This window comes from Pseudoleptotrichia sp. (assembly GCF_057270515.1).
The window spans coordinates 1-57,671 of the sequence record NZ_DBHIXS010000008.1 but is presented as its reverse complement, the minus strand read 5'-3'; the positions used below and the strand labels follow the sequence as shown (position 1 = coordinate 57,671).

53 protein-coding genes and 1 tRNA gene (1 of these 54 running past the window's edge) are annotated in these 57,671 nt (G+C 31.1%); 47 read left to right on the top strand and 7 right to left on the bottom strand.

The features are described 5' to 3' along the window. From recA to ACO5J6_RS07165, 4 genes are all read left to right on the top strand, one after another. Positions 1-674 carry the 3' portion of a recombinase RecA gene (gene recA, locus ACO5J6_RS07180; RefSeq protein WP_485643047.1) on the top strand. The gene continues 505 nt to the left of window position 1, outside the view, so only the last 674 of its 1,179 coding nucleotides appear in the window; the start codon falls outside the window, past its left edge; its stop codon occupies positions 672-674. Further along, positions 671-1,258, top strand: a complete 588-nt coding sequence (locus ACO5J6_RS07175; protein WP_485643046.1) for a regulatory protein RecX — start codon at positions 671-673, stop codon at positions 1,256-1,258. Before recA ends, ACO5J6_RS07175 begins: the two co-directional genes overlap by 4 nt. A 10-nt stretch (positions 1,259-1,268) precedes the next feature. Then, positions 1,269-2,015: a lysophospholipid acyltransferase family protein gene (locus ACO5J6_RS07170; RefSeq protein ID WP_485643045.1), complete on the top strand. Its 747-nt coding sequence runs from the start codon at positions 1,269-1,271 to the stop codon at positions 2,013-2,015. A 120-nt stretch (positions 2,016-2,135) separates the two neighbouring features. Continuing rightward, entirely contained in the window at positions 2,136-2,726 is a 591-nt protein-coding gene (locus ACO5J6_RS07165; protein ID WP_485643044.1) for an XTP/dITP diphosphatase, read from the top strand. Between the two features lie 360 nt (positions 2,727-3,086). Here the strand turns inward: ACO5J6_RS07165 and ACO5J6_RS07160 are convergent, their stop codons facing one another. Then, positions 3,087-3,749 (bottom strand): GntR family transcriptional regulator, encoded by a 663-nt coding sequence (locus tag ACO5J6_RS07160; RefSeq protein WP_485643043.1) that lies wholly within the window; start codon positions 3,747-3,749, stop codon positions 3,087-3,089. A 252-nt stretch (positions 3,750-4,001) separates the two neighbouring features. On the opposite strand from ACO5J6_RS07160, the gene ACO5J6_RS07155 reads away from it, so the two are divergent. From ACO5J6_RS07155 to ACO5J6_RS07135, 5 genes are all read left to right on the top strand, one after another. Further along, positions 4,002-7,001 carry a bifunctional FdrA/YlbE family protein gene (locus ACO5J6_RS07155; RefSeq protein WP_485643042.1) on the top strand — a complete coding sequence of 1,000 codons (3,000 nt, stop codon included), beginning with the start codon at positions 4,002-4,004 and terminating at the stop codon, positions 6,999-7,001. Continuing rightward, the gene (locus ACO5J6_RS07150; RefSeq protein WP_485643041.1) at positions 7,001-7,792 is read left to right on the top strand and encodes an oxamate carbamoyltransferase subunit AllH family protein; all 792 of its coding nucleotides are present in this window, start codon (positions 7,001-7,003) and stop codon (positions 7,790-7,792) included. Before ACO5J6_RS07155 ends, ACO5J6_RS07150 begins: the two co-directional genes overlap by 1 nt. After that, on the top strand, positions 7,789-9,039 hold the full coding sequence (locus ACO5J6_RS07145) for an MFS transporter (RefSeq protein ID WP_485643040.1): 1,251 nt from the start codon (positions 7,789-7,791) through the stop codon (positions 9,037-9,039). Before ACO5J6_RS07150 ends, ACO5J6_RS07145 begins: the two co-directional genes overlap by 4 nt. A 61-nt stretch (positions 9,040-9,100) precedes the next feature. Beyond that, complete coding sequence (gene allD, locus ACO5J6_RS07140) at positions 9,101-10,168, top strand: ureidoglycolate dehydrogenase (RefSeq protein ID WP_485643039.1); 1,068 nt, start codon at positions 9,101-9,103, stop codon at positions 10,166-10,168. A gap of 56 nt (positions 10,169-10,224) precedes the next feature. Then, complete coding sequence (locus tag ACO5J6_RS07135; protein ID WP_485643038.1) at positions 10,225-11,484, top strand: dicarboxylate/amino acid:cation symporter; 1,260 nt, start codon at positions 10,225-10,227, stop codon at positions 11,482-11,484. A 215-nt stretch (positions 11,485-11,699) separates the two neighbouring features. Here the strand turns inward: ACO5J6_RS07135 and ACO5J6_RS07130 are convergent, their stop codons facing one another. Beyond that, a complete protein-coding gene (locus tag ACO5J6_RS07130) occupies positions 11,700-11,996 on the bottom strand; it encodes a YciI family protein (protein ID WP_485643037.1) in 297 nt (98 codons plus the stop codon). A gap of 145 nt (positions 11,997-12,141) precedes the next feature. Further along, complete coding sequence (locus ACO5J6_RS07125; RefSeq protein ID WP_485643036.1) at positions 12,142-13,392, bottom strand: Glu/Leu/Phe/Val family dehydrogenase; 1,251 nt, start codon at positions 13,390-13,392, stop codon at positions 12,142-12,144. A 322-nt stretch (positions 13,393-13,714) separates the two neighbouring features. On the opposite strand from ACO5J6_RS07125, the gene kdsA reads away from it, so the two are divergent. The 9 genes from kdsA to ACO5J6_RS07080 all read left to right on the top strand — a co-directional run bounded on the left by kdsA (position 13,715) and on the right by ACO5J6_RS07080 (position 23,989). Next, entirely contained in the window at positions 13,715-14,551 is an 837-nt protein-coding gene (gene kdsA / locus ACO5J6_RS07120; RefSeq protein ID WP_485643035.1) for a 3-deoxy-8-phosphooctulonate synthase, read from the top strand. Positions 14,552-14,624: 73 nt separating this feature from the next. Next, on the top strand, positions 14,625-16,046 hold the full coding sequence (locus tag ACO5J6_RS07115; protein ID WP_485643034.1) for an NADP-dependent glyceraldehyde-3-phosphate dehydrogenase: 1,422 nt from the start codon (positions 14,625-14,627) through the stop codon (positions 16,044-16,046). 108 nt (positions 16,047-16,154) lie between these two features. Further along, positions 16,155-17,249, top strand: a complete 1,095-nt coding sequence (locus ACO5J6_RS07110) for a pyridoxal-phosphate-dependent aminotransferase family protein (protein WP_485643033.1) — start codon at positions 16,155-16,157, stop codon at positions 17,247-17,249. A gap of 6 nt (positions 17,250-17,255) precedes the next feature. Then, positions 17,256-18,128: a prolipoprotein diacylglyceryl transferase gene (gene lgt, locus ACO5J6_RS07105; protein WP_485643032.1), complete on the top strand. Its 873-nt coding sequence runs from the start codon at positions 17,256-17,258 to the stop codon at positions 18,126-18,128. Between the two features lie 576 nt (positions 18,129-18,704). Continuing rightward, positions 18,705-19,376: a C40 family peptidase gene (locus ACO5J6_RS07100; RefSeq protein ID WP_485643031.1), complete on the top strand. Its 672-nt coding sequence runs from the start codon at positions 18,705-18,707 to the stop codon at positions 19,374-19,376. Positions 19,377-19,478: 102 nt separating this feature from the next. Further along, positions 19,479-20,534 (top strand): tetratricopeptide repeat protein, encoded by a 1,056-nt coding sequence (locus ACO5J6_RS07095; RefSeq protein ID WP_485643030.1) that lies wholly within the window; start codon positions 19,479-19,481, stop codon positions 20,532-20,534. A gap of 83 nt (positions 20,535-20,617) precedes the next feature. After that, a complete protein-coding gene (locus ACO5J6_RS07090; RefSeq protein WP_485643029.1) occupies positions 20,618-21,670 on the top strand; it encodes a tetratricopeptide repeat protein in 1,053 nt (350 codons plus the stop codon). A 45-nt stretch (positions 21,671-21,715) separates the two neighbouring features. Continuing rightward, on the top strand, positions 21,716-22,480 hold the full coding sequence (locus ACO5J6_RS07085; RefSeq protein ID WP_485643028.1) for a C40 family peptidase: 765 nt from the start codon (positions 21,716-21,718) through the stop codon (positions 22,478-22,480). 348 nt (positions 22,481-22,828) lie between these two features. After that, complete coding sequence (locus ACO5J6_RS07080) at positions 22,829-23,989, top strand: tetratricopeptide repeat protein (RefSeq protein ID WP_485643027.1); 1,161 nt, start codon at positions 22,829-22,831, stop codon at positions 23,987-23,989. Positions 23,990-24,274: 285 nt separating this feature from the next. Here ACO5J6_RS07080 and ACO5J6_RS07075 read toward each other — a convergent pair whose 3' ends face one another. Continuing rightward, positions 24,275-24,835 (bottom strand): hypothetical protein, encoded by a 561-nt coding sequence (locus ACO5J6_RS07075; RefSeq protein ID WP_485643026.1) that lies wholly within the window; start codon positions 24,833-24,835, stop codon positions 24,275-24,277. Between the two features lie 191 nt (positions 24,836-25,026). Here ACO5J6_RS07075 and ACO5J6_RS07070 point away from each other — a divergent pair, with 191 nt between their 5' ends. From ACO5J6_RS07070 to ACO5J6_RS07035, 8 genes are all read left to right on the top strand, one after another. Next, the gene (locus tag ACO5J6_RS07070) at positions 25,027-25,590 is read left to right on the top strand and encodes an RNA methyltransferase (protein ID WP_485643024.1); all 564 of its coding nucleotides are present in this window, start codon (positions 25,027-25,029) and stop codon (positions 25,588-25,590) included. A gap of 27 nt (positions 25,591-25,617) precedes the next feature. Beyond that, positions 25,618-26,031: a PTS-dependent dihydroxyacetone kinase phosphotransferase subunit DhaM gene (locus tag ACO5J6_RS07065; RefSeq protein WP_485643022.1), complete on the top strand. Its 414-nt coding sequence runs from the start codon at positions 25,618-25,620 to the stop codon at positions 26,029-26,031. A gap of 42 nt (positions 26,032-26,073) precedes the next feature. After that, complete coding sequence (rimM, locus tag ACO5J6_RS07060) at positions 26,074-26,583, top strand: ribosome maturation factor RimM (protein ID WP_485643021.1); 510 nt, start codon at positions 26,074-26,076, stop codon at positions 26,581-26,583. Between the two features lie 165 nt (positions 26,584-26,748). Then, the gene (trmD, locus tag ACO5J6_RS07055; protein WP_485643081.1) at positions 26,749-27,486 is read left to right on the top strand and encodes a tRNA (guanosine(37)-N1)-methyltransferase TrmD; all 738 of its coding nucleotides are present in this window, start codon (positions 26,749-26,751) and stop codon (positions 27,484-27,486) included. A gap of 19 nt (positions 27,487-27,505) precedes the next feature. Continuing rightward, a complete protein-coding gene (locus ACO5J6_RS07050) occupies positions 27,506-28,030 on the top strand; it encodes a gamma carbonic anhydrase family protein (RefSeq protein WP_485643019.1) in 525 nt (174 codons plus the stop codon). A gap of 239 nt (positions 28,031-28,269) precedes the next feature. Further along, the gene (locus ACO5J6_RS07045) at positions 28,270-28,875 is read left to right on the top strand and encodes a PadR family transcriptional regulator (protein ID WP_485643017.1); all 606 of its coding nucleotides are present in this window, start codon (positions 28,270-28,272) and stop codon (positions 28,873-28,875) included. Positions 28,876-28,983: 108 nt separating this feature from the next. After that, positions 28,984-29,802 (top strand): CPBP family glutamic-type intramembrane protease, encoded by an 819-nt coding sequence (locus tag ACO5J6_RS07040; protein ID WP_485643015.1) that lies wholly within the window; start codon positions 28,984-28,986, stop codon positions 29,800-29,802. Between the two features lie 258 nt (positions 29,803-30,060). Further along, entirely contained in the window at positions 30,061-30,345 is a 285-nt protein-coding gene (locus ACO5J6_RS07035; protein ID WP_485643013.1) for a hypothetical protein, read from the top strand. Between the two features lie 182 nt (positions 30,346-30,527). On the opposite strand, the gene trpS is transcribed toward ACO5J6_RS07035, so the two are convergent. Further along, the gene (gene trpS, locus ACO5J6_RS07030; RefSeq protein ID WP_485643011.1) at positions 30,528-31,502 is read right to left on the bottom strand and encodes a tryptophan--tRNA ligase; all 975 of its coding nucleotides are present in this window, start codon (positions 31,500-31,502) and stop codon (positions 30,528-30,530) included. Positions 31,503-31,971: 469 nt separating this feature from the next. Between trpS and ACO5J6_RS07025 the strand changes: the two genes are divergently transcribed. From ACO5J6_RS07025 to ACO5J6_RS06945, 17 genes are all read left to right on the top strand, one after another. Next, a complete protein-coding gene (locus ACO5J6_RS07025) occupies positions 31,972-32,976 on the top strand; it encodes a LacI family DNA-binding transcriptional regulator (RefSeq protein ID WP_485643009.1) in 1,005 nt (334 codons plus the stop codon). Between the two features lie 71 nt (positions 32,977-33,047). Then, positions 33,048-34,349 carry an ABC transporter substrate-binding protein gene (locus ACO5J6_RS07020; protein ID WP_485643007.1) on the top strand — a complete coding sequence of 434 codons (1,302 nt, stop codon included), beginning with the start codon at positions 33,048-33,050 and terminating at the stop codon, positions 34,347-34,349. 21 nt (positions 34,350-34,370) lie between these two features. Further along, positions 34,371-35,261 (top strand): carbohydrate ABC transporter permease, encoded by an 891-nt coding sequence (locus ACO5J6_RS07015; protein ID WP_485643006.1) that lies wholly within the window; start codon positions 34,371-34,373, stop codon positions 35,259-35,261. Positions 35,262-35,305: 44 nt separating this feature from the next. Next, complete coding sequence (locus ACO5J6_RS07010) at positions 35,306-36,130, top strand: carbohydrate ABC transporter permease (RefSeq protein WP_485643004.1); 825 nt, start codon at positions 35,306-35,308, stop codon at positions 36,128-36,130. Positions 36,131-36,143: 13 nt separating this feature from the next. Beyond that, entirely contained in the window at positions 36,144-36,851 is a 708-nt protein-coding gene (locus tag ACO5J6_RS07005) for an MBL fold metallo-hydrolase (RefSeq protein ID WP_485643001.1), read from the top strand. A gap of 225 nt (positions 36,852-37,076) precedes the next feature. After that, on the top strand, positions 37,077-38,027 hold the full coding sequence (locus tag ACO5J6_RS07000; protein WP_485642999.1) for an ROK family protein: 951 nt from the start codon (positions 37,077-37,079) through the stop codon (positions 38,025-38,027). Positions 38,028-38,188: 161 nt separating this feature from the next. Beyond that, positions 38,189-39,511: a hemolysin family protein gene (locus ACO5J6_RS06995; RefSeq protein WP_485642997.1), complete on the top strand. Its 1,323-nt coding sequence runs from the start codon at positions 38,189-38,191 to the stop codon at positions 39,509-39,511. A 30-nt stretch (positions 39,512-39,541) separates the two neighbouring features. Continuing rightward, positions 39,542-40,342: a hypothetical protein gene (locus ACO5J6_RS06990; RefSeq protein WP_485642996.1), complete on the top strand. Its 801-nt coding sequence runs from the start codon at positions 39,542-39,544 to the stop codon at positions 40,340-40,342. A gap of 178 nt (positions 40,343-40,520) precedes the next feature. Beyond that, the gene (locus ACO5J6_RS06985) at positions 40,521-41,159 is read left to right on the top strand and encodes a DnaJ domain-containing protein (protein ID WP_485642995.1); all 639 of its coding nucleotides are present in this window, start codon (positions 40,521-40,523) and stop codon (positions 41,157-41,159) included. 102 nt (positions 41,160-41,261) lie between these two features. Further along, positions 41,262-42,110, top strand: coding sequence for a hypothetical protein (locus ACO5J6_RS06980; RefSeq protein WP_485642993.1), 849 nt, complete (start codon positions 41,262-41,264; stop codon positions 42,108-42,110). A gap of 206 nt (positions 42,111-42,316) precedes the next feature. Further along, complete coding sequence (locus ACO5J6_RS06975; protein ID WP_485642991.1) at positions 42,317-42,676, top strand: hypothetical protein; 360 nt, start codon at positions 42,317-42,319, stop codon at positions 42,674-42,676. A gap of 15 nt (positions 42,677-42,691) precedes the next feature. Beyond that, a complete protein-coding gene (locus tag ACO5J6_RS06970) occupies positions 42,692-43,174 on the top strand; it encodes a hypothetical protein (protein ID WP_485642989.1) in 483 nt (160 codons plus the stop codon). Positions 43,175-43,211: 37 nt separating this feature from the next. Further along, positions 43,212-43,586 carry a hypothetical protein gene (locus ACO5J6_RS06965; protein ID WP_485642988.1) on the top strand — a complete coding sequence of 125 codons (375 nt, stop codon included), beginning with the start codon at positions 43,212-43,214 and terminating at the stop codon, positions 43,584-43,586. A gap of 59 nt (positions 43,587-43,645) precedes the next feature. After that, the gene (locus ACO5J6_RS06960) at positions 43,646-44,359 is read left to right on the top strand and encodes a hypothetical protein (RefSeq protein WP_485642986.1); all 714 of its coding nucleotides are present in this window, start codon (positions 43,646-43,648) and stop codon (positions 44,357-44,359) included. A 63-nt stretch (positions 44,360-44,422) separates the two neighbouring features. Further along, complete coding sequence (locus tag ACO5J6_RS06955) at positions 44,423-45,202, top strand: hypothetical protein (RefSeq protein WP_485642985.1); 780 nt, start codon at positions 44,423-44,425, stop codon at positions 45,200-45,202. 406 nt (positions 45,203-45,608) lie between these two features. Further along, positions 45,609-46,085: a CopY/TcrY family copper transport repressor gene (locus ACO5J6_RS06950; protein ID WP_485642984.1), complete on the top strand. Its 477-nt coding sequence runs from the start codon at positions 45,609-45,611 to the stop codon at positions 46,083-46,085. A 198-nt stretch (positions 46,086-46,283) separates the two neighbouring features. Beyond that, complete coding sequence (locus ACO5J6_RS06945) at positions 46,284-48,518, top strand: heavy metal translocating P-type ATPase (protein WP_485642983.1); 2,235 nt, start codon at positions 46,284-46,286, stop codon at positions 48,516-48,518. Between the two features lie 384 nt (positions 48,519-48,902). On the opposite strand, the gene ACO5J6_RS06940 is transcribed toward ACO5J6_RS06945, so the two are convergent. Further along, positions 48,903-48,986, bottom strand: a tRNA-Leu gene (locus ACO5J6_RS06940). 56 nt (positions 48,987-49,042) lie between these two features. Continuing rightward, positions 49,043-49,786: a tRNA1(Val) (adenine(37)-N6)-methyltransferase gene (locus tag ACO5J6_RS06935; RefSeq protein ID WP_485642981.1), complete on the bottom strand. Its 744-nt coding sequence runs from the start codon at positions 49,784-49,786 to the stop codon at positions 49,043-49,045. A gap of 179 nt (positions 49,787-49,965) precedes the next feature. On the opposite strand from ACO5J6_RS06935, the gene ACO5J6_RS06930 reads away from it, so the two are divergent. The 4 genes from ACO5J6_RS06930 to ACO5J6_RS06915 form a co-directional block, all read left to right on the top strand. Continuing rightward, complete coding sequence (locus ACO5J6_RS06930) at positions 49,966-50,859, top strand: tRNA 2-thiocytidine biosynthesis TtcA family protein (RefSeq protein ID WP_485642979.1); 894 nt, start codon at positions 49,966-49,968, stop codon at positions 50,857-50,859. Positions 50,860-51,139: 280 nt separating this feature from the next. After that, complete coding sequence (locus ACO5J6_RS06925) at positions 51,140-52,480, top strand: APC family permease (RefSeq protein ID WP_485642978.1); 1,341 nt, start codon at positions 51,140-51,142, stop codon at positions 52,478-52,480. 731 nt (positions 52,481-53,211) lie between these two features. Next, positions 53,212-55,461 (top strand): ribonucleoside-triphosphate reductase, adenosylcobalamin-dependent, encoded by a 2,250-nt coding sequence (gene nrdJ, locus ACO5J6_RS06920; RefSeq protein WP_485642976.1) that lies wholly within the window; start codon positions 53,212-53,214, stop codon positions 55,459-55,461. Between the two features lie 259 nt (positions 55,462-55,720). Next, positions 55,721-57,671, top strand: a 1,951-nt coding sequence (locus tag ACO5J6_RS06915; RefSeq protein WP_485642974.1) for a S8 family serine peptidase, incomplete at its 3' end; no start/stop codon positions are given.

Here is a 57,671-nt window from a genome sequence, read left to right as displayed (position 1 = left end):
CGGAAATTGACGGAGAAATGGGAGATCAGCAAATGGGATTACAGGCAAGACTGATGTCGAAAGCTCTCAGAAAATTGACTGCAAATATTTCAAAATCAAGTACAGTAATGGTATTTATCAATCAGATAAGAGAAAAAATCGGTGGATTTTCATTTACTCCCGGACCTCAAACTACTACTTCAGGAGGTAGAGCGTTGAAGTTTTTCTCTACTGTAAGAATGGAAGTAAAAAGAGTAGGGTCTGTAAAACAGGGAGATGACATTATTGGAAATGAAGTAGTAGTAAAAGTAACTAAAAATAAAGTTGCTCCTCCATTTAAAGAGGCAAGATTTAATGTAATGTATGGAACAGGAATTTCAAGAGTGGCTGAAATACTTGACGGTGCATTGGCATTAGGATTTGCTGCGAAAAGTGGGGCATGGTTCAGTTATGGAGATGAAAAATTAGGTCAAGGACGGGTAAATGTAGAAAAAATGTTACAGGAAAATAAAGAATTATATGAAAGAATGGAAAATCAGGTTCTTGAGGCTATAAGACCTAAAGATGAAGGTGCTGCTGATCCTGTAAATGAGGAAGAAACGGAAGAAAAATCAAAGGTTAAAAAAACGGTTTCTAAAAAGAAGGCATCCAAGATAGAAGAAGAAATAGAAGAAGAAATGGAAATTGAAGAATGATAATAGAAAAAATACAAAAGAATAAACTGTATTTATCTAATGAAGAGATTATTGACATAAGTCCGTCGATAAAACAGAGATATGGATTAAAAGTTGGTGATGATATTGAAAGCCTCTATGACGATATTTCATACGAGGCTTCTCTTGAAAAAGGAATATTTCTGCTTTCGTTAAAGGATAGGACAAAAAAAGAAATTCAGATGAAACTGAATGAAAAATACAGAAATGCAAAAATGGTTGAGAAAGCTGTATTAAAGCTGATTGAATTGGGGTATATAGATGATTTGAATTATGCGATATCCTATATAAATAGCAGAAAATACGGAAAACAGAGGATTACTTACAATCTTTTACAGAAAGGATTGAATAAGGAAAAAATAGAAGAAGCATATTCAACCATTCAGGATGAAACTGAAAAAGATATAGAGGAAGAAAAATTGAAAAAAGTTATTTTGAAAAATATAAAAAAGGATGAAAAAAAATTAGTACAATATCTTGTAAGACAGGGATTTGAATTGGATAATATTTTTCGGAAATTGAGAGAATATAAGGAATTTGACGGATTTGAAGATTTTATGGAATAGGAAGGACATTATGAGAACAATATTTTATCATTTTATAATATTAGGGACTTTTATTTACGGGACTTTTATTCATTACTGGTATCTTTTACTGAATAAAGGAGAAAAAAGATATAAATATGTATGCAAAGTCGCAAAAAACTGGGGTAAAAATCTTATATGGGCTTCAGGGAGTAAAGTAAAAACTATTTATAAAAACGGAAGTGAAAGTGAAATAAAAAAAATAAAGGAAACAGGTGAAGCAGTAATTCTGATTTCCAATCACCAGAGTAACGTGGATATTCCTACTCTTTTAGGTTATCTTCCATTGGATTTTTCTTTTATTGCAAAAAAAGAAATGAAGAAATGGCCGATGATAGGACGTTGGATGAGGGCTTTTGACTGTATATTTTTGGATAGGAAAAATGTCCGTCAGGGAATGAAGGATATGAAAGAAGCTATATATAAAATAAAAAATGGGCATTCTTATGTGATATTTCCTGAAGGAAGCAGAAGCAAGGACGGTACAATAGGAGAATTTAAAAAAGGAAGCTTTAAACTTGCGACAGATACGGGAGCAAGAATAGTACCTGTTACTTTAGTAGGGACTTATCAGGTTCAGAGCAGAAAGAGCCTGAAAGTAACTCCCAATAAAAATGTAAAAATAATAGTTGATAAACCTGTTAATCTCAGTGATTTATCAAAAGAAGAGCAGAAAGATATACATGAGATTGTAAACAGAATAATAAAAGAAAATTTTGAAGAATTTAAAAGTAAATAGGATAAATTAAATAGAATTATTAAATTTCTAAAAAATTATTATCTGATATAATTTATAGCTTGTGTAATTTATAGTTTATACAGTTTTTATAAGAAAGTACTATTATGGAAAGGGAGCAGGATGAAAATAATTCTGGCAACAAAAAATAAAGGGAAAATAAAAGATTTTAAAAAATTGACCGAAGGAATGAATATAGAAGTATTATCGATATTGGATAATATAGACTTTCCCGATGTAGTTGAGGACGGAAAGACTTTTGAAGAAAATTCAGCGAAAAAAGCTTTGGAAATAGCAAAATATACAGGAATTATAACAGTTTCAGATGATTCGGGGTTGTGTGTAGATACTTTAAACGGTGAACCGGGAATATATTCTGCAAGATACTTCGGAGAAAATGCAACTGATGAATTGAATATGGAAAAACTGTTAAAAAATTTATCAAATATAGAAAAAAAAGATAGGAAAGCACATTTTGTATCTGTGGTGAGTATTGCCTTTCCTGACGGGACTGTAAAATCATTCAGAGGAGAAACGCAGGGAGAGATTTTATTTGAAAAAGAAGGAAATAACGGATTCGGATATGACCCTATATTTTATTCATATGATTTAGGAAAGTCTTTTGGGCTTGCAACTATTGAGGAAAAGAAAAGTGTGAGTCATAGAGGTAGAGCTTTTGAAAAATTGAAAAATGATGTGCTGAAAAAATTTTAGATTATTTTAGATTAGAAAATAATACAAGTTTATATTAAATCTGAACTAAGAATTTAAAATATGATTTTGAATACAGTTTTATATAAATTTTCGTCATTATTGAAAGTAACATAAAAGTAACACAGATCTGTATTTGAACAATATCTGAAAATATAAATTATAAAATATAAAAAATAACATTTATGAATTTATCAGAAATGTTATTTTTTTATATTATTGACTTTTGGATTTATAATTTTATATTTATAATAAAATCCAATTATAAACAGAATTTGTTTTTTAACAAATTTTGTTAAAGTTCTTCTAACAGTTAATAATTAATTTTGAAATTAAATCATTAAGATGACTTATTTTTTAATTCTATATATTCAGGTTATTTAAATTTTTAAAAAAATCCATTTGTGCAGCTTCAACGTGTTTTTCACATAACTCTCTAATAATCTTGAGAGGAGGGTATTCACTCAAAATCAGGTCAATTATATTTATATGTTCATCAATGGCTTCCAGACGCCGGTTATTTATACCGTATAAAACCCGTCTTATGCGGTGCAAATGGTCATATACGAGAGTCATTTGTCTCGAAAAAAAATAGTTTCCGCAATTTGCAGCAAAAAAATATCTATATCCGTCATAAACCTTATCAAACTCTACTCCGCTCACTTTTTCCTTTTTTCCTAATTTCTCAAAACTTTTTTTAAAATCCAGAAGAGATTTTTTAAGTTCGTCTTTTTCTAAAGATAAAGTCGTCAGCTCAACCAGGAGAGGTTCTATTTTTGAACGAACCTGAAACACATCTTTTATCAGTTTCAAATTAATTTCCGTTACTGATACTGATTTCCTCGGATTAATAATTACAAATTTTTCATTTTCCAATCGGGATAAAGCTTCTTTTACAGGGGTTTTGCTGATAGAAAGCTCTTCAGCAATTTCTTTTTCATAGATTAATTCTTTCCCTTTATATTCATTATTCAATATTTTATTTTTTATATATTCATAAGCTAATGTATCCAAATTTTTTTTCATATCTTTTATAAGCTTCTGCGAGCCTTTCTCCTCTCAATGTTCATAATTTACAATATAGATATAAATTATCACAGGTTAGATACAATTGTCAACTATTTTGTTATATATCCTTATATTTATTGACTTATATATATACTGAAATATCACAGATATAAAAAAGTAGAAAAAAATTTATAATAATATTGACTATTTGAAATTTCATAATATAATTATATTGAAAAATAATTATAAATTATAGGAGGAGGATACAAAATGCTTTATACCGTATTGAAAGAAAACAGTTATCAGGATTCTATAAACCTTATGTTACTTACAAATCATATCAGTACAATGAAAGATGTAAATAAAGTACAGGTTATGATGGGTACCGATGCAAATAAGGATATTTTTAACGGTGCCGGCTTACTGTCGGAAGAAGCAAAAAAGGCTAAACCAAGTGATATGGTAGTTGTTGTAGATTCTGATAATGAAAAAACTGTAAATGAGGTAATGGCAGCGATTGATAAATTTCTGTCAGATTTATCGGTAAAAAAGGAAGAAGGAGTGCAACAGTCAGTAAGAAACTGGGAACAAGTAAAAGAAGTAATGCCTGACGCTAATGTAGCATTGATTTCCGTGCCGGGTATTTATGCGGCTCTTGAAATAGAAAATGCGATAGACAACGGACTGCATGCGTTTGTATTTAGTGATAATGTGGCTCAAAGTGAAGAAGTAAGATTAAAGAAAAAAGCCCATGAAAAAGGACTGCTCGTAATGGGACCTGACTGTGGAACAGGGATAATAAGTAATGTTCCTCTTGCTTTTACAAATGTGGTACGTTCAGGAAATATAGGAATAGTAGGAGCTTCGGGAACAGGAATACAGGAAATTTCTACAATTATTGAAAAACTTGGAGGAGGGGTTATCCATGCAATAGGTACAGGAGGACATGATTTGTCTACTGAAGTAGGAGCAATAACAACAAAAGACGCTTTGGCAGGACTTGCCCATTATGACCCTGTCGACGTAATAGTTGTAGTTTCCAAACCGCCTGCTGAAAAAGTAAAAAATGATGTAGTGGAATTATTGCATTCTCTGAATAAACCTGTTGTTGCTATTTTTCTTGGAGAAAAACCTGAATATCATGAAGGTAATGTATATTTTGCCCATACTTTGGAAGAATGTGCAAAAATTGCAGTAGACCTTTCAAAAGGGGAAAAAATTAAGAAAAATTATCAGGAAAAAACAAATGTTCATTCAAAAGACAGCAATATTGCGGATAAAACTATAAAAGGACTGTATTCAGGAGGAACTCTGGCTTATGAAGCAACTATGCTCGTAACTGAAGCACTAAAATTATCTTCGATAACAAAAGAAGAAGGATATATGCTGAAAACGGAAGGATTTGAAATAATGGATCTGGGAGACGATATTTACACCCAAGGAAAGCCTCATCCAATGATAGACCCGACAGTACGTATCGAAAAACTTCGAGAATTTGGAGCAGACAGTCGTACAGGAATTATACTGCTCGATGTAGTATTGGGATACGGTGCTAATGAAGATATGGCAGGACAACTTGCCCCTGTTATAAAAGAAATTATTGATAAATCAGTAAAAGAAAATAGAAAATTGTATATCATAGGAACTGTATGCGGAACAAAAGGCGATCCGCAAAATTACGAAAAATCTCAAAAAATACTCGAAGAAGCCGGAATGATTGTAAAAGAAAGCAATGCAGCGGCAGTAAGAATGGCATTAAATCTTATGGGAACAGATACGGAAGAGAACGATAAAGAATTTAAGGAATATAAAGGGGAAATACGCCCATTACCTGAAGTGAGTGAAGCTGTAAAAGACTTGTTATTGACAAAACCGAGAGTAGTCAATATCGGTGTGGCAGGATTTGCAGAACCTGTAAGACAGTATGGCGGAAAATGCGTCCAGTTTGAATGGAAGCCTGTAGCAGGAGGAAATCAGAAACTGATTAAAATTTTACAGCAGCTGAAACAGCTTGATAATATTGAGCAGGAAAATGCTGTAGTTGTTGAAGCAATGAAAAATTCGGCTCCTTATCTGATAGATGTAGTTCCTGCATATACGGTTATTCCGGAAATAAACGGAAAAGTGCTGCTTCATGCGGGACCTCCTATCCAATATGATGAAATGACAGGACCTATGCAAGGTTCATGTATAGGAGCGGCGTTATTTGAAAAATGGGCTGAAAATGAGGAAGCGGCACGTAAAATGCTTGAAAAAGGAGAAGTAACATTTATTCCTTGTCATCATGTAAAAGCTGTAGGACCTATGGGAGGAATAACTTCAGCAAATATGCCCGTACTTGTAGTAGAAAACAGACTGACAGGTAATAGAGCTTACTGTACTTTAAATGAGGGAATAGGAAAAGTTTTACGTTTTGGAGCTTATTCCGAAGAAGTCGTAAACAGACTACAATGGATGAAAGATGTGTTAGGACCTGTTTTGGGTCAGGCAGCAAGACAAGTTGAGGGAGGAATTAACCTTAACGTGATTATTGCGAAAGCTATCACAATGGGAGATGAATTTCATCAGCGGAATATTGCTGCGAGTCTGTTATTCCTGAAAGAAGTAACTCCTCTGATAATTACTCTCAATATTGATGAAAATATGAAGAAGGATGTTATTCAATTTTTAGCAAATACAGACCAGTTCTTCCTGAATATTATGATGGCAACAGGAAAATCCATTGTTGACAGTGCCCGTAAAAATACTAAAGGTACAATAGTTACAACGATGACACGTAACGGAAAAGATTTCGGAATACGTATAAGCGGACTTGGTGATGAATGGTTTACAGCTCCTGTCAATACACCTAAAGGACTGTTCTTTACAGGATTTACTCAGGATGATGCAAATCCTGACATAGGAGACAGTGCAATTACTGAAACTGTAGGTGTAGGAGGAATGACAATGATTGCTGCACCCGGAGTAACAAGATTTGTAGGAGCGGGAGGATTTAAAGATGCTTTAAAAATCAGTGATGAAATGGCTGAAATATGTACAATACATAATCCTAATTTTGCTATCCCTACATGGGATTTCAAAGGAGCTCCTTTAGGTATAGATATAAGAAAAGTAGTGGAAACAGGGATTACTCCGATTATAAATACAGGAATAGCTCATAAAAATGCAGGAGTGGGACAAGTAGGAGCAGGAACTGTAAGAGCACCGTTAGCATGTTTTGAAAAAGCATTGATTGCTTACGCGAAACATATAGGTCTGGATACTGAATAATGAATAAGTTGTATAAAAAAAGTGAAATAAAAGATACGGGAAGCATTAGTGAATTAATGCTCCTGTATCTTGAAAATCAGAAAACAGGGTATATTCACGGTATATTTAACAATTCGTTAAATATACAGTTTGGAGAAAATCTTGTACATATTTCAAATGGAAATAAAGGACTGACAAGCTTTGGCTGCCGTATATCCGAAGAAAAAATTCAAAATTTAATTTCAGTCTGTAAAAATAATGATATTGTAATACAAAAGGATAAAAAACTTTTATTTTATACATTATTTGGCATTCAAGTCATAGATATTTCAGAAATGAAGAAAGTCAGTCTTAAAATATCGGAAATAAATTATTCTGAAAAAAAACTCAATGAAATATTTTCATATTTAAAAAATATAAATTTTGAAATAAAAATAGGAATTGAAAAAGATGAAGTCATAAAGTCCTTACAGTGCGGAATTACCGAAAAAAGCAGTAAATATTTGACAGGGAGAGGAAAAGGACTTACCCCTGCCGGAGATGATATATTATTAGGTTACGCCCTGATAGAATATTTGCATAAAAAAAGTATTAAGTTAATTTACGGAAATTATACTACAGATATAAGTAAACAGTATTTTGACGCATTTAACAGAGGATATGTAAATGAATATATGTTTGATTTATTTTCTAAAGATGTCGAAGAAGCTGTTTTGAATATTACAAAAATAGGACACACATCGGGATACGATTTATTATTCGGAATTTTTTTGGGAATAAAAAAATATAGGAAAATGGAGGAAATAAAATGAGCAGTATGTTGGAAAAGCGTTATAAAGCGATGAATGTATCGGAACGTTACTGGTGGAAAGTAGTAGCACTATGTTTTTTCGGGTGGATTTTAATGTATGCGGACAGAACTATTTTAAACCCTGTTATGGGAAAAATTGGAGAGCAGTTTAATCTGAACAATACTCAGTTGGGAGCTCTTAACAGTATATTTTTCCTTACGTATGCGATTATGCAGATACCTTTCGGAATAGCAGGTGATATCGTAGGAAGAAGAATAGTAATAGCTCTTGGATTTATATTATTCGGAGCGGGAACATTTTTAAGCGGTATTGCAGGAGGTATAGGAATACTGATGATTTACCGTGCAATAACAGGAGTAGGAGAAGGAGCATATTACGGACCGCAGTATGCACTGTCGGGGGAAGCCATACCTACAAAAAGTCTGACTTTGGGAACAGCTATTATAAATAGTGGAATGGCTTTCGGAACATCGGGAGGATATCTATTGTCAAGCTATTTAGTGCTGGAAAAAGGTAATCATTGGAGTTTGCCGTTTTTCATTATGGCTGTTCCTACGGTTATTGTAGGAATAATGTTTATGTTCTTAAAAGAAAGAGTAGTAAGACCTGAAGACAGCCACAAGGAAGTGTCTGAAAAAAATCAGGAAGAAGTCAAAAAGACTAAAAAATCAGGATTGTCAGTATTTAAAAGTAAAAATCTTATGTGTGCTTTTCTACTGTTATTCTGTTCAATTTATGCAAATTTCGTAATAATTACATGGCTGCCTAAATTTTTACAGGCTGAAAGAGGATTTGAAGGAACAAGTGTAGGATTTATAGCTTCATTGGTTCCGTGGGCGTCGGTACCGGGGGCATTGATTATTTCAAGATTATCGGATAAACTGAAAAAAACAAAGATATTTGTTTATTCATTGGTACCTTTGGCACTGATTTCAACATTTGGAATGGCGTTTGTAACAGATAGAGGTCTGCTGATATTTATGCTTATATTATACGGACTTACAGGGAAACTGGCATTGGATCCTATTTTAGTAGCCTATGTAACTAAAAATTCACCTAAAGAAGCATTGGGAACAGCACTCAGTGCATATAACTTTATAGGAATGTCGGCAGCAATTACAGCTCCTATTGTAACAGGATGGATAGCGGATAAATTCGGTTCAATGCAGTCGGGATTTTATCTTGCGGCAGTTCTGCTGCTTGTAGGAATGGGAATATTCAGCTTAGCGGAGGAAAATGCCAAATAATCCGATTTAATGGTATATAACGGATAATTTAAATAGAATAATTCAGAGAGGTGGAAAACATATGAATGAAGTAGTTATAGTATCTCCAAGTGAACTGCACGACCTTATTAAAAATAAATTGGAAAAAGCCGGACTAAAATCCGAACATGCGGACGAAGTAGCAAAACATTTAGTTTTTGCTGACTGTTGCGGAATTCACTCACACGGAGCAGTTCGTGTAGATTATTATGCTGAAAGAATAGCCAAAAAAGGTGTTACGATAGAGCCTAATCTCAGTTTTGAAAAAACGGGGCCATGTACAGGAATTTTTCATGGTGATAACGGGATAGGTCAATATGTAGCTAATGAAGCTCTGAAATATGCAATCGATATGGCTAAAGAAAATGGAGTAGCGATAGTAGGTATTGAAAAATTGAGCCATAGCGGAACAATGGCTTATTATTTAAATAAAATAACTGCAAATGACCTGATAGGTCTTACAATGTGTCAATCTGACCCTATGGTAGTTCCTTATGGAGGAAGAGAGCCGTATTACGGAACAAATCCTATAGGATTTGGAGCACCTGCTTCGGAAGGACTTCCTATTATATTTGATATGGCGACTTCGGTTCAGGCATGGGGTAAAATTTTGGATGCCCGTTCAAAAAATGTAGAAATACCTGATACATGGGCTGTAGACAGAAAAGGGGTGCCGACTACAAATCCTCATGATGTTGGAGCGTTATTACCAATTTCAGGACCGAAAGGATACGGATTGATGATGATGGTAGATGTCCTTTCAGGAGTAATGCTTGGAGTGCCTTTTGGAGGGCATGTGTCATCAATGTATGATAAAATGTCCGAAGGAAGAGACTTAGGACACACTTTCATACTAATAGATCCTGCCAAATTTACCGATATAAATAAATTTAAGGAAAACATTACAAGAACAAAAGATGAGCTTCATAAAATAAAAGCGGCGGAAGGTTTTAAACAGGTCTTTTATCCGGGAGAAACAAGCCAACTTACTTATGAAAAATATCAGAAAGAAGGAATACCTGTAGAGAAAGGAATATATGAATATCTAGTAAGCGATATTGTACATTATAATAAATTTGGGGGGCAAAGTGCCTTTGCAAGTCAGAAATAAAAATCAGTAATAAATTGTTGTTTACTCTTAAATTATGAAGAATAGAGAGGTGCAAAATGACTGAGAATAAAAAAATATTTGGTTTATCACTGACAGGACAGATATTAATAGCCACTTTCGGAGGAATATTGTTTGGAGGAATTGTCGGTCCATGGTCTTCAAATCTGAAAATATTTGGAGATATCTTTCTGAGAATTATACAGATGTCGGTTATAATGCTGGTAATGTCGGCAGTTATAGTAGCGGTAGGACGGGGAAGTGTCGGTGATGCCGGGAAAATGGGATTTCATACATTTAAATGGATTATATTCTTTACACTTACTTCGGCTTTTATGGGTGCGGTACTGGCTTGTTATATCCAGCCGGGAACAGGTGTCGCACATATGACTGAAATCGGAGAAAAGGTTGCAGCATCGGGAACATTGCAGGATACATCATTGCAGGACACTATACTTGCTTTTTTCACTACTAATATCTTTTCCGCAATGGCTAATAGTGCTATGGTACCCTGCATAATATTTTCACTGTTTTTTGGAGTTGCTATGTCCCAGCATATAAGAGATACGGGAAAAACTATTATTCTGGATTGGATTACATCTGTCAATGAAATTATAGTGAATATTATAAAAAATGTAATGAAAATTTCTCCTATAGGGATATTTTGCTTACTTGCCGATGTAACGGGAAGCAAAGGATTCACAGTTGTTATTCCTATGGCTAAATTTCTGGGAATATTGATTATAGGTGATATACTGCAACTCTTGATCTATGGAATCATAACAGTAGTTATATGTAAAGTAAATATTTTTAAAATGCCGAAAAAATTTATGAAAATGTCCATTATAGCACTTACTACTACATCAAGTGCCATAACCTTGCCGACAAAAATGGAAGATTCCGTTACAAAATTTGGCGTGAGCAGAAAAGTTTCGGATTTTACAGGGCCTATAACAATGTCTATGAATTCATCGGGCTGGGCCCTCTGTAATGTTACGGCAATATTCTTTATAGCACAGTTTTCAGGAATACATCTTACAACTTATCAGATGATAATGGCTGTCGTTTTATCATGTCTGATGTGTATGGGAAGTGTTGTCGTACCGGGAGGGGCAATTATAGTTTATACTTTTCTTGCAACTTCTATGGGACTGCCCCTTGACAGTATAGCTGTACTCATAGGAATAGACTGGTTCTCGGGAATGTTCAGAACTTTAAACAATGTTGATATAGATGTGCTTGTAGCCATGCTCGTGGCTAACAGAATTGGAGAATTTGATAGAGATGTCTATAATGGAACTAAAGTTGTAAAATATTAAAATTATAAAATGAGTTTATAATAAAAATAACATTTATGAATTTGTCAAAAATTTTACAATGAAAAATATGGAATAAGCAGTAAAAAAATGAATTATCTAAGTCATAGACGAGTTTTCATTTTTCAAAAGCAAACAAATATTTTTTATAAGTAAAACTTTGTTAAATGGATAAATGTTATTTTTTATTAATATTATCTTTATTACAGTATTTGTTATTATTTTATAAAATATTCAAATTTTTCAGCAAATTTTGCAGGGGTAAATTCAATTATCTCATAATCAGCCAGTTCGTTTTTATGAAAAGGATCTTCTTTCAGAATATTTTTTAATTCTTCTTCTGTAACATTATTGGCTATTATTACTCCACCTTTCAGAGAAGTCTGGCGACCTGAAGCAATAAATTTTCCTGCTTTGTAGTATATATCTAAAAAGTCAAAATGTGCAGGACGAAATTTAGAAACTTCTTCCAGCGGTTTTTTATACGTCAATATTGCTATAAATATATTTTTCATAATTTTAATTTTCCCCTTTCAGAACAGATAAATAATTGTTAAAATTAGTCTTTTAATTTTTAGTTTCATAACTTTAACAATTTTCTTAATATTTTTTACGTAAGAAAGCTTCACAGTTTGTCTATAAAATTTAAGTAATACTATACTAATACCAGCCTCTTAGTTTCATAGCTTTGGCAATTCTTTCGATACTTTTCATATAAGAGGCGTTTCTTAAAGTAGTATTATATTTTTCAGCTAAATTCCATACATCTTCAAAAGCTTTGGAAAGTAATAAATCTTCTTTTTTCTGAACTTCGTCAAATTCCCAGTAGTAATTTTGGAGATTTTGTACCCATTCAAAATAGGAAACTACGACTCCGCCTGAATTTGCAAGGATATCAGGAACTACTATAATTCCTTTTTTAGATAAAATTTCGTCCGCTTCAGGAGTAGTAGGACCGTTAGCTCCCTCTGAAATGATTTTTGCTTTTATCCTGTCGGCATTTTCGGAAGTAATTTGGTTCTCCAATGCACATGGAGTAAGTACATCCACTTCCAACTCAAGTAATTCGCTGTGAGGAATTTCTTTTCCGTATCCGTTGTTTGTTATATATCCTTTTTCTTCAAATTCTTTTATTACTTTTTCCATATCTATTCCGTTTTCATTATAGAAAGCTGTGTCTATATTGGAGATTGCGACTATTTTAGCTCCATTTTTGTGAGCATAGTAAGCTGTGTAATATCCTACATTTCCAAATCCCTGTACTGCGAAAGTCGCTCCTTTAATATCTTTTCCAATTTTTTCGAGGGCTTTTCTTGCAGCAAGGGTAACTCCGTATCCTGTAGCTTCGGTTCTTGCAAGGGAACCTCCAAATCCTAAAGGCTTACCTGTGAAAACTCCCGGAGTGGACTTTCCTGCAATTTTTTCATAAGCATCAAGCATCCATGACATTATTTGACCGTTAGTATTTACGTCAGGAGCGGGAATATCCGTTTTTTCACCGATTAATGGTGAAATAGCCTGAGAGTATGCTCTTGAAATTCTTTCCAACTCAGCTTGGGAATATTCTTTAGGATTGATAGTTATTCCGCCTTTACCTCCTCCATAAGGAATACCTACTACTGAACATTTAAAAGTCATCCATGTGGATAATGCTTTTACTTCATCTAATGTTACATTCTGATGAAATCTTATTCCGCCTTTATAAGGGCCGACAGCGTTATTATGCTGGGAACGGTATCCTGTGAAAGTTTTAACTGTTCCGTTATCAAGTTTTACAGGAAAGGAAACTTCCAATACTCTCATAGGATTTTTCAAAATTTCATACACCGCAGGATCGGCATTTAGTTTATCACAAGCCGATTTAACCTGTTTTTGTGCTATTTCAAAGGGGTTTAAAGTTTCTTTAGGCATAATTGATTCTCCTCTCAATTTATAAAATTTTTATTCCAATTATTTATACTACAAAAATATCGTAAAATCAAGATTTTTTGTTATGATTTTATTATGACCTGATAAATATTCAATATTTTAAGTTTGGATATTAGGATGAAATTATTATATTTAGCTAATTTCTTCTATATTTTATTTATTTTTCTGTTAAGCATTTAAATTTATGTAATAAATAATAAACAAAATATATTTTAAGGACTTTTTTTTCAGGCAATATTATGGTAAAATTACTTTATAAATTATTTTGCAGATTATAAAAATTTAAAGGGAAGGATGTTTTGAAATGCTTATAAATAAAGTAAATGAAGTGAAAATTACGGATAATATTAAAATAGGCAACGGGAAAATGTTTCTTATCGCAGGTCCGTGTGTCATAGAGTCGGAAGACCTTGTAAATGAAGTAGCTGAAAAAATGAAAGAAATAACTGATAGACTGGGAATACAATATATATTTAAAGCATCTTTCGATAAAGCAAACAGGTCGTCTATCTCGTCATTCAGAGGTCCCGGTATAGAAAAAGGTCTGGAAATACTGGCAAGAGTAAAAGAAAAATACGGAGTAGCTTTAGCGACAGATATTCACGAGCCTTGGCATTGTAAAGAAGCCGCAAAAGTCATAGATTTGCTGCAAATCCCCGCTTTTCTTTCAAGACAGACTGATTTGCTCATAGCTGCGGGAGAAACCGGAAAAGCTGTAAATATAAAAAAAGGACAGTTTCTGGCTCCATGGGATATGAAAAATGTAGTAAAAAAATTTGAAGAAATAGGAAATAAAAATATAATGCTCTGTGAAAGAGGTGCGTCTTTCGGCTATAACAACCTTGTCGTAGATATGAGAGGACTACTTGAAATGAGGAAATTCGGCTATCCCGTAGTTTTCGATGCGACTCATTCCGTACAGATACCTGGTGGGCAGGGAGAAACATCAGGGGGAAACAGTACTTACGTATATCCTTTGGCAAGAGCGGCATTGGCAGTAGGAGTGGACGGAATATTTGCAGAAGTACATCCTGACCCTACAGTGGCTAAATCTGACGGACCGAATATGCTCAAACTGATTGATGTGGAAAATATACTGAAAAAATTGCTGGAATATGATAAACTTACAAAAGAGTATTAAAAATTGTAACATAAATATTATAATTGAGAATGAAAATAAAAAGTAGAAACAAAAGTAGAAAGAAGGAGAAAAAATGAGATACAAAAATTTATTAAATGGGGAATGGAAAGAATCTGAAAAGGAGATAAAAATATACTCTCCTATAAATGGTGAAGAATTAGGTACAGTTCCTGCAATGACAAGAGAAGAAGTCGATTTTGCAATGGAAACTGCAAAAATCTCTCTGGATAAATGGAGAAAACTGGCAGTAATAGAAAGAGCAAATTATCTATACAAAGCTGCCGAAATTTTGGAAAGAGATAAGGAGATAATAGGAGAAATTCTCGCGAAAGAAGTTTCCAAAGGAATTAAAGCTGCCATAGGTGAAGTTACAAGAACGGCAGATTTGATAAGATATACTGCCGAAGAAGGAATGAGAACCGTAGGAGAAATAATAGAAGGAGGAAGCTTTGAAGCTGCAAGTAAAAATAAAATAGCTCTTGTGAGAAAAGAGCCAATGGGACTTGTACTGGCGATAGCACCTTTCAACTATCCCGTAAATCTTTCGGCTTCCAAAATAGCTCCTGCTCTTATAGGGGGAAATGTGGTAATATTTAAGCCGCCTACACAAGGAGCGATAAGTGGACTGCTGCTTGTAAAAGCATTTCATGAAGCTGGAATACCGAACGGTGTGATAAATACCGTAACAGGTAAAGGCTCTGAAATAGGAGATTATCTGATAGCTCATCCTTTAGTAGATTTCATAAACTTTACGGGAAGTACTCCTGTAGGAAAAAGAATAGGAGAGCTTGCTGGAATGCGTCCTATAATGCTCGAATTAGGAGGAAAAGACGGAGCGATAGTATTGGAAGATGCCGATTTGGAAAAAGCTGCCAAAGATATAGTAAGTGGAGCGTTCAGCTATTCGGGACAGAGATGTACTGCGATAAAAAGAGTTTTGGTAATTGAAAGTGCTGCTGACAGGCTGGCAGAACTTGTAGCTGCTGAAGTAAAAAAACTGAAAGTGGGAAATCCTTTTGATAATGCTGATATTACACCGCTGATAGACAACAGAGCGGCAGACTTTATAGAAGGGCTTGTAACAGATGCTAAGGAAAAAGGTGCAAGACAGCTTACAGAATATCGAAGAGAGGAAAATTTGCTGTGGCCTGTATTGTTTGATAATGTTACCCTTGATATGAGAATAGCATGGGAAGAGCCTTTTGGCCCTGTGTTGCCTCTAATAAGAATAAAATCAATGGAAGAAGCCATAGAAATATGTAATGGCTCTGAATTTGGGCTTCAAACATCAGTATTTACAAGAGATATAATAAAAGCATTCCATATTGCGGAAAAACTCGAAGTAGGTACGGTTCAGATAAATAACAAAACTCAAAGAGGGCCTGACAATTTTCCGTTCTTAGGGATAAAAGGCTCGGGTGTAGGAGTTCAGGGAATAAAATACAGCATTGAAAGTATGACGAAAGTGAAGTCTATAGTAGTTGATTTAATGTAAAACAGGGATAACTGAATTTTATAAATTTAAACAGGCATTGATTTGTTGGGGAATTCGTAATATAATCAATATGAATAAAAAATATAAAATTAAACAGGAGGAAGTATTATGAGCTCTAAAAAATTATTACTCACTCCGGGACCTACTAATATACCGGAGAGATACTTGAAAATATTCGGACAGGATATTATACATCATAGAACGCCGGAATTTAGAAGAATATTGAAAGAATCAAATGAAAATCTGAAAAAAGTATTTAAAACAAAAAATGATGTGGCAGTTGTAACATCTTCAGGAACAGGTGCCATGGAAGCCGCAGTTGTAAACTTTTTTTCCAAAGGAGATAAAGTCATCGTTATAAATACCGGATATTTTGGTGAAAGATTTAAAAAAATAGCTGAAATATACGGTTTGAATGTAATAAACTTAGGATATGAATTTGGAGACGGGTATGAACTTGAAGATGTGAAAAAAGCATTGGCAGAAAATCCTGATATAAAAGGGATACTTGCTACTCACAGTGAGACATCAGTAGGGATATTAAATGATATAAAAGCATTGGGAGAATTGACAAAAAATACGGATATTTTGCTTGTGGTGGATACTATAAGCGGTCTTGTAGCTAATGATTTTGATTTTGACGGTTGGCACGTGGATGTGGCTATTGCGGGAAGCCAGAAAGCCTTTTTAATACCGCCTGGATTATCTTTTGTGGCAATGAGCGATAAAGCGAAAAAGGCTATGGAAAAATCTGATTTACCTAAATATTATTTCAGTATGAAACAGTATCAGAAATATTTTGATGATTTTTCGGAAACGCCATATACTCCTGCAATATCATTGATACTTGCTTTGCATAAATCTTTAGAAGACCTTATAAATAAAGGAATTGAAAGTTCGATAAAAGAAAAATACGAATTAAGAAAATTAATTGAAGAAAAAGCACAAAAGTTGGGCTTCAATTTGCTTGTAAAAAAAGAAGAAAACAGAACAAACACTTTAGTTTCCATATATAGAGAAGGTGTAATTATAAAGGACATTATAAGTGCGTTGGAAGATAAAGGTTATACAGTTACAGGCGGAAAAGGGAAATTTGGAGACAGCTTAATGAGAATAGGAATATTGGGAGAAATATCAAAAGAGCAGATAAATGATTTCTTTATTCTATTTGAAGAAGAATTAAAGAAACAGTTAGGAGAATAAGAATAAATGAAACCTTATTTATTTAAAATTGGCAACTTTGAACTTAGAATATACAGTCTTATGTATATAATAGCTTTCCTTGCCGGGATATTTATAGCAAATAGAGATGAAGTATCCCGAAAAAGAGGTATGAAAGATAAGAAAATGATAGAAGATTTTGCTTTCTGGTCAATGATTTCAGGACTTATAGGAGCAAGATTGTACTATGTACTTCTTAAATTTGGAGAATACGTATCTCGTCCGCTTTCTATATTTAAAGTATGGGAGGGAGGACTTGCAATACATGGAGCAATAATAGGAGGACTTGTTGGCTCATACATATATGCAAAGAAAAATAAAGTAAATATATGGGTACTGACCGATGCGGCAGTAGGACCGCTTTTTCTCGGTCAGTTTCTTGGAAGATTTGGAAATCTTGCAAATGGAGAAGTACATGGAGTTCCTACATTTACTCCGTGGAATGTAATATTTTCAGGGAAATTTTCTCAATGGTGGGCTTCTTATCAGTCAATGTCTCTTGAAATGCAGACAAAATTTAAGGAACTTGTTCCATGGGGAATAGTTTTCCCTAAAGATACTCCTGCGGGAATGGAATTTCCTGATTATCCTTTGCATCCTGCAATGCTTTATGAATCAGCTTTAAATCTGATAGGATTTTTAATATTATGGTACTATTTCAGGAAAAAGGAATATAATCCGGGGGTACTAAGTATGATTTATCTTATAATGTATGCGGTTATAAGAGTATTTGTAAGTACATTCAGAGCAGAGGACTTGACAGTCTATGGTATAAGAGCTCCATATCTGATAAGCATTGTAATGCTGATAGGAGCATTTATTGGAATTAAATATTTCAGCAAAAAAGAAAGAAGTCTCTAAAAAAGACTGAAAAAATATGAAATTTAAAAAAAGAGTATAAAAATTATAAGTTTTAGTAAACTGCATCCAAAATCTTGGACATAAGATTGGAGGTGCAGTTTTTTTAGTTAAATTAACAATAGAAAACAAAATCGAAAAGATTAAAAGATGAAATTATTTCAATATTATCTGAAATTTTAATATTACTAAATCTAAAATTAAATATTTAATTATTTTAACTAAAAAATATTAAGATACTATCAATATCAAAAATACAAATAAAGTTATATATAAAAATTAAGTAGTCCATATAAATAATAAATCATCAACATAAAAAAAGCAATAATATTGTTATTATTTTTACGTCCAATTTTATATCAAAAAACAGTAAAATAAAGAGCTTGGACTTATATCAGTAAATTTTGACAAATTGTAGTTTTATATTATATAATATTTATATAAAATTGATTATAAAAATTAAAATTAAATAGAAAAGGAGAATCATTATGGATGAAGATATGGAAAAATTGATGGGCTTTCACGATCATAAAGAAAGAAAAAGAACCCATTGATATAGATGATTTAAGAAAACAGGTAGTGGAAAATGCAAAGGCAGTATTAAAAAGAAAAAAAGGACCTAATTATGTATGGGGAGCAAAAGGACCCGATAATTTTGATTGTTCAGGATTTACAAGATTTGTTTATAAACAATCAGGATTGAAAATTTCTGAAGCTTCATATCAACAAGCAAAAGATGCAAAACGTGATTTAAAAAAAGAAGATTTAAAACCTGGAGATTTAATCTTTTTTGATACTACTGGAAAAGGTACTGTTTCTCATGTTGGTATATATATAGGAAACGGAGAATTTATTGATTCCGGTGGCGGCGGACGAAATACTAAGAAAGCCATAAGTGGTCCGAGAAAAGGAGTTAGAGTAACTAATTTGAATAGTAATACTTATTGGCAAAAGGCATTTTTAGGCAGTGCATCTCTTGAAAATATAGCAATTAAAAATAAAATACCTTTAAAAAATAAAGAAACTGAAAAAAATAGAGATAAAAAGTCTTATAAAAGAGATTTTGAACCTTCCGAAAATACTCTTTTTAATGGAAAAGAGAATAAAAAAGAAGTTCAAGTAACAGTAACTCCAAGAAAGAACATCGCCGAAATAAAATCTGAAATGTCAGCTAAAATGAAAGAAACAAATAACGAAAATACAATAAATAAAGCAGATAATAATAAAAAAACAAAAGTCAATACAAGATAAAATAATAAAAATATTGTGATACTTAATCAAGTAAATTTAGAATAGTTATAATATTCTAACAACATTCTAAATAATAAAATAAGGAATAAAAGGAGTGAAATAATGAACATAAAAATATTTAAAAAACTCTTTCTTATATTAGGAATAATAATAACTATATTCAATATAACTTTTTCTAATGGAAACAATACGATTATTTCCAAAAATCAAAAAACTGATAAAATTAAATCTGTTTCTGAGAATGATAAAACTATTGAAACAAAAACAGTTTCAGAAAATAATAATTCAAAAAGAAATTATTATTCTGAAGCCGAAATACGAAGTGAACTCAAAAAAGCAGGAGTAAACAGTAAATCAATAGAAGCATTTATTACTGCTAATGCCAAAGTAAAAGCAGAAGATGAGAAGCTTTCTGAAGATGAAACGGAAGATATAGACCAAATAAAAAAAGAATTTTTGAAAGCTGTAAAACTTGACAGTAAAAATTATCTTGCGTTAGATGCCGTAGGAGAAATTATCGCAAGTATAGCTACAGGTTCGTATGAAGAAGAAATTTATTATGAAAAAGCAATAAAAGCAAACCCCAAGTTTGTAAAAGCTTATGGACATTTATTATGGGAGTATTCTATAAGGTCAGAAAATATTTTTCGTGAAAAGAAGAAAAAACTTGCAGAAAAGGCGATAGAATTATTTCCTGAATATCCTGAAGGATATTTAGCTCTCTTTGAATATTACTGGTATTATAAAAAAGATTATAATAAAGCTATAGAAATGGGAGAAAAAACTCTTGAACTTTATTTAAAAACTAAAGTTAAATATTATGACTACGAAAGACTTTTCAGACAAGAAAAAACTTATACTGATTCAGGAAATGCATTTACATTTGAACTTTTTGATCCTTATTTTGAAAGAGGTAATGACAAGGAAACTTTTAATTTTTTCTTTAGAGTATATGGAAATATGAAGAAAGCTAATGATAAATGGCTAAAGGATTTTTATGCTTCTGTATTTGCTTCTGATAAGGAAGAATTGGAAAAAACAAAAAAAATCCTTATAGATGTTGTAGAAAAAGTCAAAATGTTAAATGAAAAATATAAAAATAAGGATAAAAAATTATACGAAGAAAACTTGAGAAAATTCAAGGCTTTAGGGTTATGAAACTTAGTCAAATACATTTAGAATAGTTATAACGTTTTAACAATATTCTAAATAATAAAATAAGGAATAAAAGGAGTAAAATAATGGACATAAAAATATTTAAAAAACTCTTTCTTATATTAGGAATAATAATAACTATATTCAATACAACTTTTTCTAATGGAAATGGCACAGTTATTTCCAAAAATCAAAAAACTGATAAAATTGAAACTATTTCAAAGAATAAAAAATCTGTTGAAATAAAAACGACTTCAAATAACAATACTGAAACTAAAATAAACTATTATTCTGAAGCCGAAATACGAAGTGAACTCAAAAAAGCAGGAGTAAACAGTAAATCAATAGAAGCATTTATTACTGCTAATAATAATTCTATTAAAAAAACTCTTTCTTATAAAGAAAAAGAAATAGGTTTTTTAAAGGCTTTAGAACTTGATAGTAAAAATTATTTAGCATTAGATGCTTTGGGAGAAGTTCATTTTAATGGATATAAAAGTCCTTATGCAGATTTTGGAAATCCGACTGAAGTATTATCCTATTTTGAGAAAGCAATAAAAGTAAATCCAAAATTTAAAAAAGCTTATGAACATCTTGTAACAGCATATATGACATTTGAGCATGATAATTTAAAATTAGGAACTTTTATTGAAAAAAAGAAAAATATTTCAGAACAGACAATAAAGTTATTTCCGGAAAGCCCAATAGGATATGAGGGGCTTTATGACTATTACGAATGGAATAAAAAAGATTATAGTAAAGCCGTAGAAATGGGAGAAAAAGCAAAAAAATTGTATTTCAAAGAAGAACCTATACAATATTTCTATGAGAGAATAATGGAAATTCAAGACAATATAGAACCTTATACGTATAATTTAGCAGGACAAAGTCTTGAATTATCTCTTTTTGATACTTATTTAAAAAAAGGAAATGATAAAGAAACTTTTGACTATTTTTTTAAAATTTATAATACAAGTATAAAAAATCCTAATGAGCGATTAGGAAAAGATAGTATGACTAATGAAGAAATTATAAATGATATTAAGGAAAATATCAAAAAGCTAAATGAAAAATATAAAAATAAGGATAAAAAACTGTATGAAGAAAACTTGAAAAAATTCAAGGCTTTAGGGTTGTAAAGTTAATTATATAAAATGAAAATTAAATAGAAAAGGAGAATCATTATGGATGAAGATATGGAAAAATTGATGGGCTTTCACGATCAAAAGAAAGAAAGAGAACCTATTGATATAGATGATTTGAGAAAACAGGTAGTAGAAAATGCAAAGAAAATACTAAATAGAAATCCTAAACCTGGTTATCGTTGGGAAGGAACAGGTCCTGATGCCTATGACTGCTCGGGATTTACGCAAACAGTTTTTAAAAATACAGGACTTGAAATACCAAGAACATCAGAAAAACAATCAAAATATACAGGAAAATTAAATAAAAATATGAATGAATTAGAACCTGGAGATTTAATCTTTTTTGATACTACTGGAAAAGGTACTGTTTCTCATGTTGGTATATATATAGGAAACGGAGAATTTATTGATTCCGGTGGCGGCGGACGAAATACTAAGAAAGCCATAAGTGGTCCGAGAAAAGGAGTTAGAGTAACTAATTTGAATAGTAATACTTATTGGCAAAAGGCATTTTTAGGCAGTGCATCTCTTGAAAATATAGCAATTAAAAATAAAATACCTTTAAAAAATAAAGAAACTGAAAAAAATAGAGATAAAAAGTCTTATAAAAGAGATTTTGAACCTTCCGAAAATACTCTTTTTAATGGAAAAGAGAATAAAAAAGAAGTTCAAGTAACAGTAACTCCAAGAAAGAACATCGCCGAAATAAAATCTGAAATGTCAGCTAAAATGAAAGAAACAAATAACGAAAATACAATAAATAAAGCAGATAATAATAAAAAAATAAAAGTCAATACAAGATAAAATAATAAAGATATTGTGATACTTAGTCAAATAAGTGTAAAATAGCTACATAAGTTTAAAATAGCTACAACAGCCTAAATGATAAAAATAATGATAAAAAACTGTATGAAGAAAACTTGAAAAAATTCAAGGTTTTAGGATTATGAAACTTAGTCAAATAAATTTAGAATAGTTATAATGTTCTAACAACATTCTAAACAATAAAAATAAGAATAAAAAACTGTATGAAGAAAACTTGAAAAAACTCAAGGTTTTAGGATTATGATACTTAATCAATTAAATTTAGAATAGTTATAATATTCTAACAACATTCTAAATAATAAAATAAGGAATAAAAGGAGTGAAATAATGAACATAAAAATATTTAAAAAACTCTTTCTTATATTAGGAATAATAATAACTATATTCAATATAACTTTTTCTAATGGAAACAATACGATTATTTCCAAAAATCAAAAAACTGATAAAATTAAATCTGTTTCCGAGAATGATAAAACTATTGAAACAAAAACAGTTTCAGAAAATAATAATTCAAAATTCAATACAACTGTTTCCAAAAATCAAAAAACTGATAAAATCGAAACTATTTCGGAGAATAAAAAATCTGTTGAAATAAAAACGACTTCAAATAACAATACTGAAACTAAAATAAATTATTATTCCGAAGCTGAAATACGAAGTGAACTCAAAAAAGCAGGAGTAAACAGTAAATCAATAGAAGTATTTATTTCTGCTAATAATTCGAAAAAAAGAAATATTTCTAAAGAAGAAATAGAAAAGATAAAAAAAGAATTTTTAAAAGCTGTGAAATTTGACAGTAAAAATTATCTTGCACTATATGCTTTAGGAATTATTGAAAGATTATATACTGTAGATGATACACATAATTCTTATTATCGGGCAATATCTTATTTTGAAAAAGTGCTGGAAATAAATCCTAATTTTGAAAAAGCTTATAAATATCTAATAGATACGTATGGAGGATTATCTTATGATACATTACCTGAAACAAAAGAAAATAAAAAGAAAGCAGATGATTTGCTTGAAAAATCAAAAAAATTTGCAGAACAGTTGATAAAATTGAACTCTAAAAATCCTCAAGGATATGACGGTCTTAGCTCTTATTATGAAAATAAGGAAAATTATGATAAAGCTATAGCTATGAAAGAAAAAGTAATAGAACTATATTCCACGGATAAAGAAAATAGAAAATACTATTATTTCGAAACAATGGGAAGTTCTTCTGATGATTATTATTATACAAATGAGCATTCAGCAAATATAGCTGAATTTCAACTTTTTGAAATTTATATGGGTAAAGGTGATGACAAAACAACTTTTGATTATTTCTTTAAATTATATAAAAAGGAAAGAAAAAATTCTGATTTATATTCAAGCTTAAAAAATGAATTTGCAGGAAAAATAAAAAAATTAAATGAAAAATATAAAAATAAGGATAAAAAATTATACGAAGAAAATTTGAGAAAATTTAGGGCTTTAGGGTTATAATATTTTAATACTAAAATAAAAAATCTGTCAAAAATAGTAAAAAAAGTTTTAAGGCTATGATTTAAAACAATATTCGTCAGACTAATTTATTATGATCAGTGCTTTAGTATTATAATATTTCATAGCCCTAAAATAAATATACACGAGAGAGGCAAGTCCGTGAACTGTTTTGGAATTATAATATTTCATAATCCTTAAATAAATCAAAAATATTAAAAATAGAAAAGGAACTAAAAAACTGCACTTTCAATCCTGTGTTTAAGACTGAAAATGCAGTTCATTGTATTATCTGAACAGTCCTTTTTTTGTATCCTGTTTTTTTATTATCTCGTCAAGTTTATTTTCTATATTTTCCATTCTGCTTTCAAGTTTTTCCATTTTATCCCGAATATTTTCTATATTTTCTTTAAAGAAATTGTTGTTCTGTTCGTTTATAATCAGGATATTTTCCATAAAGTTGTTATTTTTCTTTTCTGCTATTTCTATCTTTTCAGTAGTATTTTCAGAAAAAGAGTTTATTTTTTCCTTTATGCCGGTATTCGATTTATTTATATCCATTGTAAAATTTATCAATGCTTTTTCAATGGAAGAAATACGTTCTTTTAAAAAATTATAATCAAAATTTTTTAAAAGCTCATTGGAGTTTTCTATCAGTTGAATAATATTTTTCAGCTCTTTCAATTCTGAAATATTTATTCGTGGATTTTTAATATTGGCATTCAAATTTTCTTTTGTAATATAAGTTTTATTTTTTTCCTTTATAACTTCGAGCTGCCCCTTCTCAATACGGTTATAAATAGTTCTTCTTGAAACATTGCGTTCTTTCATATACTCCTTTATTGACATCTTCAAAACAATCACCTCTTATACAGTATTATATATAAATTTGACGGGATAGTAAAGAAAAAAATAAATAAATTAGTAAAATAGGTAACAGAATATTTTTAAGGCAGTTAAAAAATATAACAAAAAGTGATATAATAGAATACAAATAAAAATATTGAAAGATAAAAATAGAAAGGAGAGCCTAAAAATAAATGAGAGACAATATTTATGTCGGTTTAGTTCATTATCCTGTATATAACAGAAATAACGAAATAGTAGCTACATCAGTTACAAATTTTGATATACACGATATCTCAAGAACTTGCAGAACATATGACATAAAAAAGTATTTTATTATAACTCCTGTGGACGCTCAACAAGAGCTGACAAGCAGAATAATCGATTATTGGATTGAGGGAGACGGAATAGAATTCAATAAAAATAGAAATGAGGCCTTTGAAAATACTGAACTGGAAAATTCTGTCCAGTCGGCAGTGGAAACTATCCTGAAAACTGAAAATAAAATGCCGAAAATTATAACGACTTCGGCGAGAATTTTTCCTAATACAGTGTCTTACAGCGATTTGGGAAAAGAAATTTTGGAAGATGAAAGTCCATATCTGATTTTATTTGGAACAGGTTGGGGACTTGCAGAAGAGATTATGGATATGTCGTACAAAATACTTGAGCCTATAAGAGGAAATACCAAATATAATCATCTGTCAGTCAGAAGTGCGGTTTCTATAATATTTGACAGATTGCTGGGAGAAAAATAAATTAATGAAAGGAAGATTTGAAAAGAAATGGAGAAAAAAACAAAAATGGTAGGAATAGTAATAGTAAGTCATAGTAACAGATTAGCCGAAGAAGTTATAAATTTTTCCAAAATATTGCAACAGGATAAGTTCAATATCGAAAATGGAGGAAATATAGACAAGGAAGTATACGGAACAACCGTGGATAATGTCAAGAATGCTATAAAAAGAGCGGACGGAGGAAATGGAGTACTCGTTTTCGTGGATATGGGAAGCTCGATTTTTCATTCGATAAATGCCATAGAGCAACTGAAAGGAGAAGTGGAAGCTGAAATAGCCGATGCTCCATTAGTTGAGGGAGTAATTTCGGCAGTAGCAGGAAATTTTCGAGGTATAACTTTAAAAGAATTAAAAAATATAGCTGAAGAAAGCAGAAGCTTTACAAAAGTAAAAAAAATCTAAAAAAAGCTGATAAGATAAGAAAAATAAGGGAAAGAGGATAAAATGGAAAATCTTGTAAACATAGGTACAATAGTGGGAACTCATCACCTGACAGGAAGTGTAAAAGTAAGCTCAATTTTTCAAGATACTTATTTGATAATAGGAGAAAAGGTTTTACTCGAAAAAGGTGATGAACGGAAAATCCTGTTAGTAAAAAATGTTAAAATACTGAATAACAAAAAAATTATAATCGATTTTTCTGAAATAAATGACATTGACGCAGCAAAGGAATTAAATGGATTTCAGATAAAAATTCGACGGGATTTACTTCCTGAAAAAAATGAAAATGAATTTTATTTAAAAGATTTATTGGGAGTAGCAGTTTTTGAAAAAAATGAAAAGATAGGAGAAATTATAGATGTAATGGAAACAGCTGCACATAATATTTTAATCGTTGAAGATACTGTAAATAAAAATGAGATTATGATACCTCAGGTTGACGAGTTTGTAAAAAAAATAGATTTTGAAAATAATAGAATAGATGTTGAACTAATAGAGGGAATGAGAGAATAATCGAACCGAATATAAAAAAAATTTTGTATTGCTGCTAAGATAGTAGCAAATAATGAAAAATAGAATAATTAAGCTAAATATAATCAAGCTGAATATTAAAATGATTTAGAAATACGTAAAACTTAAATCAGAAATATGTAAAATTGGAAAAGGAATATGGAAATAATGAAATTTACTGTTTTAACTTTATTTCCTGAATTATTTGAGATGTATTTGTCTCAGACGATAATTCAGAGAGCTGAAAATATCGGAACGGTCAGTTACGATGTTGTGAATATACGTGATTACAGCAGAAATAAACATAATCAAATGGACGACATTCCTTTTGGAGGAGGGGCAGGTATGGTGCTGAAACCCGAAGCCTACTGGAATTTTTTTAATGAAAAATATCCTGACAGTGAAAAACCTTATGTAATATTTATGTCACCACAAGGAAAAACTCTTACCCATAAAAAAGTAACGGAATTATCTCAAAAAGACAGTATAGTCATAATTTCGGGAAGATATGAGGGACTTGACCAGAGAGTTATTGACAGATTTGTGGATGAGGAAATATCTGTGGGAGATTATGTATTAAGTAGTGGAGATTTGCCTGCATTAATCCTTATGGATTCGGTAACGAGGATAAAGGAAGGAGTAATAAAAAAAGAGTCTTTTGAAACGGATTCTTTTTACAACGGACTGCTTGGATTCCCCCAATATACAAGACCCGTAGAAATAGACGGATATTCGGTTCCTGAAGTATTACGGAGTGGAAATCACGCTAAAATAGATGAATACAGATATTTCAAATCGATTGAAAAAACATTGGAAAACAGGAAAGATTTAATAGAAAAAAAACTTGAAAATGATGAGCAGTTTAGAAAAATATATAAAAATTATTTAAAAAAGAAAGATATGTAGTTAGGAGAGTGTATTCAGGATGATTTATGAATTGGACGGGATAAAACCTAAAATATCGGGAGAGGTATTTATTGCTGAAAGTGCTGATGTTATGGGAAATGTAGAACTGAATGACGGGGTAAATATATGGTTCGGTGCGGTACTAAGAGGAGATGTGGAGAAAATAACTATAGGGAAAAATAGCAATGTTCAAGATAATTCGACATTACATACTGATTTTGGACTTCCCTGTATCGTGGGAGAAAATGTTACTGTAGGTCATAATGTGATACTTCATAGCTGTGAAATAGGAGATAATGTGATAGTAGGAATGGGCAGCACAGTTTTAAACGGGACAAAAATCGCTCCTAACTGTCTTATAGGTGCAGGTTCTTTAGTTACTCATAAAATTCCTTATGAGAAAGGTGTTCTCATTTTAGGAAGTCCTGCTAAAATAGTGAGAAAATTGACTGATGAAGAGATAGAACATATTCAAAAAAATGCTGACCATTATGTAAAAAATGGAAAACTGTTTACTAAAACTTTGAAAAAGGAGAATGTCTAAAAAAAGCATAAAGTGTAGTTTGTTTAAGGACAGCCTAAAGGTTGTCTTTTTTTATTTCACTATTGATTATTTTTATATTTTCTTAGGAGCAATAAATTTTGGAAAATGACTTTATACCTTGATAACAATGAAGCTGAAATGACAAAAATGGGAAAAATGAAATACTGAAAATTATAAAATAAACCCTTTACAATACCTAAAAGGTATGTTACTATAAGATGTAAATAAGGAGGTGTATTATGGATAAAATAATTTTAGGAATTTTAATGTTACACAGAATGACCGCATATGAGCTTCGAAATGTCATCAGGAATAATTTTAAATCTATGTGCAGTGATAGTCTCGGGAGTATTCAGGCAGCTCTCAAAAAATTGTTTATGTCGGAAATGGTTACTTTTGAAGAGCTTGTTGAAAAAGGAGTAAATAAAAAAAGATACTCAATAACTGATATTGGGCAAGAAACATTAATAGAATGGATAAGAGTTCCTATTGATATCTCAAAGACAAAAAATTTAGATATCGGAAAACTTCTTTTTATGGGATATATTTCAAAAAATGAACAAAAAAATCTGATTGATAAAATCATTCATTCTTTAGAGGAAGAGTATACGGCACTAAAAAAATTAAGGGAATCAATACATATCGAAGATGAAAGGACAGCACTTAAAAACTATTTACTTATAGATACAGAATATCAGGAGAGAATTAGAAATCTAAATAAAGGAAACGATATATCTGAAAACATTAAAGAAATTAGTAAATTTACAGTGGCTACTTTAGACTATGGAATTGATATTACTGCTTTTAACATAGAATGGTTTAAAAAATTGAAGAAAAGAATATAGAAAGAAAGGTGAGATAAGATGAATGATACAAATAGAGTTAAACGAAACATAATTATTTTTACGATGTTTAGTACTGCTTGTGGTTGGATAGGATATCTTGTCGATAAGTTGTCCGGTCAAGCCCATTATGAAAATGTTGGAACAATGGCAGGAGAAGAACCTTTTGGAATGCTTATCTGGTTAGTATCTCCATTAATTTGTACAATTCTTCTTCGTACTTTTGGAGGAGACGGGTGGAAAAATTCAGCGTTTTCTATTAATTTTAAAAATAATAAAAAGTTATATTTGATTGGCTTTTTGATATATCCTACTGTTACTTTAATTGTTATATTACTGGGAGTAATAACGAAAGGTATCAAATTTTCCAATGTAAATATTGGAATTACAGCCTATATTGGGATTTTATCTGCACAGATTGTCGCTCAATTTATAAAAAATATATTTGAAGAATCAGTTTGGAGAGCCTATCTTACAAATCAATTGTTAAAATTAAAATTATCCGATTTGAAATTATACTTACTTATCGGATTTATCTGGTGGATTTGGCACTTGCCTTATATTATGATATTTTTGTCCGAAAGTGAAATACAAAACACTTTACCGGTTGGAAGATTGACTTTTTTCCTCATTGGAACAATAGTAGTAACATGTTGGACGGTGATGTATACGGAAATTTTTAGAGTTACTAAATCTATGTGGCCATTAGTTATTATGCATACTATGGAAGATGCAGTGATAAATCCGTTGCTTCTTTTAGGAATTGTATCTGTAGAAAAAAATCAGGCGTTTCTTTTTTCACTTTCAGTAGGTATAATTCCGACAATTCTTTATTTAATAGTGGGATTAGCTATTAGAAATTGGAGAAAAAAACAAGAGAAACAAAGCAAAAAAGAAAGTGGAATTCCGTTTATCATTGGCAATAAATAATTATCCTTATAATGCAATATAATATAATATCAAAAATAGACAGCTAAAAAATATTATAAAACAACAGTAAATAGAAAAATCGAGATATTTTAAGAAAAACTAAAAATATTGTTTTAAATGAGAAAAATTTAGAGAGGAAGAATTTTGAAATTACTTCATATCATGTTATATCGACATCGTTATTATTAATTTTTTCTGTTAGAATTTGTGTGTAAAGAAAAATAGAAAAAATTAATTAATATAATGGAGGTAAATAATATGTTTGAAGTATTTTTATTTAATGTAACTATAGGAGGACTTGTGTTGTCGATAGGAGGATTAGGAGTATTGGAACTGATTGAAAAGTTTAAAATGAAATATAAAATAGTAAAAAGAGAGGATATGTATTTAAATAATGGAAAAGAAAATAATAAAGGGAATAATAAAGAAAACAGTAATATAAAAAAGAATATAAAAGAAAAAAGATATAATCAGATAAAAATAGCAAGAAATAATGGAATAATAGATATAAGAATGACAAAATCAGAAAATGGAGTTGCATAATATTACTGTATATAAGAACTCACCACATATCTGAATATTAAAATCAAAAGTCCCTGTTTATGATTTTTCAGGGACTTGATATCTGTTTTATTGTTTTAAATGTTTCGGCTATAATAATTTTGATAATTTTTATCATTAATTCAGTCAATGAACCGTAGGAACTGGTTTCAGTTATAATAATTTTAATAACTTTTATCCAGTAATCCTGCGACACTTCTAACTTCTTCCATTTTTTTGGAAGCTACTGAACGGGCTTTTAAAGCACCGTCTTTTAGAATGGCATAAACATAGTCCATATTTTTTTCAAGCTGTTCACGCTTTTCTCTGAAAGGAGTGAAATAATCCATAAATTTGTCAAACAGTTCGTTTTTTCCGTGTCCGTAACCGTAATTTCCTGCTAAAAATTTTTGTCTCATTTCTTCAACTTCTGCTTCTGTTGAAAAGAGAGCATATAATTTTGTTATATTATTATCAGGATTTTTAGGTTCTTCAAGGGGAGTGGAATCAGTAACAATACTCATAATCTGTTTCTTAATTTCTTTTTTCGGAATAAACATATTAATGACATTGCCATATGATTTGCTCATTTTATCGCCGTCGATTCCCGGTACAACCGCCAGATTTTCGACTATTTTTTCCTGTGGAAGTTTAAAAACTTCTTTGCCATATGTTTCATTGAATTTAATTGCAATATCCCTTGTAATTTCAAGATGCTGTTTTTGGTCTTTTCCCACGGGAACAATATCAGGCTCATACATTAATATATCGGCAGCCATTAAAACAGGATATGTAAATAAACCGACGTTGGGTTTTATGCCTTTTGCAGTCTTATCCTTATATGAATGTGCCCGTTCAAGTAAACCCATAGGAGTGACATTGGCAAGTATCCATGCCAGTTCTGTATGTTCAGGAATATCAGATTGTAGGAAAATCACTGATTTTTCTGGATTAAGACCTAAAGCAAGATAATCTAAAAGAGCATTTATAGTATTCTTTTTTAAAGTTTCTCCGTCAGGTGAAGATGTAAGGGCGTGATAATTTGCAAGGAAATAAAATCCTTCGTATTTGTCCTGAAAATCTACAAACTGTTTTATCGCTCCGAAATAATTTCCTATATGCAGTATACCGCTTGGCTGGATGCCTGATAAACTTCTCATAAAAACCTCCGTTAAAATTATTTTGTCTGTTTGTATGTTACAGTAATGATTTTATAAAATTATTTTGATGTATTCGATATTTATAATATAAGAATTTGCAGTATTACAGTATAAATTTTTATACTTTACATTTATACTTTACAGTTTTATATATTATTTTGCATATTACAGATTTACATATTATGGAAAATAATTAAAAATAATAACAGATAAATAATAATATATTATGTTCGATTTGTCAAACATTTGTCGAATATCACATATATGTCTTAAAAATATGTTGGGAATAAAAAATAGTTTTAATAATAGGATAATTAAGAATAAGATATTATAATCAAGAATAAGATATTGGTAAGATATCAGGGAAAATAAAATCCGATTTGACTATTGACAAAAAAGATTTTTAGGGTAAAATAGTATTGTTATCGGTAACACCGTTGAAAACATTGGATTAGAAACAGGAGAATAAATGAAAAACATAACTATCAGGGATGTGGCAAGAGAATGCGGAGTTTCGACACAGACTATTTCGAGAGTCATAAATGAAAGCCAAAATGTCAATGAGAAGACAAGAAAACTTGTAAAAGAAAAAATCAGAGAATTGGGATATAAGCCTAATTTATATGCAAAAAATCTGAGTAAAAGAAAAATGAAAAATATACTGGTTTCTATTAGAAGAAGTAGAGGACATACAGCCACTATCTGGACAAATATACTCGTCAGCGAAATTTTTTCATACAATAGAAATAAAAATATTTCTTTATTTATGGAACAATATTATGATGACGAAGGTTTGAAAAATTCTTTGTTGAACACATCAAGCACATTTATTGACGGAGTTATTATATTTTATGAAAAGGAAAATGATAAAAGGGTGGAAATTTTAAAAAAAGAAAAGATACCTTTTATTATTGTAGGAAAAAGTTATTCTGACGAAAATGTATATGTGTCCAATGATGATTTTAATTCAGTGTTTAAAGCTACTGAATATCTTTTCGAGAAAAAAATCGAAAAAATAACTTTTATTACGGCAAATCCGACACCTATGAATATGGAAAGAAAAAATGGAATTATAGAAGCATATAAAAAGAACAATAAACCTATAGAAAATTTAACTATTGTAGAAAAAATGAATAATCAGAGAGAAATATATAAATTAGTAAAAGAATTATATGAAAAAGAAAAATTTCCTGAAGCATTTTTCATATCGGGAGATGAAAAAGCTGTTGCAGTGCTGAAAGCTTTAAATGATTTAAAAATCAGTATTCCCGAAGAAATATCAGTTTTAGGTCTTGACAATATTCCGATATCCGAATTTTTTTCTCCCGCTCTGACTACTTTAGCTTTGAATTATAAGAAAATATCTGAAAGAATTTATGAAAAACTGAATAATATGATGAATGGAATAAAAGAAAATTCCGAAGAAATTCAAGGAGAAATCATCGAAAGGGAAAGTGTAAAAAAATGCAAATAAAAATATACAAATAAATACAGATAAGATAGAACAATTTTTTTAATTATATTTTAGAAAAGGAGAAGATGTAAATGAAAAGAAAATTTTTGATTTTATTATTTTTAAGTCTGATTTTAGTAATTTCAGGTTGTGGCGGAAACAAAGAAAGTAAAAAAGACGGAAAAATAAAACTGGTGTTTTATTATCCTGTCAATGTGGGTGGACCTGTTGCCAAAATTGTCGAACAGCTGACAAAGGATTTTAATGCGGAAAATCCTGATATAGAAGTCGAAGCTGTCTATACAGGAAATTATGATGATACGGTAACAAAAATCCAGACAGCCGCTCAGGGCGGAAATCCTCCTGATTTATTTGTAAGTCTGGCAACTCAAAGATTTACAATGGCATCAAGTGAAATGGCTATGCCATTGGATGAACTGATAGCGGAAGACGGTGAAGAAGGAAAAAAATATATTAACGATTTTTTAGAAAGTTTTATGGAAGATTCTTATGTCAACGGGAAAATATATTCAATTCCGTTCCAAAGAAGTACAATGGTTTTATTTTATAACAAGGATGCATTCAAGGAAGCAGGACTTGACCCTGAAAAAGCCCCTGAAACATGGGAGGAATTGGTCGAAATAGCACAGAAAGTGAGCAATGACAAAAGAAAAGGAGTAGGAATAGCTTTAAATTCAGGATCGGCTCAATGGGCATTTACAGGCTTTACTTTGCAAAATAGTACAGACGGTAAAAATCTGATGAGTGATGACGGGAAACAGGTATTTTTCAATACTCCTGAAAATGTTGAAGCATTACAGTTCTGGATAGATTTACAGAAAAAATATAAAGTTATGGCTGAAGGGATTGTTCAATGGACGGATTTACCCGCTCAATTTTTAGCAGGAGAAGTTGCTATGATATATCACACAACAGGAAATTTGTCCAATATAGCTAAAAATGCAAAATTTAATTATGGAGTGGCTTTTCTGCCTGCCCACAAAAGAAAAGGAGCACCTACAGGGGGAGGAAATTTTTATATTTCTTCGGGAATATCAAAAGAAAAACAAAAAGCTGCATGGAAATTTATAAAATATCTTACTACTCCTGAAAGAGTCGCCCAATGGAGTGTCGACACAGGGTATGTGGCAACAAGAAAAAGTGCCTTTGAAACTGATATAATGAAAAAATATTATGCCGAAAGACCTCAGGCAAAAGTTGCATATGAACAGTTGAAATTTGCGAAACCTGAACTGACAACATACAATGCAGCAGAAATATGGAGAATACTGAATGACAATATCCAGTCTGCAATAACAGGAGAAAAAACGGCTAAAGATGCTTTGGATAATGCGCAAAAAGAAGCAACGGAAGTATTAAAGGATTTTAATTAGCATTTTTTATAAGGAGACAGAATGAACATAAAACTGAATAGAAAATGGAAAGAAAATATAACGGGTTTTCTTTTGCTGTTGCCGTCGTTAATATTTATGATGAGTTTTACAGTTTTACCTGTATTCAAAAGTTTTTATCTGAGTTTTACAAAATATAACTTAGGAATGAAAAATCCAAAATGGATTGGATTCGGTAATTATATAAGTTTATTTAAAAGTGAGCTTTTTTGGAAAGTAATGTATAATACAATATTTTTTTCGGTTATAACAGTTATACCGTCTATGATTTTAGGATTGGCTCTGGCTTTTTTAGTGAACCGTAAAAGTAGAGCCGTAGGAATGTTGAGAACGGTATACTTTTATCCTGTAGTTATGCCGATGATTGCTGTGGCGAGTATATGGATGTTTATATATATGGGAAAAAACGGACTACTCGACCAATGGTTGACACATTTGGGACTGAAACCTCTCAATGTGTTGTCAAATAAAAATACTGTCCTGCCTTTTATGGCTATAATGTATGTATGGAAAGAGTCGGGTTATTTAATGATTTTTTTCCTTGCGGGATTACAGGGGATATCCGAAGATTTGTTTGAATCAGCAAGAATAGACGGTGCAGGTTTCTGGGTAATGCTGAAAAATATTACATTGCCTTTGCTGAAACCGACTATGATATTTGTATCGACAGTGGCATTGACAAACTGTTTCAAATTAGTCGACCATATAGTTATAATGACGGAAGGGGCTCCGAATAATGCGAGTACATTGCTGTTATATTATATTTATCAGCAGGGATTTACTAATTTCAATTACGGTAAATCTTCGGCACTGACAGTAATAATGCTGTTTCTGCTTCTTTTTGTTTCATTGCCGAGATTTTTCAAGCAGGACAGGGAAGCATATTATAACTGATATATCCAATAACACAGGAAAAATTGAGAATAGGAAGGTAAAAAATGAATATAATAAAAAAAGGGACGGATTCGATAATTACAACAATAGCCCTTATTATAGCTTTTATCTGGTTAATTCCCCTAATATGGATGATAGGAACTGCTTTTACGGAGCCGTCTTTCAGTATGTCACTGTTTCCGAAAACAGGATTTACATTGAAAAATATAATATATGTATGGAATGCGGTTCCTTTTAGGACATATTATATAAATACACTGATAATAGTTACAGTTACTTTTATAATACAGATATTTACTTCGACTATGGCAGCGTATGCCCTTGCCGTAATGGATCTGAAATGGGCAAAATATGTATTTATTATAATATTTATGCAGATAATTATACCGAATGACGTTTTAATAACACCTAATTTTATGACTTTGAAAGATTTGAACTTGATTAACACAAAATTGGGGATTATGATACCGTTTTTAGGAACAGCTTTTGGAATATTTTTATTGAGGCAGCATTTTAAAACTATTCCCAAATCCCTATCGGAAGCTGCCAGAATAGACGGAGCAAATACATGGCAAATAATATGGAAAATATATATGCCTTGTGCAAAACCTGCGTATCTGTCATTTGGAGTGGTTTCCATAAGTTATCACTGGAATAACTATCTGTGGCCGCTGATTGTTACAAATTCTACTCAGAACAGGACTTTGACAGTGGGACTGGCATTATTTGCAAAATCTAAGGAAGCGACAATGCAATGGGCAAATGTCAGTGCCGCTACTTTTATAATTATAATTCCGTTGATAGTAATATTCTTTATTTTACAGAAAAAATTCATCAACAGCTTTATAAGCTCGGGAATAAAAGAATAGGAAGTGAATGACAGTGAAAAAATTGAATTTTTTAGGAATAGGTTCGGCTTTTAATCCGCTTTTCGGTAATACCAGTGCTTTTTTTACATATAACGAAGATTTTTATCTTATTGACTGTGGAGAAAGTGTATTTGGAAAAATTTGGAATTTAAAGGAAATGACGGAAAGTAAAAATATTTTTATTTTAATAACTCATTTTCATTGCGACCATGTGGGGAGCTTAGGTTCATTAATATCATATTTATACTTGAAATTAAATAAAATTCCGTATATAATTCACCCTACGGAAAAAATAAAAGAATATCTGAAAATAGTAGGAATAGAGGATAAGTTTTATATTTATAGAAATACATTGCCTGAAATATCCGAAGTAAAAAACAGTTTTGCAGAAGTCAGACATACGGATGATATGAAATGTTACGGATATGAGATAATCTTTCCTGAAGAAACTGTATATTATAGCGGAGATGCCGTAGAAATACCTGAAAACATATTAGAAAAATATTTTAAAGGCGAGATAAAGGAAATATATCAGGATACATGCAGTTACGTAAGTAAAAATCCTGCCCATGGAAATATATTTTATCTGGAAGATACAATTCCTCCCGAAAAAAGGAAGAACGTATATTGTATCCATTTGGACAGGGATTTCAGAGATAAAATTAGAGATAAAGGATTTGGAGTGCCGAAAGTATTGTGCGAAGCATTAAGTACGGAATAATGTTGTCTTAGTTTATATAACGGTACATCGGGAAATGTCAGTAGGAAATATAATATAAAATGCTCCTCCTGTTTATATAGCTGTCTTTGCGGATATAATAATAGCGGATATTATAAAATTGATAAATCGGATTCAGATTAATTGTTGAAAATTTTGGATAAATAAGGTAAACTATAGTAAGAAATAAAAATAATATAAACAAGGAATTAAGGAGGGCATAGTTCTATGAATTATTATGTAGGAATGGATTTAGGGGGTACAAATACTAAAATAGGTTTGGTTGATGAAGGAGGAAATATAATTTTTACTACAATAGTAAAAACTGAATCAAAAGAAGGTCTTGAAAAAACAGTTGAAAGATTGTCAAAAATACTGATAGAGCAGATTAAAGGCAGCAACATCGATTATGACGATGTAAAAGGGGTAGGACTTGGAGTTCCCGGTCCTGTGGTAAATGAGAGAACGGTAAAATTTTGGGCAAATTTTCCATGGCCGAAAGAAGTGGATCTGGCAGCGGAATTTGAGAAAAATCTTAATAAAAAAGTAAAAGTGGATAATGATGTCAATGTAATAACTTTGGGAGAAATGTGGAAAGGTGCGGCTCAAGGTTATACGAATGTCTTGGGACTTGCCATAGGTACGGGAATTGGCGGAGGAATTATTACTAATTCAAAACTTGTAAGCGGAAAAAATGGCGGCGGCGGAGAAGTCGGGCATACAAAAGTTGAAAAAGACGGAAAACTTTGTGGCTGCGGACAAAATGGCTGCTGGGAAGCATATGCTTCTGCGACAGGTCTTGTGAGAGAAGCAAATAGCAGAATGGTAGTCAATAAAAATAATCTGCTCTATGAAAAAATTACTTCAATGGGAAGAGAACTCGAAGCAAAAGATATATTTGATGCGGCAAAAGAGGGAGATGAGTTTTCTTTAAGTCTTGTAGACTATGAAGCTGAATATATAGCATTTGGAATAGGAAATATTTTAAATACGCTTGACCCTGAGATTATTGTAATAGGAGGAGGAGTAGCCCTTGCGGGGGACATTCTTTTCAGCAGAATAAATGAAAATCTTAAAAAATATGCACTTCCGTCGACTCTTGAAAATCTTAAAATATTACCGGCACAGTTAGGAAATGACGCAGGAATAATAGGAGCGGCATATTTAGGAATGAATTAACCATTGTATGTTAGAATGAAAAAAGGAGAGGTCAAAGAGAGTAAATTTCAAAAAGATGATATTGATATTTTAAATAAATATAGTATAATTAAAGTATGAAAGAAATCTGTATATAAAGAAACTGTTTTGGCAGTTTCTGAAACGGGAGGAGAAATTTTATAGTGGATACAATAACCGGAAGCAGTATATTGTTACAATTTCTGATAATAATCATTTTGACAGGGATAAATGCTTTTTTTTCGGGAGCTGAAATGGCGATAGTTTCAATTAATAAAAACAGATTGAAAGTGCTGGTCGAAGAAGGAAATAAAAAAGCAATTCTATTGGAAAATCTTTTGAAGGAACCGAGCAAGTTTTTATCAACAATACAGGTAGGTATAACTCTTGCAGGATTTTTTGCTTCGGCATCGGCAGCTACAGGCTTGGCACAATATTTGTCGGTGTATCTGAAAAAAATGAATATCCCATATGGAAATCAGCTTTCAATGATAATAATTACATTTATACTGTCATATATAACATTGGTTTTCGGAGAGCTTATTCCTAAAAGAGTTGCACTGAAATCATCAGAAAAAATGGCTCTTTCTTCGATAGGGGTCATAGTCTTTATTTCAAGAATGTTCTCTCCTTTTGTAAAAATCCTTACATTGTCTACAAATTCGGTTCTGACATTACTTAAAATGAAAGAAGATAATCTTGAAGAGCAGGTTTCCAAAGAGGAAATCAGGTCGCTTGTGGAAGTCGGTCGGGAGCATGGCATTATCAATGAAACCGAAAAAGAAATGATAGATAACATTATCGAATTTGATGAGAAAATAGCACGGGAAATAATGATACCGAGAACAAAAGTATTTTTAGCCGATAAAGACATGACGATAAATGAACTTTTTGAAAAAAAGGAACTGGGAAAATATTCGAGAATACCTGTTTATGAAAAAGAAGCCGACAATATAGTAGGGATACTTCATACAAAAGATTTGATGATGGAAGCCTATAAAAAAGGATTTGACAATATAAAAATAGAGGACATTATTCAGGAGGCTTATTTTGTTCCTGAAACCAAAAATGTAAATGAGCTTTTCAATGAATTACAGATAGAAAAAAAACATATTGCCATACTTATCGATGAATATGGAGGATTTTCAGGGATAGTTACACTGGAAGATCTTATAGAAGAAGTAATGGGAAATATATCCGATGAATTTGATGATGAGGATTATTCTGTAAAAAAATTATCTCAGGACAAATATCTGATAAGCGGCGAATTATCTTTAAATGATATAAACGACTATTTTCATATAGAGTTGGAATCAAAGCACTATGACACTTTGAGTGGACTTCTTATAGAGCATATGGGCTATATTCCTGAAGATGATGAGGAAATTGAGCCTATTATTATAAATGATATTTCTTTCAAACCTCAAAGAGTAAAGGATAAAAAGATAGAAAGAGTGTTGGCGACTTTTAATAAAGAGAAAAACTAAGCTGACGAAAAATTTTGGAAAGGGTAAGGAATGAGTATAACAAAAAAGTTTCTATTGCTGTATATTTCAATTATAACTCCGATAATAGTACTTATCGCTATTTTTTCATTGAAAACAGAAAATTTTCTTTTTACTTATTTAATAGCTGCTTTAATATTTTTGTTATTAGCAAAATTTGTATTAAAGATAGATAAAAAATTATGGATGTACCTCTATAAAAAATATATAAATATTCTGGACGAAGAGTTAGATCCTGAAAAATTTATAGAACTTACTGAAATTGAATATAAAAAAAATAAAAGCAGAAAATACAGAAACTATATGAAATTAAATCTTTGTGCAGGGTATTCTTCGGCGGGAAAAATACAGACAGGATATGAAAAATTAAAAGAAGTCGATTTATCAGGAAAATCGTTTTACAGGGAGCAGGATAAAATTTTGTATTATTATAATGAAGCTTTATTATTAAATGTTCTTGGTAAAAAAGAAGAAGCGGTAAAAATTTATAATGAAAATATTTTGGAAGAAAAGAAAAGGTTTGAAAATAGTCCGAATTTTAGTGAAATGAATAATAATATATGTGTTTTGGAAGCAATATTATTTTATGAAAATGATAATAATAAAATAATCGAGATTTTGTTGGAAGCATTAAAAAAAGTAAAAACGAAACGTCAAAATATTTCGATTAAATATCAGCTGGCAGAATGCAAGGAAAAAATTGGAAAAATAGACGAAGCGGAAGAATTATACAGGGAAGTTGCTGAAAAAGGAAATAAACTTTTTATAGTCGAAGAAGCAAAGAAAAAACTTGAGGAAATAAGCTCAATTTAGATTTTATTATCCCGACTGTCATCTACATAATTTCGTAGATATATAAAGACAGAGGGATTATTTTTTTTCTCATTTTTCTTTAATGTCAATATGATAAGGTAGTTATATAAATAAACAGGATAAAAAACATATAATTTTAAAAATATTGAAAATAAAAAGTAGAAGGAGAAGAATAAATATGTCTAAAAAGATAAATAAAAAATCTGTGGTATTAAAAAAAGGAGATGAGGAGAAAAAAGTAAAGATTGGATTTTCATGGATAACTCTGATTTTAGGGCCTTTTGCTCCGTTATTCAGAATGGACTGGAAATGGTCAGGAATATTATTTGGAGTAATAATTATTCTGTCCCTTATAATCAAAGATTTGGGATACTGGATTATAGTAACAGGATTTTCTTTTGTGTATAACAAAATTTATATAAAAGACCTTTTAAAGAAAGGCTGGAAACCTTTATCAGCTGAAGACAGAGAAATACTGAATAATTATACAGGGCAAATTTTTCAAGAGAACGGGAATACGGATAATCAAAATCATGGCGGCAAAAATACGCAGAATAATAAAGGTATAGGAAATAATTCATCAAATAATCTGAATGAAAGAATTGAAAAATATATAGAATATATGAAATATTTCAATATTGACAGAAATTTAGAGATAACGCCGGAAGTAATAAAAAAAGCTTATAAATCCAAAATAAAGGAAGTGCATCCTGATAGAAATCCTGATAAAGACACAACGGCAGAAACTATAAAAGTAAACGAGGTAAACAGATATTTGGAAGAAAATTTGGAATATTATTTAAGTAAAAAGAATTGATAAAAAATTTTTCTAAAAAATAATTTTATTTTAATATTAATGTGATAATATATATTTATTAAAAAAATATAAGAAAAATTTATAATTTGAAAGGGGAAAGTTATGAATAAATCGATTTATGATGAAAATGAAAGAATGATTTATGATGAGGATGACAAATACAGAATAGGTTTTGAAGAAGAAAGAAGCAGTAACTTGTTAGGAATGTCAACAGGAATAATAATAGCTACAATTATAGGATTATCGGCTTTGGTAATATTGATACCTAAAACACTTTTGACTAATTATTTTATGAGTTATTTTGCTTCGTTTAATAATAATTTCACTCTTATAAATAATTCCATTCGTATTATAAATACAGGATTATTAGTATCTCTAATTCCTGCATTTACAAATCTCTCAAATAGAAGATTGCGTCTGACGAGAAGTAATTTTAAAGTTTATCTTTTAATATTATTTGTAATGATTATTTTTGGAATAATAAATTTATCTGCCGTAATAAAACAAATAAATCAGGCATTATCATCAAAACCTGATTTCAAAACGTTACTTTTGTTCTATTCTATGCCGATGTTTAGCGGAGTTATAAATATGGCAGAATTAATGGTCATAGAAACGGCATTTCTGAAAATGATGGAAATGTATAATAAGTTTTCAGGAAAAACGGGAATATTATCGACGATATATTTTATAATAATTATGGTATGTGTAAATACATTTAACCGTATTGTTTTTTATTTATTTAACATAATCAGAAATATGGAAATCTCAAAAGGATATATTTACAACTGGTCGCAAAAAATGGAACTTTTCAAAACTTATATTAAAAATAAGAGTGTATATGAAAAGTTATTTCAGGACACTCCATTTATTTTAAGCACTTTGATTATAATAGCAGTCGGGATATTAGTATTTATAGGATTATATATTAAAGATAGAAAAAATTGGTAAAATAAATATAGAATAAATAATAAAATAAATAATAAAATAATAATAAAATAAATATGAAATAAATATGAAATAAATATAAAATAGATAATAAAATAAAAAATTCAGTATAAAATTTATTTCTCTCATTTTCCTTTAATGTTAGGATGATAACATACTTATATAAATAGTTATAAATTATAAAATTATCTATTATAGGAGGTAGAGAAATGGCTGCTTTAGTTTTTGTTACACTTATTGGATTGGCACTACTTGCAGTTTTAGGAATAATTTTCAAAGAAAATAAAAATGCGGTTAAAGTAATAAAGTCTATGATGATTGTAATGGGAATAACATTTCTATTAATTTGGAGTTGGCTGATAGATGTGTATTTTACATTATCAAATAATAATTTAATAGCGGTTTATATAATGATAGCTTTAAAAATAATATTGGTAATTATTTTCTATATAAAAAAATGGATAAAGACTCCATTGGCAGTATTACCGATTAAAATATTTTCGATAATAATGACGGATATTATGTTTATAATGATATTCCTAAAATATGGAATAGAAGGGATATATTAAAAAGGAGGTAAGAAAATGGCGAAATTAATTTTAAATGATACGGTTAAAAGATATGGAAAGATAACAAGAACGAGAACAATAAAAGTGGAACTGGATGGGAAAAAAATTGAAATTCCACATAGCTGTTCTCTGACGCTGGATACAAATCCGGGAGAACATACTTTGAGGACATATGCGAGTATACTTTCAAAAGGACCTGAAAAAAAGATAAACATAGGCGAAGAAGGGACTGAAATAGATATAATTTCCAATAGTAAAGAAGTAATAAAAACATCAATCATAGCAGGAATAATTGTAGCTTTCGGACATTATATGTTTTCATATTTTTTATATAAAATATTTTGGGAATCTACAAAAGTATTATTTTATATTTATGAATTTGGAGTATTGGCAATAGCTTATACTATTCTTCAAAAAAAAGGAGCTTTTATTATTAAAATAAAAAATAATTCGGAAAAAACAGATGAAAATTTGAAAACTCTGAAAAATTCTGAATAAATGTAAATTAATAATTATGTTAAAGGAGTTGAGAAAAATGCAGACAGGAACAGGGTGGATATTTTTAGCAGGTTTTACTGTGGCAGGTATGCTTATGATTCCTGAAATAATTGTAAGTATATTTTTAATAAAAAAAAATTTTGAGAAAATAATGGTGTATACGGATATTTTTTTATCATTTTGTTCCGTAGCCATGTCCTTACTTTCAATAGCTGTATTATCAGGTGCGAAAGAATCTCCAATATTCTCATTGATTATGTTTTCAAATGTAATTTCATATGCAGTAAGAACATTTGTATTTTTAGGTAAATATGATAAAAAATTAAAAATTCTCTGTCTATTGATAACGGGAATATGGGGCAAGATAGTGTGGTTCTTACCTTTCTTTGCTTTATATTATTTAGAAGGCTGAAGATAAAATTAGAAATTTTTAAATGAAAATAGATAATAAAATGAAAGGAATGAGTAGAAATGAGGGGAAAAATTTTTATTACAATAGGGGTACTGTTACTGATGCTAAATTTCGGAAATAACGGTTACAGCCAAACTAATAAAAAAGGTAGTCAGAAAACAGTACAGAAACAGAAAGAAGATATGGCAAAGATGATACAGGATATGAATAATTCTGAAAGAAAATATTATGAAGAGCAACTGAAAAATCTGAGCAGAGAAGAAAGAGCGGAATTGAATAAAATTAAGGAAATACTGGCTAAAGATAAAAAGAATCCAAAAAATCATATGAAACTTATATATTTTTATAATAAAATCCGAAATGCAGGAATGTATAAAGCGGCATTGGAAGATTTAATAAGAAATGTTCCTGATTATCCTGACGGATATTCCTATATGGCAATGAAATTAATGGGAGAAATAAAGTATAATGAAGCATTTGCGTATGCAGAAGCAGCAATAAAGGCTTATGAAAGGGCTGACATAAAAAAATATCCTGAAATAACGCCGGCAATAAAAGAAAACGGTATAGCAAACTTGTATATAATAGAGATACTTATGTACAGTGAGTCTTCAATGGAACAGGAAGCTATAAACCTGTATTTACAGAAAAAAGATATTATAAAAAAACATAAAAGCGGAGAAGATATTTTAAAAAGATTAAGAGAAGAAAATGAGGAACTAAAATCAAAAAATCCAAAACAATATAATATAAATAAGGAAAACCTAAAGTAAAATGATTATAAAAGAAACTGTTTCAAAGGTTTATTAATCTTATTTATGAAGGAGAAAAAAATTATGAAAAAGTGGATATTAATCATAGTGATTTTATTGGCAGTAATGAGTTGCGGAGGAAAAAATACTGAAAAGACAAAGGAAGAAGCCGGTCGGAAAACTGAAATAAAAGAAGGAGCAAATGAAAAAAATGTTGGTTCGGAAAAAATAAAAGAAGAAATAAAGAAAAAATTGGAAGAAATAAGTTCAGGGAAAACAAGTGATGAAAATATATTTGGAAAATCCTCCGGTGTAGGAGATTATTCCGAGGAACAAAAATCCAAAATAAAATCTCAAATAAAAGAATTAAAAGAAAAATTGGAAAAAGACGGGAAAAATATTGATAACTATATAGCACTCTTGGATTTTTATGCTAAAGATATGCCTGCTACGGATACCAATAGGGAAATGTATGATAGAATAATAAATTATCTAATGGAAGGATTTCCTGATTATCCGATGAGTTACTATTATATGGCAATGTCGACATACAATAAAAATCCTGATAAATGGGCAGAGTATACTGACAGAGGAATAGAAGCTTTTGAAAATCCTGACAGCCAGAAATATAAAATTTCTGAACAGGACAGTTATTTATGCAGATTGTATATGTTTAAGGCTGATAAATATAGAATTTCAGGAGAAATACAGAAAGCGGTAGATTTATACGTTCAGAAGAAAAATATAATAGAAAAAAACTGTTCAGATTCGTTTATAGTAAAAAATAATCTTAAAAATGACAATGAAAAACTGAAATCATCAGACTTGAAACAATATGAAACAAATAAGAAAAATCTGAATTAGAATATTTTTGAGAAATAAAAAATAAAAACTCTCATTTTACTTTAATGTGAGTATGATAGAATAAAGCATAAAAAATGAAAAAATATCAGTAAAATCAGGAAAGGCAATGAAAAAAAGAATTTTGATCAGGGTATTATTCTTTCGGAATTTTATCTTTTAATTAAAAAAAATGGTACATCTAAGCAAAATGGTAAAAAAATATTATCTATATAACAAAATAACTTGACAAAAATCGATTAATGTTGTAAACTATTTATATAAATTACAAACATAGTCGATTTTTTTTGTATAAAAGAATAAAAAGTATACTTACATCAGATTTATCAGTATTTAAGCACAAAAAAGGAGCGGTTAAAGGGAGTAAATTCAAAAAAATGATATAATATAAAAAATAATGGAGGAAAAAATGGAAGAAGCTAATAACTGTCATATAACGGGAGCTGAATGGGAGATAATGAGAGTAGTGTGGGCCAACAAAGAAGTAACAAGTAAATTTGTCTCACAAGTCTTGGGTGAGAAGATGAAATGGAAACATACTACAGTAAAAACCTTGTTAAATCGTCTTTTGGAAAAGAAAGTTCTCAAAAAAAAGGAAAAAGGAAACAAATATATCTACTATACGGAATATAAAGAGCAGGAAATAGCGGGACAGTATGTAATGGAAACATTTAACAGGATTTGCAGGACAAAAGTGGGCGAGATGATAAAGGAATTGGTGGAAAACAGTGAATTAAGCCTAAATGACCTTGAAAATATTGAATATATTGTCAGAAAAAAGAAAGAAAATGCACCCCAGAAAATAAAATGTACCTGTTTAGAGGGACAATGTAACTGTTCGGAACACAGTCATAAAAGAAATAATGAAAATTGCTGTATAGAATAATGACAGGTTACGATGAAAAAGGTAAATGAAATGACATACAGTTAATTAAAGTATCACTATAAGTAAAAAGTACTTTACTATAGTCTAAATAAAAAATAAATGAAATAACATATAATTATTGAAATTAAAGTCAGGACAATATTAACAAGACAGTATTAAATATTATAAAAAAACTTGAAAAAGGAGTGTGAATAAAATATGAAAAACAGTATTTATAATGTTACAGGAATGAGTTGTGCATCATGTGCAAGAGCAGTCGAAAATGCCCTTAATAAAAATGAGAATGTAAAAGCGAGCGTAAATTTTGCTACTGAAAAAGTCAATGTGGAGTATGACGAAAAAAAATATAATTTTGATAAAATAAAAAAAATAGTCGAAAGTGCCGGATACGGACTTATGGAAACATTAAGCGAAGAGCAGAAAATACAGATGTATGAGGATAAAATAAAAAGTTTGAAAAATAAACTTATTTTATCAGTTATATTTGCTATCCCATTATTGTATATTTCTATGGGACATATGATGGGAATACATCTTCCCGATATTTTAAATCCTAAGAAAAACGCTGTGATTTATTCTATAGTCCAGTTATTGCTTACATTGCCGATAATATATGCCGGAAGAGACTTTTTTATTCACGGTTTTAAAAATCTCGCAAGAAAATCACCGACTATGGATTCATTAATAGCAATGGGAGCTTCTGCGGCAATACTTTATAGCCTGTATGCCACATATATGACTATGACTGTAGACCCTGAATATCATATGAATTTATATTATGAATCAGCGGGAACGATTATAACATTGATTTTACTCGGAAAGCTTCTCGAAGCAAGGACAAAGGGTCAGACTTCTTCAGCGATAAAAAAACTGATAGGATTGCAGCCGAAAAAAGCAAAAATTATTGAAAACGGTGTAGAAAAAGAAATATTAATAGAAAATATAAAAGTTGGAGATATAATAGTTGTAAAACCCGGTGAAAAAATAGCGGTAGACGGTAAAATCACAAATGGGACTACTTCAGTAGATGAAGCAATGATTACAGGTGAAAGTATTCCTGTAAGTAAAAATATCGGAGATAAAGTTATCGGAGGAAGTATAAATAAAAATGGAAGTATACAATTTCAAGCTACGGAAATAGGAAAAGATACCGTACTTTCACAGATAATAAAATTAGTCGAGGAAGCACAAGGTTCAAAAGCTCCGATTTCAAGAATGGCTGATATTGTAGCGGGATATTTTGTACCTGTTGTAATTATTATCGCAGTTATTACAGGAATAATATGGTTTATAAGCGGCTCGGGACTGACAGCCGCACTGACATTTTTTATATCAGTTCTCGTGATTGCATGTCCGTGTGCCTTGGGTCTTGCAACACCTACATCAATAATGGTAGGAACAGGAAAAGGAGCTGAAAACGGTATTCTTATAAAAAGCGGTGAGGCTCTGGAGACAGCTCACAAAATCAAGACGGTTGTACTCGACAAGACAGGAACTATAACAAAAGGAAAACCTGTACTTACAGATTTGAAAACATACGGAAATCACGATAAAAATGAGATTTTACAGTTGGCTGCGAGTGCGGAAAATAATTCGGAACATCCGTTAGCCGAAGCTATAGTAAATGGTGCCAAAGAAAAAAATATTGAATTTAAGAAATATGATAAATTCAGAGCGATGCCCGGATACGGAATAAGAGCGGATATCGACGGAAAAGAAGTGCAGATAGGAAATTATAAATTAATGGCTTCAAAAAATATAAGTACGGACATAGCTGAAAAGGATTACGAAATATTTTCAAACGAAGGGAAAACTCCTATGTATATATCAGTGAATAATGAACTTGCGGGATTGATAGCTGTGGCGGATGTAGTAAAGGAAACAAGCAGGGAAGCCATAGAAAAAATACATAGATTGGGATTAAAAGTAATAATGCTGACCGGAGATAATGAAAAGACGGCAAAATATATAGCAAAAGAAGTAGGAATAGATAAAGTGATTGCTGAAATACTTCCATTTCAGAAGTCCGAAGAAATCAAAAAGCTTCAGGAGCAGGGGGAATTTGTAGCAATGGTCGGTGACGGGATAAACGACTCGCCGGCACTGGCACAGGCAAATGTAGGGATTGCAATAGGAAGCGGAACAGATGTGGCAATAGAGTCGGCTGATATAGTGTTAATCAGAAATGATTTGAATGATGTGGCAGGAGCGATAGCATTGAGTAAAGCAACAATTACAAATATTAAGGAAAACCTGTTCTGGGCATTTTTCTACAATGTAATAGGCATACCTTTTGCAGCGGGAATATTTTTCGCATTTTTCAACGGACCTAAACTTGACCCGATGATAGCAGCATTTGCAATGTCGCTAAGCTCGGTATCAGTATTGTTGAATGCTTTAAGACTAAAATTTTTTAAAGTAAAAAATCTGTAAAAAAAATTGAAGCTGTCTTATAAGTTAAAAAATAATGTTCTAATAAATATCATATATTTTAGGAAAATAAAAAATGAGGGTGTTTCATAAGACAAAAATAATTTTACTAATATAAATATTGTATATTTTTAAAAGTCAAAATGCGTTATTATTATTGATTTTATAAAAATAGTAAAATATATAAATTTTATGATTTAGTAATTTTATTTATCTTATGAGATAGCCTCATTATAAATTATCATTGGTGTAGATTTATAATTATTATTTTTTTACTTTAGTGAGATAGTCTCAGATATGTATTTTTATATTTTCTGATTATTTTTTGATTTTTAAAACTTTTAAATTTTTTTATGTTGATTAATTTTTTTGATTAGATTTTATTAATGGTGCGAGCGACGGGATTTGAACCCGTACAGCGTTTGCCACTACCCCCTCAAGATAGCGTGTCTACCGTTCCACCACGCTCGCACTAACTTACATATTATACTAAATTTATTATTTTTTTTCAATAGAATTTAAAAAAATTATTTTTTTTCATATAATTTTTTTATATATTCGCTTTTTTCTCCGTTTTCTTCATATACAAAGATAGGCGGTTCTATATTCAGTCCTTTATTACTATTTTTGATTGCTTCAATCAGGCATATTTTAGCATTTTCATTTCTTTTTGTATAACAGTTTTTCAATCTTTTCGGCTCTAAATTATATTTTGTAAGTAATTCCAGTATTTCTATCAGCCTCTCACTTCGGAAAACTATGGAAAAATATCCGGAATTTTTTAGCAATCGGGATGAAATTTGTATTATTTCTTCTAAAGTTAAATTTATATTATGTCTTGCAATACTCATTTTCGGTGAATTATTTATCTGATTTATATCTCCTTTAAATTCAAAATAAGGGGGATTAGTAACAATGCTGTCAAATTCATCTGTTTTGAAGATTTTTTCATAATTCTTGATATCATTGTTTATAATTTTTATTTGATTTTTATAATCATTATTTTTTATATTTTTTTCAGCAATATCGGACATTTCTTTTTGCAGTTCTATTCCGATAATTTCCGCTCGGGATTTTTTTCCTAAAAGCATAGGTATAATACCGCAGCCTGTGCCTATATCCAGTATTTTTTTAGTTTTTCTGTTTATTTTTACAAAATTTGCCAGTAAAACCGAATCCAAAGTAAAATTCTGAAAATCATTTCTTTGAATAATTTCCATTCCTTTAATTATTACGGATGTTTCTTCGCCCTCTTTTTTTTCTACGCCCATAATACTCTTCTGTTCTTGCCTCCCGTATATTTTTATTGTATACTATTTTGTTTTATATTATTTTTTATTATATCTTATTTCTTTAAATTTATCGACTTATTTTTTAATACTCTGCTCTTGAAATATATCTCAAACCATTATATAATACTGTGATAAAAAAAAGGAGAGATTTAAAATCAATGGAAAATTTAACAAATAATAATATAGATAACATAAAAGTGTCGAGTATAGGAAATACTTCCTGTGAAGCCATACTTCCCTCAGTTCCTCTAAGACCTCTGAATGAGATAGAGAAAAGCATTCAAAAAAGATACCGTTCCGAACTCTGGTCGCCTTTTATTAAAGGACTGAAAGAATTTGAAATGGTAAAAGACGGCGACAGAATTGCAGTAGCCATTTCAGGAGGAAAGGACAGTCTTTTGCTCGCTAAACTTTTTCAGGAATTGAAAAGAGCCAGTAAGACAGATTTTGAGCTTGTATTCATATCTATGAATCCCGGATTTAACGAAATTAATTTAAGCAATTTGAAAAAAAATCTTGAACATCTTGAAATCCCTTGTGAAATCTACAATGATAATATTTTTGAGATAGCTGAAAAAATTGCTAAAGACTATCCATGCTATATGTGTGCAAAAATGAGACGTGGGAGTCTTTATTCGAAAGCAACTTCTTACGGGTGTAACAAACTGGCTTTGGGACATCATATGGATGATGTTATTGAAACAACTCTTATGAGTATTTTTTATATGGGAAAATTTGAAACAATGCTTCCCAAGCTGAAATCCGACAATTTTGATATTGAACTGATAAGACCGTTGTTTTATGTGGAGGAGAAATCCATTATAAAATGGGTTAGAAATAACGGTATTCTTGCAATGAACTGCGGCTGTACGGTAGCCGCCGGGAAAACTTCCAGTAAAAGACGGGAAACTAAAGAACTGATTGCTGAACTGGTAAAAAATAATCCCGATATAAAGAAACGTATTGTCCAGTCTGCACAAAATGTAAATCTGGAAAAAATACTGGGCTGGAAAATGTCGGGGGAGAAATTTTCTTATCTTGATAATTTTTAATATTGTAAATAATATTATTCCTGAACGACAGGAATTCCCATTACAATCTGTATTCTAATTTTCGACAGTATAATAAACAGTATAAATATACTGTTCTTAAACTTAAAATACATTGGGAAAATCATTAATTTGGATTTTTAATACTATACTTAAAATTAGAAAAGTTAAATCAGAAAAGCTGTATTTATATAAAAAAAATTAATAAAGAAAGGATTTAAAAAATCAATAATTATTATAAATGATGAAATAAATGATGAGTTTTTAAAATGGTGAAAATTGTATGAATAAAACAACAAGTGATAATACATTAAAAAAAGTGTTGGGGCTTCCGACTGCTATATTTCTTGTGATCAATATGATAATAGGCTCGGGAATATTTTTTAAAGCACAGGGAGTACTGCAAATAACAAAAGCAACTCCCGGATTTGCTTTGCTGGCTTGGATTTTTGCCGGAGTAATTAATTTGTGCGGAGGACTTACTGTGGCAGAATTGTCGGGGGCTATACCCGAAACGGGTGGAATGGTAACATGGCTAAGAAAAATATTTGGAGAAAAAATCGGATATCTGGCGGGTTGGACTTTTGCTTTTGTATTTTGGCCCGCTTATATTTCTGCTCAGGCAAATGCGATTTCTTTACAGGTGAGTAAACTGTTCAGTATTGATTTATCATATCAGAATATTGTCGCGGTTTCATTTATAATATTTTTATTTGTAATGAACTTTTTAGGTGCAGAAACGGGAGGAACAATTATAAATATTTTTACAGTGGCGAAACTGATACCGATAGTCGTCATTGTTATTTCAGCTTTCTTTTTTAAAGACGGCTCCGTAAGTAATCTGACACCCGTTCTGCCTGTAGGAGAAAGCCCCGTAAGCAACGTTACTATACTCGGAGCGGCGATTTTGTCATGTATGTTTGCTTATGACGGCTGGCAACATGCGGGAACCATAGCGGGAGAAATGAAAAATCCGAAAAAAGATATGCCTGTTGCAATTACGATAGGAATTGTGGGAGTATGTATTGTCTATTTGATTATTAATATAACTTATTTGTACGTTTTACCTGCTGATGTACTTGCAGCTACTTCCACTCCTGCCGCAGATGTGGCTTCGGTACTTTTGGGAAGCGGATTTGGAGCTAAACTCGTAACGATAGGGATAATTATTTCGGTTTTCGGTACATTGAACGGAAGTATACTGATTTCTACAAGAATACCTTACACAATGGCTTTAGATAAAAATTTGCCTTACAGTCATAAATTTACAAAACTGCACCCGAAATATAAGACTTCTTTTGCAAGTTTTGTTTTAATGTTTATAATAGCGACTGCTATGGCATTATTGGGGTCATTTAATACGTTGGCGGATATGGCGATGTTCAGTCTGTGGATTTTCAATGTTCTTTCATTTATAGCTGTGATTAAATTCAGAAAAGACAGTCCTGACGCCGAAAGACCTTATAAAGTTCCTTTATATCCGTTTGTACCTGCTGTTGCTATCATAGGGGGAATTGTTGTCCTGATAAGTGCCTTGGTAACACAGACTGCATTGGCGTTAATAGGACTGCTTTTGACAGGGTCGGGAATGATAGTGTATTATTTTGTAAAAAGAGATAATTAAAAAAATAATATAAAAAAATAATAAATAAAAAGAGCTGATTTGCACTGCACCCAAAATCTTGAATAAAAGATAGAGGGTGTAGTTTTTTTTGTCTAATTTTTTGTCTAAATTAATAAATAAAAAAAATCGAAATGTGCAAGAAAAAGTTGCAAAAAAATAAAAAAGTATGCTGTAATAAGTCAAATCTAAATATTCAATAAATATTATATATTATAATTTATAATATATATATATATTGATTGCGAAAAAATTCTTGTATTTATTATATAAAAAATATAAAGTTTTTATAAATTTTTTTGTGAAATATATTGTATGTTAGAATAAAAAAAGTAGAAATAACTTCTTGTTATAACATAAGATAGTATATAAAAAACAAAAAAGAAACTACTTGATTTTAGTGGTTTCTTTTTATGTCATAAAGTTTAAATTTAAGTGATATGGTAGGAGAGGCTATAAAAATATATAATGACAATACTCAAATAAGAGAAAAAAGAAAATATAAAGTAGATGACGGATTAGAAGAAACAAAAATTATCAAAAATTTTAAGTTCAGTTCGGTCAGTCTCTTTTTTAAATCGAATTTAATTTTTTTTGAAATAAAAAATATATTGAAAAAATTTTCAATAAATTATATACTACATATAGATAAAAAATAAAAATATATAACAATATATTGTGATAATGATATAATGTTATATATTATTAATATACAGAAAGGAGACAGAAACAATATGAAAGATAAAGCCAAAGTACAGATTATTCTGACAGAAGAATATATTAATCAAATAAAAGAGGAAGTAACACCTCATTGGGGAGAATTAGGGTGGGTAACTTATAAAAGAACTTATGCCCGTTGGATACCTGAAAAACAGCGTACCGAGGATTGGGAAGAAACTGTAAAAAGAGTAGTCGAGGGGAATATTAATCTTGACCCGAGATTGAAAGAAACTCCTTTAAATCCTGATACGGTTCGGGAACTGGAAGATGAGGCAAAAAAACTTTATAAATTGATATATGGCTTGGGAGCATTGCCTTCAGGACGGAATTTGTGGATTTCCGGAACGGAATACCAACAGAGAAACGGAGATTCGCTGAATAACTGCTGGTTTATAGCTGTCCGCCCGCAGGAATATGGAAATAGTCATATAATGCCCGATTATCTTTCGGAAAATGAAAAAGCTGTGTCTATGCCTTTCTCATTTATGTTCGATGAATTAATGAAAGGTGGGGGAGTAGGTTTTTCGGTGGTTTCCGAGAATGTGAAAGAAATTCCCCAAGTAAATTATAAAACCGATTTGGTCGTAGTTATAAGTAAAGACAGTGAATCTTATGAAGATTCCATAAAGACAGGAGCAGTAGATAGAGAAGAATGGATAGCTGCACATAATTCTGACGAGTATGTATATTATTCGATTCCTGATACAAGAGAGGGGTGGGTAATGGCAAATGCCTTGATGATAGATTCCCACTTTATAAAAGTATCTGATAAGAAATATAAAAATATAGTCATAGATATTAGTCAAATCCGTCCTAAGGGAGCAAGAATAAGGGGATTTGGCGGAACGGCTTCGGGACCTATGCCTTTGATTGATATGCTTTTTGATATAAACGGTATATTAAATGAAAAAGTGAACGGATATTTGACAAGTGTAGACTGTACCGATATAGGAAATCTGATAGGAAAAGCCGTAGTTGCAGGAAATGTAAGACGTTCTGCTGAACTTGCTTTGGGATCCAGAAATGATGAGGCATTTGTTACTATGAAACAGGATAAAGATAAACTGTATCATCATCGTTGGGCGTCCAATAACAGTATAGCAATAGATAGCGAGTTTACAGATTATGCCCCTATTGTTGATTCGATTTTACACAATGGAGAACCGGGAGTTGTAAACCTTGAGCTTTCAAGAAATTATGGACGTATTATTGACGGTAAACAGTCAGGAATAGATATGTCTGCCGAAGGAACAAATCCGTGTGGAGAAATAACGTTGTCAAACGGAGAACCGTGCAATTTATTTGAGGCATTTCCTCATATTGCTTTGCAGCAGGGCTGGGACTTGGAGGAAGTATTTGCTTTAGGCACACGTTACGCAAAAAGAGTAACTTTCAGTAATTATGACTGGGAAGTATCAAGAAAAATAATCGAGAAAAATCGTCGTATAGGAATTTCCATGTCGGGAATTCAGGACTGGTTTTTAAATGAATTTGGAAATAGGGTTGTAATAGGGTTTAAAGAAGAAAAAGATCCTGTTACAAATAAAAAAGTGTCAGTACCTATTTATGATGAGAGAATTATCGAAAGAATGGAAGCATTATATCAGGCAGTTGTCAAAGCTGATAAAGAATATTCCGAAAAACTTGGATGTAATATTTCCGTTAAACGAACAACGGTAAAACCGTCAGGAACAGTTTCAAAACTGGCAGGAGTATCGGAAGGAATGCATTTCCATTATGCAGGATACCTCATTCAGCGTATACGTTTTCAGGATAGCGACCCTCTCTTACCTGCTCTTAAAGAATGCGGTTACCGTATGGAGCCTGATATTTATACTGCAAATACTGTATGCGTAGAATTTCCAATTAAAGCCGCCCATGCCGACAGCGAATATTTTGAATCGGCAGGAACTGTGTCCATAGCTGAGCAGTTCGCTACTCAAGCATTTTTACAAACTTACTGGGCTGACAATGCTATAAGCTGTACCATTACTTTTCAGGAAAACGAAGTAAATCAGGTAGCTGAACTTCTTAAACAGTACAGATTTGCCATTAAATCCACATCTCTTCTTCCTTATTACGGAGGAGAGCTTAAACAGGCACCGAAAGAGCCTATTAATGAACAGATTTATGAGAAACGTTGTACGGAAATTTCGGGGGATGTAGCAAAAACTTTTATGATACTGAATAATATAGGTGAACATGAAAATCTTGAATTGGTAAGCCAAAGTGATTGTGCTTCGGGAGTCTGCCCGATTAGATAGATATTTTGCAATAAATTGTCATAAAATATAATATTTTAGAAATAGTCCTAATTTTTAGGGCTATTTTTATAAAAATGGTTAAAAATATATAATATATATTTGAAATAGATATTATATAAATGATATACTTGTAAGAGCGGATTAAAAAATTAATTAAAAAAGAAAGGAGTTTTTGAGTAGGAAAGTAGGATGGAAGAAGCCTTTAAATTTATAAATGGGGAAAATTTTATAATTTTAAGGAAAGGAATTTAGTAAAAAAATGAAGAAAATAGTAATATTGATAAGCTTGATAGCTTTATTATCCAGTTGCGGAAGTGGAGGAGGAAGCGGAGCAACTCCTCAAACAAGTGGAGTAACACCTCAAATACCAAATATACCTCAAAATCCGGGAATATCGACACCGCCAACAGCACCAAGAGCATCGGAAATTCCGCCAACAGGTCAAGATCAAGCAGGTCAAAACAATAATCCTAGGCAGGATTTGCCAAGACAAAATTTGATACCTCAAAACCCGACGAATCCAAGTATTAGTAATCAGTTTGAAAAGCCGACTGATAATAAGGCAGTAGGAGGAAAAGGAGTCAAGATAGGAGTTTTAGACAGTGATTTTTTAAGTGAAAATGCTTATACAAGAGATTTTCACAAAGGACCGCTAAATTTTGGAACAAAATTCAGTGAAGTATTAAGCGAAGAATTTGGAGAAAGATTTACTGCTATAGAAAAAGAATTAGGTAATTATAGTACTTTGAGCGAAAATGAACATGGATTAATGGTGGCTACGATTTTAGCCGGTAAAAGCGGTAAAGGAGCAAAAGAGGCTACAGTTTATGGAGTAAGTTTCGGAGAAAGAGGAGATTATTTAATTACGGATAAAGAAAAATATGAGGAACTATATAATAAAGGAGTAAGAATATTTAACCAGTCTTTCGGTACACCTTCCGAATTTTCTGATTATAATGTTACAAATTATAAACAAAAAATACGAAATTCCGTATTAAGAGGAAATTCAACAGCTGATGAACTCGAAAGAAAAATTGATGAATTGAATAATTTTTATAAAAAAGCGGTAAATGAAGGCTCTCTGTTTGTATGGGCAGCAGGAAATACAACCCCAACACAGAATGGTGGTACAAAAACGTACAATGCACCGACAGTTCAGGCGGGCATGCCGGCTTTTATACCTGAACTTTATAAAGGTTGGATTTCAGTAATAGGAGTAAGACCGAATGGAAGTGAATATGCACCACATCTGGCAAGAGCGGGAAGAGCACAATGGTGGTCAATTTCAGCGAGTGGAGACTGTGAGCTTGAAGGATGTTATGCTTTCGGGTCATCTTTTGCTGCACCGAGAGTAACTGCTACAGCTGCTAAAATAAAAGAAAAATTTCCATGGATGACAGGACATGAATTAAAACAAACTATATTGACAACAGCAAAAGACTTAGGGACTCCGGGAGTAGATACAACATTCGGTTGGGGGCTTCTGGATGAAAAGAAAGCATTGAAAGGGCCTGCAAGTTTCAGTAGCGAATTACTTGTAGGAGAAAGAGCAGCAAATTCGGGAGAAAGAGGGCAGTTTAACGCCAATGTAACAGACAATATAACTTCTATATTTGAAAATGATATTGACGGTCACGGAGGATTAAGAAAATCAGGTAACGGAAGATTAATCTTAACAGGGAATAATACTTATCAGGGAAGCACTGATATAATAGAAGGAATTCTTGAAATATATGGTGAAAACGGATCAAATATAAATATACAGGAAAATGGAACATTGATTACATATCCGACAACAATGATAGGATTGAGAAATTATAATGGAGATATCTCGCCCGTAAATGTACAAAATAGTGGAGGAACCTTTGAAAATAGAGGTTCAGGTGCTGTTATAACAGGAGATTATATTGCCGGGAACGGTGCAGTAACAAAAGCTGAAATAGGTACAAAACTACATGTAAAAGGTATTGTCAATTTGAGTGGAAGAAATACTTTAAAACAGACAATGGGTAATAAGTATATTACTGCAAAACCTATGACTTCCACAGTGATTGAAGCTGAAAAAGGAGTAAACGGAAGTTTTGATAAAGTGGAAACTCCTGAATTAATTACGGCTTCAGTGAAATCAGGTGATAAATCTGTGGATGTTACAGTAAGCAGAAAAAATGTGGAAGACTATGTATCGACTTCAAGTGTGGGAGATGCAATGA

Excerpts from the sequence above, each read along its gene's own strand:
- ACO5J6_RS07075 (WP_485643026.1), bottom strand. The coding sequence starts at position 24,835 with ATGTCAATAAAGGAGTATATGAAAGAACGCAATGTTTCAAGAAGAACT.
- ACO5J6_RS07145 (WP_485643040.1), top strand. The coding sequence starts at position 7,789 with ATGAGCAGTATGTTGGAAAAGCGTTATAAAGCGATGAATGTATCGGAA.
- ACO5J6_RS07090 (WP_485643029.1), top strand. The coding sequence starts at position 20,618 with ATGGACATAAAAATATTTAAAAAACTCTTTCTTATATTAGGAATAATA.
- ACO5J6_RS07115 (WP_485643034.1), top strand. The coding sequence starts at position 14,625 with ATGAGATACAAAAATTTATTAAATGGGGAATGGAAAGAATCTGAAAAG.
- ACO5J6_RS07170 (WP_485643045.1), top strand. The coding sequence starts at position 1,269 with ATGAGAACAATATTTTATCATTTTATAATATTAGGGACTTTTATTTAC.
- trpS (WP_485643011.1), bottom strand. The coding sequence starts at position 31,502 with ATGAGAAGTTTATCAGGCATCCAGCCAAGCGGTATACTGCATATAGGA.
- ACO5J6_RS06960 (WP_485642986.1), top strand. The coding sequence starts at position 43,646 with ATGAGGGGAAAAATTTTTATTACAATAGGGGTACTGTTACTGATGCTA.
- ACO5J6_RS07080 (WP_485643027.1), top strand. The coding sequence starts at position 22,829 with ATGAACATAAAAATATTTAAAAAACTCTTTCTTATATTAGGAATAATA.
- ACO5J6_RS06925 (WP_485642978.1), top strand. The coding sequence starts at position 51,140 with ATGAATAAAACAACAAGTGATAATACATTAAAAAAAGTGTTGGGGCTT.
- ACO5J6_RS06950 (WP_485642984.1), top strand. The coding sequence starts at position 45,609 with ATGGAAGAAGCTAATAACTGTCATATAACGGGAGCTGAATGGGAGATA.
- lgt (WP_485643032.1), top strand. The coding sequence starts at position 17,256 with ATGAAACCTTATTTATTTAAAATTGGCAACTTTGAACTTAGAATATAC.
- ACO5J6_RS07035 (WP_485643013.1), top strand. The coding sequence starts at position 30,061 with ATGTTTGAAGTATTTTTATTTAATGTAACTATAGGAGGACTTGTGTTG.
- ACO5J6_RS06935 (WP_485642981.1), bottom strand. The coding sequence starts at position 49,786 with ATGGGCGTAGAAAAAAAAGAGGGCGAAGAAACATCCGTAATAATTAAA.
- nrdJ (WP_485642976.1), top strand. The coding sequence starts at position 53,212 with ATGAAAGATAAAGCCAAAGTACAGATTATTCTGACAGAAGAATATATT.
- ACO5J6_RS06955 (WP_485642985.1), top strand. The coding sequence starts at position 44,423 with ATGAAAAAGTGGATATTAATCATAGTGATTTTATTGGCAGTAATGAGT.
- ACO5J6_RS06975 (WP_485642991.1), top strand. The coding sequence starts at position 42,317 with ATGGCTGCTTTAGTTTTTGTTACACTTATTGGATTGGCACTACTTGCA.
- ACO5J6_RS07175 (WP_485643046.1), top strand. The coding sequence starts at position 671 with ATGATAATAGAAAAAATACAAAAGAATAAACTGTATTTATCTAATGAA.
- ACO5J6_RS06965 (WP_485642988.1), top strand. The coding sequence starts at position 43,212 with ATGCAGACAGGAACAGGGTGGATATTTTTAGCAGGTTTTACTGTGGCA.
- ACO5J6_RS06985 (WP_485642995.1), top strand. The coding sequence starts at position 40,521 with ATGTCTAAAAAGATAAATAAAAAATCTGTGGTATTAAAAAAAGGAGAT.
- ACO5J6_RS06990 (WP_485642996.1), top strand. The coding sequence starts at position 39,542 with ATGAGTATAACAAAAAAGTTTCTATTGCTGTATATTTCAATTATAACT.
- ACO5J6_RS07085 (WP_485643028.1), top strand. The coding sequence starts at position 21,716 with ATGGATGAAGATATGGAAAAATTGATGGGCTTTCACGATCAAAAGAAA.
- ACO5J6_RS07020 (WP_485643007.1), top strand. The coding sequence starts at position 33,048 with ATGAAAAGAAAATTTTTGATTTTATTATTTTTAAGTCTGATTTTAGTA.
- ACO5J6_RS07155 (WP_485643042.1), top strand. The coding sequence starts at position 4,002 with ATGCTTTATACCGTATTGAAAGAAAACAGTTATCAGGATTCTATAAAC.
- ACO5J6_RS07125 (WP_485643036.1), bottom strand. The coding sequence starts at position 13,392 with ATGCCTAAAGAAACTTTAAACCCCTTTGAAATAGCACAAAAACAGGTT.
- rimM (WP_485643021.1), top strand. The coding sequence starts at position 26,074 with ATGGAAAATCTTGTAAACATAGGTACAATAGTGGGAACTCATCACCTG.
- ACO5J6_RS07130 (WP_485643037.1), bottom strand. The coding sequence starts at position 11,996 with ATGAAAAATATATTTATAGCAATATTGACGTATAAAAAACCGCTGGAA.
- ACO5J6_RS07165 (WP_485643044.1), top strand. The coding sequence starts at position 2,136 with ATGAAAATAATTCTGGCAACAAAAAATAAAGGGAAAATAAAAGATTTT.
- ACO5J6_RS07050 (WP_485643019.1), top strand. The coding sequence starts at position 27,506 with ATGATTTATGAATTGGACGGGATAAAACCTAAAATATCGGGAGAGGTA.
- ACO5J6_RS07010 (WP_485643004.1), top strand. The coding sequence starts at position 35,306 with ATGAATATAATAAAAAAAGGGACGGATTCGATAATTACAACAATAGCC.
- ACO5J6_RS07110 (WP_485643033.1), top strand. The coding sequence starts at position 16,155 with ATGAGCTCTAAAAAATTATTACTCACTCCGGGACCTACTAATATACCG.
- ACO5J6_RS07070 (WP_485643024.1), top strand. The coding sequence starts at position 25,027 with ATGAGAGACAATATTTATGTCGGTTTAGTTCATTATCCTGTATATAAC.
- ACO5J6_RS06945 (WP_485642983.1), top strand. The coding sequence starts at position 46,284 with ATGAAAAACAGTATTTATAATGTTACAGGAATGAGTTGTGCATCATGT.
- ACO5J6_RS06930 (WP_485642979.1), top strand. The coding sequence starts at position 49,966 with ATGGAAAATTTAACAAATAATAATATAGATAACATAAAAGTGTCGAGT.
- allD (WP_485643039.1), top strand. The coding sequence starts at position 9,101 with ATGAATGAAGTAGTTATAGTATCTCCAAGTGAACTGCACGACCTTATT.
- ACO5J6_RS07150 (WP_485643041.1), top strand. The coding sequence starts at position 7,001 with ATGAATAAGTTGTATAAAAAAAGTGAAATAAAAGATACGGGAAGCATT.
- ACO5J6_RS06970 (WP_485642989.1), top strand. The coding sequence starts at position 42,692 with ATGGCGAAATTAATTTTAAATGATACGGTTAAAAGATATGGAAAGATA.
- ACO5J6_RS07045 (WP_485643017.1), top strand. The coding sequence starts at position 28,270 with ATGGATAAAATAATTTTAGGAATTTTAATGTTACACAGAATGACCGCA.
- ACO5J6_RS07065 (WP_485643022.1), top strand. The coding sequence starts at position 25,618 with ATGGAGAAAAAAACAAAAATGGTAGGAATAGTAATAGTAAGTCATAGT.
- trmD (WP_485643081.1), top strand. The coding sequence starts at position 26,749 with ATGAAATTTACTGTTTTAACTTTATTTCCTGAATTATTTGAGATGTAT.
- ACO5J6_RS07015 (WP_485643006.1), top strand. The coding sequence starts at position 34,371 with ATGAACATAAAACTGAATAGAAAATGGAAAGAAAATATAACGGGTTTT.
- ACO5J6_RS07160 (WP_485643043.1), bottom strand. The coding sequence starts at position 3,749 with ATGAAAAAAAATTTGGATACATTAGCTTATGAATATATAAAAAATAAA.
- ACO5J6_RS07025 (WP_485643009.1), top strand. The coding sequence starts at position 31,972 with ATGAAAAACATAACTATCAGGGATGTGGCAAGAGAATGCGGAGTTTCG.
- ACO5J6_RS07095 (WP_485643030.1), top strand. The coding sequence starts at position 19,479 with ATGAACATAAAAATATTTAAAAAACTCTTTCTTATATTAGGAATAATA.
- kdsA (WP_485643035.1), top strand. The coding sequence starts at position 13,715 with ATGCTTATAAATAAAGTAAATGAAGTGAAAATTACGGATAATATTAAA.
- ACO5J6_RS06980 (WP_485642993.1), top strand. The coding sequence starts at position 41,262 with ATGAATAAATCGATTTATGATGAAAATGAAAGAATGATTTATGATGAG.
- ACO5J6_RS07000 (WP_485642999.1), top strand. The coding sequence starts at position 37,077 with ATGAATTATTATGTAGGAATGGATTTAGGGGGTACAAATACTAAAATA.
- ACO5J6_RS07135 (WP_485643038.1), top strand. The coding sequence starts at position 10,225 with ATGACTGAGAATAAAAAAATATTTGGTTTATCACTGACAGGACAGATA.